At 45.5% G+C, this 57,671-nt stretch carries 47 protein-coding genes (2 of these 47 cut by a window edge); 35 read left to right on the top strand and 12 right to left on the bottom strand.

Going from position 1 to position 57,671, the window contains the following annotated elements; translation table 11 throughout:
• From C8268_RS19905 to pckA, 5 genes are all read left to right on the top strand, one after another.
• Positions 1–706 carry the 3' portion of a carbohydrate ABC transporter permease gene (locus C8268_RS19905; protein WP_106769280.1) on the top strand. Its footprint begins 230 nt before the window's first position, so 706 of the gene's 936 nt are visible here — the last part of the coding sequence; its start codon lies off the left edge, out of view; the stop codon is at positions 704–706.
• Positions 691–1,527: a carbohydrate ABC transporter permease gene (locus C8268_RS19900; RefSeq protein WP_158702788.1), complete on the top strand. Its 837-nt coding sequence runs from the start codon at positions 691–693 to the stop codon at positions 1,525–1,527. Before C8268_RS19905 ends, C8268_RS19900 begins: the two co-directional genes overlap by 16 nt.
• Positions 1,528–1,758: 231 nt before the next feature.
• Entirely contained in the window at positions 1,759–2,790 is a 1,032-nt protein-coding gene (gene gap / locus C8268_RS19895) for a type I glyceraldehyde-3-phosphate dehydrogenase (protein ID WP_106769278.1), read from the top strand.
• The gene (locus C8268_RS19890; RefSeq protein ID WP_106769277.1) at positions 2,766–2,945 is read left to right on the top strand and encodes a GapA-binding peptide SR1P; all 180 of its coding nucleotides are present in this window, start codon (positions 2,766–2,768) and stop codon (positions 2,943–2,945) included. The genes gap and C8268_RS19890 overlap by 25 nt, the downstream gene beginning before the upstream one ends.
• Positions 2,946–2,978: 33 nt before the next feature.
• Positions 2,979–4,559, top strand: coding sequence for a phosphoenolpyruvate carboxykinase (ATP) (pckA, locus tag C8268_RS19885; protein ID WP_106769276.1), 1,581 nt, complete (start codon positions 2,979–2,981; stop codon positions 4,557–4,559).
• A gap of 219 nt (positions 4,560–4,778) precedes the next feature.
• On the opposite strand, the gene C8268_RS19880 is transcribed toward pckA, so the two are convergent.
• Positions 4,779–5,378, bottom strand: coding sequence for a TetR/AcrR family transcriptional regulator (locus C8268_RS19880; RefSeq protein ID WP_106769275.1), 600 nt, complete (start codon positions 5,376–5,378; stop codon positions 4,779–4,781).
• A gap of 178 nt (positions 5,379–5,556) precedes the next feature.
• Between C8268_RS19880 and C8268_RS19875 the strand changes: the two genes are divergently transcribed.
• Positions 5,557–6,165 carry an NAD(P)-dependent oxidoreductase gene (locus tag C8268_RS19875; RefSeq protein WP_158702787.1) on the top strand — a complete coding sequence of 203 codons (609 nt, stop codon included), beginning with the start codon at positions 5,557–5,559 and terminating at the stop codon, positions 6,163–6,165.
• 151 nt (positions 6,166–6,316) lie between these two features.
• Here the strand turns inward: C8268_RS19875 and C8268_RS19870 are convergent, their stop codons facing one another.
• Entirely contained in the window at positions 6,317–8,107 is a 1,791-nt protein-coding gene (locus C8268_RS19870; protein WP_106769273.1) for a glycoside hydrolase family 2 protein, read from the bottom strand.
• A gap of 197 nt (positions 8,108–8,304) precedes the next feature.
• On the opposite strand from C8268_RS19870, the gene C8268_RS19865 reads away from it, so the two are divergent.
• The 15 genes from C8268_RS19865 (at position 8,305) to C8268_RS19795 (ending at position 27,058) form a co-directional block, all read left to right on the top strand.
• Entirely contained in the window at positions 8,305–9,234 is a 930-nt protein-coding gene (locus C8268_RS19865) for an ArsR/SmtB family transcription factor (protein WP_106769272.1), read from the top strand.
• A gap of 187 nt (positions 9,235–9,421) precedes the next feature.
• A complete protein-coding gene (locus C8268_RS19860; RefSeq protein ID WP_106769271.1) occupies positions 9,422–10,042 on the top strand; it encodes a hypothetical protein in 621 nt (206 codons plus the stop codon).
• Between the two features lie 276 nt (positions 10,043–10,318).
• The gene (locus tag C8268_RS19855; protein ID WP_106769270.1) at positions 10,319–10,891 is read left to right on the top strand and encodes a CueP family metal-binding protein; all 573 of its coding nucleotides are present in this window, start codon (positions 10,319–10,321) and stop codon (positions 10,889–10,891) included.
• Between the two features lie 203 nt (positions 10,892–11,094).
• Positions 11,095–11,862, top strand: a complete 768-nt coding sequence (locus C8268_RS19850) for an ABC transporter ATP-binding protein (protein ID WP_106769269.1) — start codon at positions 11,095–11,097, stop codon at positions 11,860–11,862.
• A complete protein-coding gene (locus tag C8268_RS19845) occupies positions 11,849–13,771 on the top strand; it encodes an FtsX-like permease family protein (RefSeq protein WP_106769268.1) in 1,923 nt (640 codons plus the stop codon). The genes C8268_RS19850 and C8268_RS19845 overlap by 14 nt, the downstream gene beginning before the upstream one ends.
• Positions 13,772–13,800: 29 nt before the next feature.
• Entirely contained in the window at positions 13,801–14,169 is a 369-nt protein-coding gene (locus tag C8268_RS19840; protein ID WP_106769267.1) for a YxeA family protein, read from the top strand.
• Positions 14,170–14,197: 28 nt separating this feature from the next.
• Complete coding sequence (locus C8268_RS19835) at positions 14,198–16,405, top strand: M1 family metallopeptidase (protein ID WP_106769266.1); 2,208 nt, start codon at positions 14,198–14,200, stop codon at positions 16,403–16,405.
• Between the two features lie 141 nt (positions 16,406–16,546).
• Positions 16,547–17,254, top strand: a complete 708-nt coding sequence (locus tag C8268_RS19830) for a response regulator transcription factor (protein WP_106769265.1) — start codon at positions 16,547–16,549, stop codon at positions 17,252–17,254.
• Between the two features lie 3 nt (positions 17,255–17,257).
• Positions 17,258–18,670, top strand: a complete 1,413-nt coding sequence (locus C8268_RS19825; RefSeq protein ID WP_106769264.1) for a sensor histidine kinase — start codon at positions 17,258–17,260, stop codon at positions 18,668–18,670.
• An 83-nt stretch (positions 18,671–18,753) separates the two neighbouring features.
• Positions 18,754–19,914, top strand: a complete 1,161-nt coding sequence (locus tag C8268_RS19820; protein WP_106769263.1) for a hypothetical protein — start codon at positions 18,754–18,756, stop codon at positions 19,912–19,914.
• A 182-nt stretch (positions 19,915–20,096) separates the two neighbouring features.
• Entirely contained in the window at positions 20,097–20,963 is an 867-nt protein-coding gene (locus C8268_RS19815) for a carbohydrate ABC transporter permease (protein WP_106769262.1), read from the top strand.
• Positions 20,964–21,024: 61 nt separating this feature from the next.
• A complete protein-coding gene (locus tag C8268_RS19810; protein WP_199794988.1) occupies positions 21,025–21,858 on the top strand; it encodes a carbohydrate ABC transporter permease in 834 nt (277 codons plus the stop codon).
• Between the two features lie 36 nt (positions 21,859–21,894).
• On the top strand, positions 21,895–23,055 hold the full coding sequence (locus C8268_RS19805; RefSeq protein ID WP_106769260.1) for an efflux RND transporter periplasmic adaptor subunit: 1,161 nt from the start codon (positions 21,895–21,897) through the stop codon (positions 23,053–23,055).
• A gap of 42 nt (positions 23,056–23,097) precedes the next feature.
• Positions 23,098–24,438, top strand: a complete 1,341-nt coding sequence (locus tag C8268_RS19800; RefSeq protein WP_106769259.1) for an ABC transporter substrate-binding protein — start codon at positions 23,098–23,100, stop codon at positions 24,436–24,438.
• 121 nt (positions 24,439–24,559) lie between these two features.
• The gene (locus C8268_RS19795; protein WP_106769258.1) at positions 24,560–27,058 is read left to right on the top strand and encodes a hypothetical protein; all 2,499 of its coding nucleotides are present in this window, start codon (positions 24,560–24,562) and stop codon (positions 27,056–27,058) included.
• A gap of 81 nt (positions 27,059–27,139) precedes the next feature.
• Here C8268_RS19795 and glsA read toward each other — a convergent pair whose 3' ends face one another.
• Positions 27,140–28,081: a glutaminase A gene (gene glsA, locus C8268_RS19790; RefSeq protein WP_106769257.1), complete on the bottom strand. Its 942-nt coding sequence runs from the start codon at positions 28,079–28,081 to the stop codon at positions 27,140–27,142.
• A 150-nt stretch (positions 28,082–28,231) separates the two neighbouring features.
• Between glsA and C8268_RS19785 the strand changes: the two genes are divergently transcribed.
• The 9 genes from C8268_RS19785 to C8268_RS19745 all read left to right on the top strand — a co-directional run bounded on the left by C8268_RS19785 (position 28,232) and on the right by C8268_RS19745 (position 37,935).
• Complete coding sequence (locus tag C8268_RS19785) at positions 28,232–29,710, top strand: HAMP domain-containing sensor histidine kinase (RefSeq protein WP_106769256.1); 1,479 nt, start codon at positions 28,232–28,234, stop codon at positions 29,708–29,710.
• The gene (locus tag C8268_RS19780) at positions 29,707–30,402 is read left to right on the top strand and encodes a response regulator transcription factor (RefSeq protein WP_106769255.1); all 696 of its coding nucleotides are present in this window, start codon (positions 29,707–29,709) and stop codon (positions 30,400–30,402) included. The genes C8268_RS19785 and C8268_RS19780 overlap by 4 nt, the downstream gene beginning before the upstream one ends.
• Before the next feature lie 135 nt (positions 30,403–30,537).
• A complete protein-coding gene (locus C8268_RS19775; protein ID WP_106769254.1) occupies positions 30,538–32,115 on the top strand; it encodes an S-layer homology domain-containing protein in 1,578 nt (525 codons plus the stop codon).
• Between the two features lie 4 nt (positions 32,116–32,119).
• On the top strand, positions 32,120–32,869 hold the full coding sequence (locus C8268_RS19770) for an ankyrin repeat domain-containing protein (RefSeq protein ID WP_420094254.1): 750 nt from the start codon (positions 32,120–32,122) through the stop codon (positions 32,867–32,869).
• 159 nt (positions 32,870–33,028) lie between these two features.
• Entirely contained in the window at positions 33,029–33,622 is a 594-nt protein-coding gene (locus C8268_RS19765; RefSeq protein WP_106769253.1) for a TetR/AcrR family transcriptional regulator, read from the top strand.
• Positions 33,623–33,633: 11 nt separating this feature from the next.
• On the top strand, positions 33,634–34,770 hold the full coding sequence (locus tag C8268_RS19760; RefSeq protein WP_106769252.1) for an FAD-dependent monooxygenase: 1,137 nt from the start codon (positions 33,634–33,636) through the stop codon (positions 34,768–34,770).
• Between the two features lie 239 nt (positions 34,771–35,009).
• Positions 35,010–36,410 carry an MATE family efflux transporter gene (locus tag C8268_RS19755; protein WP_106770040.1) on the top strand — a complete coding sequence of 467 codons (1,401 nt, stop codon included), beginning with the start codon at positions 35,010–35,012 and terminating at the stop codon, positions 36,408–36,410.
• A gap of 139 nt (positions 36,411–36,549) precedes the next feature.
• Entirely contained in the window at positions 36,550–37,146 is a 597-nt protein-coding gene (locus C8268_RS19750; protein WP_106769251.1) for a LysE family translocator, read from the top strand.
• 9 nt (positions 37,147–37,155) lie between these two features.
• Positions 37,156–37,935, top strand: coding sequence for an AraC family transcriptional regulator (locus tag C8268_RS19745; protein WP_106769250.1), 780 nt, complete (start codon positions 37,156–37,158; stop codon positions 37,933–37,935).
• 47 nt (positions 37,936–37,982) lie between these two features.
• On the opposite strand, the gene C8268_RS19740 is transcribed toward C8268_RS19745, so the two are convergent.
• On the bottom strand, positions 37,983–38,270 hold the full coding sequence (locus tag C8268_RS19740) for a hypothetical protein (RefSeq protein WP_106769249.1): 288 nt from the start codon (positions 38,268–38,270) through the stop codon (positions 37,983–37,985).
• A 170-nt stretch (positions 38,271–38,440) separates the two neighbouring features.
• Here C8268_RS19740 and C8268_RS19735 point away from each other — a divergent pair, with 170 nt between their 5' ends.
• The 4 genes from C8268_RS19735 to C8268_RS19720 all read left to right on the top strand — a co-directional run bounded on the left by C8268_RS19735 (position 38,441) and on the right by C8268_RS19720 (position 48,819).
• Positions 38,441–38,770, top strand: a complete 330-nt coding sequence (locus tag C8268_RS19735) for a PadR family transcriptional regulator (RefSeq protein ID WP_106769248.1) — start codon at positions 38,441–38,443, stop codon at positions 38,768–38,770.
• A gap of 4 nt (positions 38,771–38,774) precedes the next feature.
• Positions 38,775–40,082: an FtsW/RodA/SpoVE family cell cycle protein gene (locus C8268_RS19730; protein ID WP_234032998.1), complete on the top strand. Its 1,308-nt coding sequence runs from the start codon at positions 38,775–38,777 to the stop codon at positions 40,080–40,082.
• Between the two features lie 513 nt (positions 40,083–40,595).
• Positions 40,596–48,245, top strand: coding sequence for a pullulanase (locus C8268_RS19725; RefSeq protein ID WP_106769246.1), 7,650 nt, complete (start codon positions 40,596–40,598; stop codon positions 48,243–48,245).
• 283 nt (positions 48,246–48,528) lie between these two features.
• A complete protein-coding gene (locus C8268_RS19720; protein ID WP_106769245.1) occupies positions 48,529–48,819 on the top strand; it encodes a hypothetical protein in 291 nt (96 codons plus the stop codon).
• On the opposite strand, the gene C8268_RS23010 is transcribed toward C8268_RS19720, so the two are convergent.
• The 6 genes from C8268_RS23010 to nikC all read right to left on the bottom strand — a co-directional run bounded on the left by C8268_RS23010 (position 48,808) and on the right by nikC (position 53,426).
• Positions 48,808–48,981: a hypothetical protein gene (locus C8268_RS23010; protein ID WP_199794874.1), complete on the bottom strand. Its 174-nt coding sequence runs from the start codon at positions 48,979–48,981 to the stop codon at positions 48,808–48,810. The genes C8268_RS19720 and C8268_RS23010 overlap by 12 nt on opposite strands.
• 12 nt (positions 48,982–48,993) lie before the next feature.
• On the bottom strand, positions 48,994–49,359 hold the full coding sequence (locus C8268_RS19715) for a hypothetical protein (RefSeq protein ID WP_106769244.1): 366 nt from the start codon (positions 49,357–49,359) through the stop codon (positions 48,994–48,996).
• 152 nt (positions 49,360–49,511) lie between these two features.
• Positions 49,512–50,519 carry an ABC transporter ATP-binding protein gene (locus C8268_RS19710; protein WP_106769243.1) on the bottom strand — a complete coding sequence of 336 codons (1,008 nt, stop codon included), beginning with the start codon at positions 50,517–50,519 and terminating at the stop codon, positions 49,512–49,514.
• Positions 50,516–51,529 (bottom strand): ABC transporter ATP-binding protein, encoded by a 1,014-nt coding sequence (locus tag C8268_RS19705; RefSeq protein WP_106769242.1) that lies wholly within the window; start codon positions 51,527–51,529, stop codon positions 50,516–50,518. Before C8268_RS19705 ends, C8268_RS19710 begins: the two co-directional genes overlap by 4 nt.
• A gap of 33 nt (positions 51,530–51,562) precedes the next feature.
• Entirely contained in the window at positions 51,563–52,486 is a 924-nt protein-coding gene (locus tag C8268_RS19700; protein ID WP_106769241.1) for an ABC transporter permease, read from the bottom strand.
• Positions 52,487–52,532: 46 nt separating this feature from the next.
• A complete protein-coding gene (gene nikC / locus C8268_RS19695; RefSeq protein ID WP_106769240.1) occupies positions 52,533–53,426 on the bottom strand; it encodes a nickel transporter permease in 894 nt (297 codons plus the stop codon).
• 136 nt (positions 53,427–53,562) lie between these two features.
• Between nikC and C8268_RS19690 the strand changes: the two genes are divergently transcribed.
• Complete coding sequence (locus tag C8268_RS19690) at positions 53,563–55,203, top strand: glutathione ABC transporter substrate-binding protein (RefSeq protein WP_106769239.1); 1,641 nt, start codon at positions 53,563–53,565, stop codon at positions 55,201–55,203.
• 152 nt (positions 55,204–55,355) lie between these two features.
• Here the strand turns inward: C8268_RS19690 and C8268_RS19685 are convergent, their stop codons facing one another.
• Positions 55,356–56,810 carry an aldehyde dehydrogenase family protein gene (locus C8268_RS19685; protein ID WP_106769238.1) on the bottom strand — a complete coding sequence of 485 codons (1,455 nt, stop codon included), beginning with the start codon at positions 56,808–56,810 and terminating at the stop codon, positions 55,356–55,358.
• Between the two features lie 10 nt (positions 56,811–56,820).
• Positions 56,821–57,671, bottom strand: the 3' portion of a protein-coding gene (locus C8268_RS19680) for a zinc-dependent alcohol dehydrogenase family protein (RefSeq protein ID WP_106769237.1). It continues 190 nt past the right edge of the window; 851 of the gene's 1,041 nt are visible here — the last part of the coding sequence; its start codon lies off the right edge, out of view — the gene reads right to left on this strand; its stop codon occupies positions 56,821–56,823.

The following is a 57,671-nucleotide window of genomic DNA, read 5'->3' as shown; positions in this document are numbered from 1 at the left end:
GGTATTTCAAGATGAGGTGGCGTTAAAAGCGTTTCTGAAAAGCTTTTATTACATTTTGATCTATGTGCCGAGTGTGTTGATTTTTGGATTCGTGATGGCACTTTTGCTTAATAAGGCTTTCTATGGAAGAACCGTTATTCGCACGCTGATCTTGATGCCTTACGTCTCTAACCTCGTTGCGGTAGCGATGGTGTTTGCTATCCTACTGGACCCTTTTAACGGGCCGGTCAATATGTTGCTCGGCTATCTTGGTATAGACAATCCACCGATGTGGCTGGCTGGTACGAAAGAGGTCATTCCTACCGTTGCCTTGATTAGCGTCTGGCAGGGTTCGGCTTTCCATACCATTGTGTATTTGGCGGCGCTGCAAGGTGTCCCAAGGGAATTGTACGAAGCTGCTGAAATCGATGGGGCGAGCCGTTGGAAGAAAATAACCAATGTTACGCTGCCGATGATATCGCCAACGACCTTTTTCCTGATTATTGTTAGCATCATTAATGCGCTGCAAAACTATAGCGCTATTAAAGTGTACAGTGATGGAGGCCCTGGAGATGCTTCCCGCGTTATCTCTTATAACATTTATGAAGAGGCGTTTTCCTACAACCATTTCAGCTATGCTGGAGCGCAGTCCGTACTCTTGTTCCTGATCGTGCTTGTGATCACTATCATTCAATGGAAAGGACAGAAAAAATGGGTGCACTATTAAAAAGAGTGGATGGAAAAAAGACGCTGTATTCCTTGTTTATGTGTGCCGTCGGACTGATGATGGTCGTCCCGTTCATCTTTATGATATCGGCTTCTTTCAAGTATACGGGAGATGTGTTCGATAAACCTTTGGAGATTATACCTAGCAGAATCAACTGGGATAACTACCCATACCTGTTCAACCATAAATTCTTTTTTACTTGGTACTGGAACTCCATTCGGGTTGTGCTGTTAACGATTGTATTCCGTACATTCATTGTAACGATGGCGGCCTATACGTTTGCGAGGCTTGATTTCCGCGGAAAGAACTGGATTTTCATGGTGCTGCTGGCCACGATTATGATTCCTGGTGACTTAACCATCGTTGCAAGATATTTAATTTACAACTATATGAACCTGATCGATACGCAATGGGTCATTATTATTCCCGCGGCATTCGATGTGTTTTTCTTATTCTTGCTTCGGCAATTTTTTATCGTGATTCCAAGGGAATTGTCCGAGGCTTCCATGATTGATGGCTGCTCTCATTTCAAGATTTACTATCGAATTATGCTTCCGTTAGCCGTTCCCGCGATCGTCACGATGATCATATTCACGTTTATTTGGGTATGGAACGACTATGTCACTCCCTTTATCTTCATTACCGATATCAATAAACAGCTGATAACGGTTGGATTGCAATATTTTCAAGGTGAGGCCGGACCGCAATATGCGCTCCAAATGGCCGGAGCCAGTCTCGCTATCATTCCAACACTGTTGTTCTTTGCTTTTACGCAGCGCTATTTCGTAGAGGGAATTGTGGGCAGTGCCGTCAAAGGCTGACCTATGAAAACACATAACATGAACCAGGACTGATCCTAATTTAATGGGGTCAGTCCTTTTAGGTTTTAATAGAGACTACTCTCATTTAATACGATATATTACCTATAAATAATACGTCATAAATAATTTTTCATAAATAAATATGCTGCTATATATTGTATATTATTCGATATTATTGTACATTAATTGCGTAGGGTAGATGGAAAATCATGCATATATGGAGGAGATAAGATGAATCCAGGAATCGGCATTAGCGGTATGGGGCGGATTGGGCGGTTGTTGATCCGAAAGCTGATGCTCGGCAAGACCAGCGATCTGAAAGCGATCAACAGCATGCATCCGATTGAGACGATTGCTCATTTGTTGAAATATGATTCGATTCATGGAACGTGGGAAGCAGACATTCGGGTAGAGGGGGATGTTCTATTAATCAACGATCATGCCATTCAGGTTGTTTATGAACGTGACCCTTCCCGAATCCCGTGGAAGAAGCTCGGCGTTGACATCGTTATGGATGCAACCGGTAAGTTCAACAACCGTGAGGGTGCGAAGCTGCATCAAATCGGCGGTGCTGAAACGGTCATTATTACGGCGCCGGGAGAGAATATGGATTTGACGATCGTTATGGGAGTCAATGATGAGAAGTATGACCCGAAAGAACACAAGCTCTTGTCGGCAGCTTCTTGTACAACCAATTGCTTGGCTCCTGTATTGCATATTTTGGATCAAGCTTATGGTGTTCAGAGGGGGTGGATGACCACCATCCATTCTTTTACGTCGGATCAGCGGCATCTGGATAATCCGCATAAGGATTTGCGGAGGGCAAGAGGCTGCACACAATCGATTGTTCCGACTACAACGGGGGTGGGCAAAGCTTTGAAAGATGTCCTTCCGCATCTAGCAGGCTGTATGGAAGGAAGCTCTATCCGTGTGCCGACACAGGACGTATCGCTCATTGATCTGACTTTGCAGGTTTCACATGATACCAACACGGCGGATGTTCGAGCAAAGCTGCGTGAAGCGGCAAAGGGGAGGTCCTCCGCTTATGTGGACTACACGGAGGAGCCGCTTGTTTCCATTGATTTCATAGGCAACGATAAATCGGCGGTGATCGACGGTTTAACTGTTAGCGCATCCGATCGGTTTATTAAATTGATGGCATGGTACGACAATGAATGGGGATATGCAAGCAGAGTCATTGACTTGGCTAATCTGGTACAAGAGAGGATGAGTGAGGCATGTATGATTCCGCTCAACAAGTAAAAATGGGTGTTATTATTTGCACGCATTGCAACTCTCAGGTAGATACGCTGGATACCGATAGAATTGCTGTTTTCTATGGTGTATGCGACAAGACGGAATGCCGCCAGATGCACAGCAGCATTCATGAGCCGCAAAGAGGAATTGATTTCGAATAACTAGCAGGATCAGGAAGGACAGGAGGATGAACCGTGACGACGAATAGTAAAGTAAACACACAAACTACTGATTTACACGTAAAGACAGCTTCCCACAATCTGACGGTTGTGAAGCTGGTCGAGTCTGCTCTTCGTCGCGGCGAAGGACAGCTGACCTCCACAGGTGCACTGCAGATCACAACAGGAAAGTTTACCGGACGTTCACCCAAGGATAAATTTATCATCAAAGAGACCGATACCCAGGATAGAATCGCTTGGGGAGGCTTTAATCAGGCGCTGACCCCCGCACAGTTTGACTCGCTCTATGAGAAGACGATGAAATATATGGAGGACCGCGAACTATTCGTATTCGACGGTTATGCAGGGGCAGATCGGGACTATCGCTTGCCGATCCGAATTGTAAATGAGCACGCTTGGCAAAATCTGTTTGTCCATCAGTTGTTTATTCGTCCAACCGAAGCTGAGCTGATGACCCATGAGCCTGAATTTACGGTCATTGCAATGCCTGGCGTGAAGGCGGACCCCATGATAGACGGTACGAATTCCGAAACGTTTATCGCACTTTCCTTTGAACGGAAGGTGCTGTTAATTGGCGGAACGCACTATGCGGGTGAGATGAAAAAGTCGATTTTCAGTGTGATGAACTTTTTGCTCCCATTCCGCGGTGTCCTGCCGATGCACTGCTCCGCCAATGTTGGCGAGGCGGGGGATACGGCATTATTTTTCGGCTTGTCGGGAACAGGAAAAACAACGTTATCGGCAGATCCGAAGCGCCGCTTAATTGGCGATGACGAGCATGGCTGGTCGGATAAAGGCATTTTTAACTTTGAGGGCGGATGTTACGCCAAATGCATCGGGCTGACGGAGATGAAGGAGCCGCAAATCTGGAATGCGATCCGGTTCGGTACGGTGCTGGAGAACGTGTTCATTCATGCAGATTCGGGCGAAGCCGATTACCATAATGCGGAATTGACGGAAAATACCCGTGCTGCATATCCGATTGAGTTCATCCAGGATTCAGTCATTCCTGGAATCGGAGGCCATCCCAAGGTTATTATTTTCTTGACCGCCGATGCTTGCGGCGTTCTGCCGCCAGTATCCAAGCTGACGAAGGAGCAGGCGATGTATCATTTCCTGTCCGGTTATACCTCCAAGGTGGCGGGGACCGAGCGCGGGGTGACGGAGCCTGAAGCGACGTTCTCCGCATGTTTTGGGGAACCGTTCCTTCCGCTGCGGCCGGATGTATATGCGGAAATGCTCGGAGACCGAATCACCAAGCATGAGACGCGCGTCTATCTGGTAAACACAGGCTGGAGCGGCGGGCCGTATGGTATAGGCAAGCGAATAAATCTGGAGCACACCAGATCTATGGTGTCGGCTATTATTAGCGGAAGCATAGAAGAGGCATCGTTCCGTCCCCATCCGGTGTTTGGCACGCTAATGCCGGATGAGGTACAGTCGGTTCCTTCAGAGCTTCTTGATCCGAGAAATGTCTGGGCAGACCAAGATGCCTATGACCGCAAGGCAAGGGAGCTGGCGCAGCGGTTCCATCGGAATTTTGAGAAGTTTGAAGGGGTGTCGGACAGCATCAGGATGGCTGGCCCCAAGGTGTAGCTACATTTAGATTTCATAGCGCTCATTACCGAGCGAGAAGAGATTCAAGCTGTTTATCATTCATATATTGTTTTGAGATTAGCTCTAACAGGGCGCACCTGATATTGGTGCAGCCCTGTTTTTGTATGGTCGACACTGTTTAGTCCCTAGATTTGATAGGGGATGACATATGGATAGTTGCAGTCAGCTGCAGGACCTACTTGCAGGAATGCTGACTAACTATACTTGTGAAAAGCTGCTTGCTCTGACGCTTGCAATAATTAACGGCAGTGTCCGTTCTACCAGCGACTCGGGACTCTCTTTACTAGGCTGCTTGCTCCATTGCTCGACGATGCCATAGATGGACCAGCTGACAAGGGTAGCCTTGATTTCCGCATCCCGCCGAGGATCTGCGGCCTTTCCGTGATGAGAGCTGGCCATGCAGCTATAAACGATGTTGTACAGCCGCTTTTTGGCGTTTTCCTCCACGGCAGCCGATAAAGTAAGCCTGCGGTTAATGCCCTGGCTTGTTTCCTCATGCCATTTGCATATAGCCAGCATCAGGTCACGGACTACATCTTCTTCTTTCGGCTCCTGACCCAACGTGACCCATGCATTAATGGTATCCTCCAGCATGGAGCCCAGCGTTTCATCCAGCAGCTCGTATTTATCCTGAAAATGTCCATAAAATGTGGCCCGGTTCAGTTCCGCACGATCCGTAATATCTTTGATGGTAATATCTTGAAAATCCTTTTCGGAGAGCAGCTCTATAAAAGCCTGCTGCAAGTATCTTCTCGTTTTTTTGGCCCGCGGATCATTTTTGTTTACGTATTCTCTCATGTAATCTTCGCTCCTTGAACTTTGAATGCAATGAAGATAAACAACAAATTTTTTGAAATGTTGTTTAGGCAACAGATGAGACAAACTGATAATTGTACTGGGGCGCTAACCCTATTATGATACTAATTAACATGTGTTGAGTAGTCAACTTATGTTGATTAATGATGGGGGGATAGAGATGAGAGTCACGGTGTTTGGTGCAACGGGGAGAACCGGAAGGTTGTTTATAAAGAAGGCTTTGCTTAAGGGACATGAAGTGGTAGCATTTGCACGAAGTCCTGAGAAAATCACCTTTCAGCATGAAAGATTAACCATTATAAAAGGAACCTTATCGGATATAGATGCAATTGAAAAGGCGGTGAAAGACACCGATGCCGTTATAGAACTGATTGGAGCGGTAAGTGAAGGAACGGCCAATATCGTTGCGGCGATGCAAAAGCATAATGTGCGGCGGCTGATTGCACTTTCGGCTATCAGTCATCAGGATGCGCTGGACAAGCGGGATTTCCAGCGTGCGCTCATCAATGGCATCGTCAAATTGACGATGCCTAAACTTGTGAAGGAAGTTTCGAAAGCCGCTGCGATCATCCGTGAATCCGAACTGGATTGGACATTGGTCCGAGTTCCTTCTTTGAAGGATAATGGGAGCAGCTCTTATGTAAAGGTAGGCAGCTATGGCCGTGGTGAGGTAGGATTTCAGCTTTCGCGGGCGGACTTGTCCCAATTTATGTACGAGCAGCTGACAGATCAAAAATATATTAGACAGGCACCTGCGATTAGCAGCTGACCCATGAGCGAACTAGCAAGGCGAACGAATAAATCAATGAAGCTCAGGGAACAGTCTTCCGTTAAAAAGGTTAAAAAGCAGACCGCTCAAGCTTCATTCTTGAGCAGTCTGCTTGGTTTTGTTACAGTGTTTTTTTCTTTTACGATGAATTTTACAGATCTTGTCCTGTTACGATCTGGTGAATAACCTTGAGCGGAAGTTTTGGCTCCCGATCATAGGTGAGCAAGCCATTGATTTCTTGCTCAACATCGGTTAGCTGGGTATAGCAGAAGCCCTGAACGACAGAGGATCGATAGATCGGACGAATGACGGCCTGTAGACGAGCTTTGAAATCTTCATCATTTTCCGCACCTGAGTAACCCCAGCCATCCCAATCACTCTTCTTGAATTTAATTCCGCCAAATTCGGTCACCAATATCGGCTGTCCTTCATATTCGGCACCGCCCACAAAAACAGGCTTCATAGCAGGTGTGGATTCAATCGTACTCTCTATTGTCGCATAACGTTCAGTCAACACTTGTTCTTTCCACTCATAGTCGTGAATGCCGACAATATCGGTGTTCATCATTTCCCAGCCATCGTTGTAAATGACAGGCCTTGAGGGATCAAACGATTTGGTCATGTGATACATGGCAAGACCATGATGCTGCTGACATTTGTCAGTCTGCACGAGTGGAATGCCCCAGCTTTCGTTCAGGGGAACCCAGACGGTAATACAAGGGTGGTTGTAGTCGCGTTCAACGATCTCCTGCCATTCACGCATGAAACGGTTGACGTATGTCGTCGTATACTGATAGGCATTGGCCGCTTCTCCCCAGACAAGAAGGCCCATTCGGTCTGCCCAATACAGGTAGCGAGGATCTTCCGTTTTCTGATGCTTGCGTACACCGTTAAAGCCCATCGCTTTTGTCAGCTCAATATCTTTTATAAAATCCGCATCATCAGGAGCGGTTAATAGTCCGTCTGGAAAATATCCTTGGTCCAATACAAGCCGCATCGTATAAGGATGATTGTTCAGACAAAGCTTGCCATGTTGGATAGATATCTTGCGCATACCGAAATAGCTGGCGACTTCATCAATCACCTGCCCATCGACAAGAAGCTGAAGAGACACATCTAACAGATTCGGATTTTCCGGAGACCAGTGATAATCAGTTCCCCGATTGTTGTATTCATTGTTCAAGCCGATGGAGCCCCACTCTTCACGATGGTTTACACGGATTTTATGTTCGGTAACGACTTTGCTTTTAAAGGATATGGTGAAGCAGGCTTCAACTTTATGCGTCGCTGCCAATGAATCGAGTCCATTTACATACAACCGATATTGAACCTCGTTGCGATCGATGTCAGGAGTAAACTTGGTTTTCTCCATATGGACGTTGCTCACGGCTTCTAACCACACGGTTTGCCATATGCCTGTCGTGCCAGTGTAGAAGATGGACTCGGACTTTTCTTTCCAATATTGCTTCCCCCGCGGCAGGGCATTATCTTTGCTGAAATCCTCAGCCCTTACGGTAATGATATTTTCCCCGTCTTGCAGTGAATGTGTGATATTCGCGAAAAATGGAGTATGTCCTCCTTCGTGAGAAATCACATGCTGTCCATTTACCCATACATCTGCTTTATAATCAACGGCACCGAAATGCAGCAAAACTTGTTTTGAAGACCACTCTGCCGGCAAGGTAAAGGATTTGCGGTACCAGACCAGATCATGAAAGCTTGTGTCATCAATTCCGCTCAGCTTGCTCTGGTAACAATACGGCACTTGAATCCGACCGCTCAGCGGTTGCTTTCGTGCATACAAGCGATGGAGGTCTCCTGTACGTTGATCGTCCATCTCAAATTCCCATTCCCCATTCAAGTTTATCCATTGTTTACGTTCCCATTGCGGCTGAGGATGTTCAGGTCTTGGCTGAAGTGATGGTGAAGCTGCTGAATTCATTTGGGAAGCTCCTTTCATTAACTGAAAAGTTAATAATAAAGTTGTAAGTTGTTGATTAACTTGAATTATAGTCGTTTCGCTATTGTTGTCAACCTTTAAGTTGTTTAATTAACCTGAAAGTTACTGTATAATGAGATCAGACTAAATGTTCTCGGCAGTTCAAGGTTAAACTCATACTATATTTAAGGAGTTCGATTATGAAATTACCGGTAAGTATTGAGCAGCTGTCTTTCTTTGAAAGTCTCGGCTCTGAAACACGGCTTCGCATCATTGATTATTTACGAGAAGAACCGCATAACATAAAGGATTTGGCGGAGAAATTGCAGCTTTCCTCTGCGATTATTACAAAGCACATACAGAAGTTGGAGGAAGCAGGTATTGTGGAAACAGAGAGCGTCCCGGGCATACGAGGTGTGCAGAAGCGATGCTCTTTGAAGCTTACGCAAGTGGAACTGCTGTTCCAGAATTCGCTTGCTGATCAAACAACAGACTCGGTAGCAGAACAACCAACGGGTGATATCTTTTCGATTCCGGTAGGTCAGTACGTCGATTATGAAATTAAACCAACCTGCGGTTTGGCTTCACGGGACAAGCTGATCGGGATTGTGGACGACCCGAGATATTTTGCAGACCCTGAGCATGTGAAAGCAGATCATCTCTGGTTTGCAAGCGGATATGTGGAGTACAGATTACCGAATTATTCTGTGTCGACCGAGCGGATTTCCAGTTTGCGAATTTCGCTTGAAGTGTGTTCGGAGGCCCCGGGCTTTCAAAAGGATTGGCCATCGGATATAACTTTTTCATTAAACGGGAAGGAACTACTTACTTGGACTTGTCCCGGTGATTTTGGAGATAAGAGAGGCAGGTATACCCCCGCATGGTGGACGGACAAAATGACACAGTATGGCTTATTGAAGACGCTGCTAATCACGCATGAAGGGACATTTCTCGATGGCATCCGGATGTCTGATTTTTCAGTACATGAAATTTCGATGGAAAAGAACCGCGATATCCGTTTCCGAATTGCTTCGCTCGCTTCAGCCAGACATCCCGGGGGCGTTAGTCTCTTCGGACGAGGCTTCGGAAACTATGATCAGGACATTGAAGTGACGTGGGAATATCAATAGGAAAAGAAGGAGGGCATATAGCCATCCAGTTTTTCATTATTTTCTGAATTTATTACACACTTTTCACCGGATTCTCATAACATTGTCATCTTGCTTTAACTGTTTTGATACAACTCCTTCCAATCTGGCTGGTACATTGAATATATAAATTATGTTTGTTTGTGAACAACAGGGAGGATACATATCAATGAACAACGTTAAAAGAAGCAAATGGGGTATTGCAATACTAACTGTACTGGCAGTGGGCCTTCTGGCAGGCTGCTCGGATAATAAGTCGGCAGACGCTTCAAAGGTATCGGACCAGCAGGCAGAAGCGCAAGACAGCAAGCAAACGAGCAATGAGGAAAAGAAAGTTGAAGCGAAGGAAGAACAGCCTGTGAGCGACGGACATGAGAACGAGGCGGATGTAGAAACTTTCATTAGTAAAGAAGGCGGGTTTTCTCTGGAGCTTCCGGAGATGTGGACAAACACCGAGACCGAGGTTGTTGGCATCGTTGAAGGCAAGGATGAAATTATGAAAAACATTGATTGGCAGACATCCTTTTATCTAATCGTAAATGGTAAAGCTGATGAGAGTTCCGGGCCTTTGATGACGATCAGCAAGATGACCAAAGAAAATTACGAGATTATGGCAAAAGAAGAAGGACCTGCTTTGGGCGAGAAATTAGACGAAAACGATAAATATGTCTGGATCTTATCTCTCCCGCAATCCAACCCTTACGATGAGAAATCGGAAGAATTCAAAAAATTCAATGACATGGTGCTGGACTTTGATTTTGTGAAAGAACGTTTCCATGTGAGCAACTAATTCCCGTGTTAATGGGATTGCAAGAACTCCTTCTAACGCATCCAAGTGAAGGAGTTTTTTGCATTTTGAAAGATGAAATCATTCGAGATGATATACAAATCCGCTAAATTCGAATAAAATAAGAACATAGGCTGGGTGAAAATGACAGATTCATTTCGGTCGAATGAAATTCTGAAAAGGACCATGTACATATTTGGTTCAACCTAAAGGAGCTGATTTGCCAGGAACAAGGGATCGGCACTATTCACTATTATTCAATAAAGGCGGAGGTAAATGATGAAAAAACTAATCATTGGAGTCTCAGGGGTTGCTGTTGTTGCACTTGGGATTTATTTATTTTTAATAAATGGGGACAAAGATGGGACGAGCCAAGTCGCATCAAGTGACCAAATTGCATCAAGTGACCAAGTCGCATCAGGCGACATCAAGAAAATCGTACAAGACTTCAGTTTGGGCAATAGTAAAGCGGTGTCTGCTTCCATTACATCAAACGAACTGATGGTCATTAATGAAGATTCGACAGAAACGGTCTATCGTTTGCCTGACGATGAATTTTTCGTTTCTATTGCCCCGTTCGTCAATGAAACGCACCCTTGTGCGATTCACAACTTGGCCTCATGCCGTGGAGAAATGGCGAACGAGGAATTCGATGTGTATATTGAAGATCATGACGGGAACGTGGTCATGGATGAAACGATCAAATCTCAGCCAAATGGATTTATTGATTTATGGATTCCACGTGATAAAGAACTCAAAGTAAAGATTTCGCATGATGGAAAAACGGCCGAATCAGACATTTCATCATTTGAAAAGGACAATACTTGCATTACGACGATGCAGCTGACTTAATAATACCTGGCAAAATACAGCCAAAATGAACATTTGAAGCCCATTCCTCTAAAAAGTGAGGAATGGGCTGTTTTTATAGCGTAATAGACCAAGCCTCGACCTTGTTAAGCTTTATGTAAGGTTCGTATAAAAATGATGTAAGGTTCGACACCTATAATGAAGATGTGATTCACAAACAGAGATTTTAAGGAGAACACATCAACATGACAACCATACTAGAAGCAACGCATGTAGAAAAAACATATGGCATAAAAGGCAATACGTACACCGCACTGCAGGATATTAATCTGGAAATCCGGGAAGGTGAATTTGTCGGTATTATGGGACCTTCTGGAGCGGGGAAATCGACGCTTCTGAATATTTTCTCGACGATCGATACGCCAACTGCTGGGGAGGTTGTTATTGCCGGTCAGAACATCGTCACCATGAATGAAGAACAACTTTCTGACTTTCGTCGAAACAAGCTGGGGTTTATTTTTCAGGATTACAATCTGCTTGATACGCTGACGGTGAAGGAAAACATCTTGCTGCCGCTTGCCTTGTCCAAAGTACCAGCCGCTGAGATTGAGCGCCGTGTTAATGAAATTGCCGATACGTTCAGCATTCGCGACATATTGGACAAGTACCCCTATCAAATTTCAGGGGGGCAGAAGCAGCGAACCGCCGCTTCGCGAGCGATTGTTGCTGACCCTAGCCTGATTTTGGCGGACGAGCCGACCGGGGCGCTGGATTCCAAGTCGGCGACCAGCCTGCTGCAAAGCCTGAAGAAGCTGAATGAGGAGAACGGTTCAACGATTATGATGGTCACCCATGATGCTTATGCGGCAAGCTACTGCAAACGGGTCGTTTTTATTAAGGATGGACAGCTGGTTCAAGAGCTGCATAAGAAGAACCAAACACGCAACATGTTTTTTGATCAGATTATGGAGGTTCTTGCAGCACTTGGGGGTGAGCATGATGACATTGTTTAGCATCGCGAGAAAAAATATTGTTAAAAACTTCACCCATTACTTTTTATATTTTGCATCGATGATCTTTAGTATCGTGATTTACTTTACATTTGTTTCATTAAAATATGACACTACGATTCAGGCCGCATCGGAAAGCTCAACGAAGATCAGCTCTGTCTTTAGCGCCGCAGCTGTTGTGCTGATCGTATTTGTAGCAATCTTTATTTGGTATTCAAATTCGTTCTTTACACGCAAGCGAAAGAAAGAGGTTGGCCTGTATTGCTTGCTGGGTGTGAGGAAAAAACAAATCGGGCGCATGCTGTTTTATGAAAATTTCCTGATGGGCGTGATGGCGCTGTTGATCGGGCTAATTTTTGGCTCTGTTCTCTCAAGACTTTTTGCAGCCCTATTAATGAAGGTAATGGGTTATGATGTCATCGCAAATTTTTCAATCGCACCACAAGCGGTCATCGATACCGTCATCGTATTCATGCTAATTACGCTTGTAACCTCTTTTCAAGGATATAGGCTGATTTATCGCTTTAAATTAATCGAACTGTTCCATGCAGATCAGATGGGAGAACAAGAACCAAAAGCCTCATGGGTAACCGCCGTGCTGTCGATCTTCTTGATCGGTACCGGATACTGGCTGGCGATGCAGGATCTGCTGCATTCCAATGTGTGGAAGACGCTGGGGTACATGGTAACTCCTCTACTGATTCTATTGACAGTCATTGTCGGCACATACCTACTGTTCAGTACCCTGACGGTTGTTTTGCTGAAAATGTCCAAAAGAAACAAGAAGAGATACTACAGTGGCGTTCGAATCATCGGTACGTCGCAGCTGTTGTACCGAATGAGGGGCAATGCCAGAACTCTTACGATTATCGCTGTACTGAGTGCAACGACATTGACCGCTGTGGGAACAGCTTACAGCTTCTACTACAGTAATCGCAGTAACGCACTGGAGGCGACTCCAAATAGCATGATGTTTATTTCGGACAGCAGCAGCACGACCAGAAAAGTAGATGAAACTATAGCGAAATCTAAGGAACATAAGCTGCTGTATCATGTTTCCGTTCCGGTTGTAGAAGCCGATGCAGAATTAACAGGGCTGGGAGAGATGTATGCGGGCGAGCTCCAGACCTTTACAATCCTGTCCAATCAGGATTTCAATAAGCTGACCAAGGCTCAGAACCGAAAGGAGACGCTTGAATTAAAAGCGGATGAAGCCGCTGTTTTAGACCCTTACTATATGGAAGGTTTGTCGCCTGAATATGTGGGGTCAACACTGACACTTGAACAGGACAAGCTGCAGGAGAGCATTACCTTCAAAGCGATGAAAACATACAGTGTCCTGAATCAGCATACGGCCTATTTTACGATCGTGGTTAGTGATGAACTGTACGCCAAGCTGGCATCGGAGCCGCGGACCTTCGAGATTTACGGTATTACGAATCAGGATGAAGCGAAGCTGCTGACCGGGGAGGTCTATAAGCTGCTTCCCGAAACCTCGCGCTTCACAAGCTTCTATGATGCTTTTGCAGGAGGAATGGAAACTACGGGCCTGATGATCTTTATGGGTGGTTTCCTCGGACTCGTCTTTCTTGCTGCCACTGGAAGTATTATTTATTTTAAACAACTAACCGAGGCCAATTCAGACAAAGGTAGATATGAGATTTTAAACAAAATCGGTTTGAACAAAAAAGAAATTCGAAAAACGATATCGAAGCAGGTCCTGTTTATATTTGCTCTTCCACTCATTGCGGGGATTGTCCACTGTTCTGTTGCACTGTATGCCTTATCTAATCTTTTAAATATGAATCTGGTAGTCCCGGTTCTCATCTGCATGGGCGTTTATACCTTTATTTATTTGCTCTACTATGTAATAACCGTGAATGCCTATTATAAAATCGTCACCCAAAATTAAAAAAAACATCATGAAAAAGGAGAAGCATCATGAAAAGAGTACTATTAATTGGCAGTATTTCACTTATCGTTTTAGTTATCGGATTTTTAGTTTTTATTCAAAATGTGAACATCAACCGCTTGGGTACAGATCACTACTACGTTCAGATCCAAGACGGAAAACGAATCGATGAGACAGCAGATGACGGAAAAAAGTATTTCTATTACGAGTATACCCTTGAGGCATTTGATCAAGATGGAAATTCAAAAACTTTGACTTTCAATGCGAATAAAGAACTGCGTAAGGATGCTTATCTGCGTCTTTACGTCAAACCGTCGGGCGTCAGTTCCTATCAGGAGGTGCAAGAAAGTGAGCTGCCAAAACAAGCCAAACAGCGGCTTGATTCGTTAAAGAAATGAAAGACTATCATCTAAGGGAGAGAACGAAATGCAAAACTCGAGAAAATCATTAACGAACGCAGCTCAAAAAATAATTGTCGCCGTCCTTGCATTAACTGTAGTTTTCGGTCCACTTTTCAGTACAGATGCGGCAGCCCAGCCAGCTCTACCACCGGATCCGGCTCAAAAGCAGACGGCAGTGAAAACAGAACATGAAACACCGATTCAGTATAAGATTCAGGCCAAACTTCATGAAAACAATATGACGATGAAAGGGATCGTCGATGTTACCTATCGAAATACAAGCAAGGATGTTCTGTCGGAATTGGTGTTTCATACATTTGCCGATGCGAATCGTTCCAAATCTACACAACACCAAATGTTTATAAGACAAAACGAAGAGATCAGCAAGGAACATCCTGAGAAAAAACCGGAGGATTTTTTAGGTGGAATCGATATTAAAGGAGTGATGTCTCAAGGTAATCCCCTTCAGTATATCCATAAGAATCAATCCTTGACGGTACCGCTGAAACGTTCTCTGAAGCCTGGTGAAACCGTGTCGGTTCAGGTGGAATTTGATCTGAAAATACCATACGGGATGCAGCGAATTTCGTATTACAAAGATATCATCAATGGAGCGCATTGGTTTCCGGTGTTAGCGGTCTATGACGAGAATAAAAAGCAGTGGAACAAAACGCCGTACAGTACGACATTTGAGACCGATTATTATACGTCTTCGGACTATGAGGTCGAGTTTAACGTGCCGGATAGCTACCAATTAGCTATGCCTGGCACCATGACAACAAGAGAAAGTACAGAGAAGGGCAGAAAAATAGTATCCACTACAGCCCCCAATATTAGAAAATTCACTTTCTTTGCCAGTCCTAACTTTAAAGTAGAGAGTGTTACGCGTGACGGCCTTACGATAGAATATTTTTACCTCGATAGTTTCCCGGAAGAGGAGAAGCTGGTAGAGGAATATATTGACCAGGCTTTTAAAGCAATACAATTTTTCGGAGAGAAGTATGGAAAATACCCATACCCGGATTTCCGTATCGTTGAAACGTATGTCGAGGGGGTAGCATTGGAGCATGCTGGACTAATCCAGATGGGACAGATTCACCCGAATTCAGCTCCCGCAAGGGATTCAGTATTTATCCATGAAATCGCTCATCAGTGGTTCCATTCCTTGATCGGGAACAATTCCGAGACCGAGTCTTTCCTCGATGAGGGGTTTGCTGATTTTTCAAAAGTATATTTTGCAGAGAAGCAGGGGGATACCCTAAGCGGATTTAAAGCGATCCAATTTGATGATTTCCCGGCAGAACGGCCTATAGCATCCACCAATAAAGAAGTGGAGGGATGGGAGAGCACGGTTTACTATGATAAAGGGCGGCAAGCGATTTACCAGTTGTACCGTCTTGTGGGTGAAGAGAAATTTGATGCTTTTATGAAAGAATATTTTAAGCGTTATGTGCACAAAAATGCTACAATAGACGGGCTTTTGCAAACGATTGGCGATACTTTAGGTAAAAAGGCAAAGAAAGAAATGAAAACGGCTTTGTATCAGCCGGATTACGTATTAAAGCCAGAGTACCAGCTGACAGAACAAGAAAGAACTGAATTTATTCGAGAACAATTCAAGGAAATTTATGAATTAACGTTATCACATCATTCGGATCTGCCCTTTGAAACGATGAGCCGGGTCATGGAGAGGGGGCTTCAAGGTGAGCCGATTACCCTTGTGCTCAGTGATCAAGTCAGCAAGGCGGTCAATGCACAGCAAGAAACTTTGGTCCTTCAACTGATCAGTTTGTTTGATCTGACCGGGATCGAGTATGAGATCATTGAGGATCGGCAGGAATTGAAAAAGAAGCTGAACAAGGAGCTTGGAACGAGCCATCTTATCGTCATTGGTAATGCAAAATCGAACGGTCTGATTCAAGCGATGAAGCCCGGTATCATTCAGCAGGCGAGCAAGATTGGACTGAACTGGAAAGATGCGATGAATAAACCTAAGGCGTCAGGGGCGTATGTGATTCGTCATCCTCATAACCAGAATCGACTGCTGCTACATTATTTTTGGAATGGAGAACAATTAACGGACGAAAGCTTTGAACCGTTTATAACGAAGATGCAGGATACCCTGGTCTTGATCGATTCTTTTTACCAGTATTATGTTATGGACAAGTCTGGAAAAATCGTGGCAGACAAGAAAATGGAAAATCTTCTATCGGAGTATTTTATAGTAGAATAGTTGAACAGATATCTGTTTTACACCGCACGCCCAAGTAAAGGCGTGCGGTGTATTGTGATTGACCGGTGTGTTCACTTATGAACTTTCTCATGAATAGCGGTTAATAAGCTGGGAGAATTTTAATAGTTAGGAGGGATTAGAATGGCAATTCAACAAAAGGTGCTTATTGTGGATGATGAGGACGATATTGTGAAGCTTCTTCAAACTGTATTGATCAAGGAAGGCATTGAACAGGTGTATACCGCAGGAACGGCAGCTGATGCCTGGCTTGAATTCCAGAGAAGAGACCCTGATCTAGTCATACTGGATATCATGCTGCCGGATGGAGAAGGCTATGAAGTATGTAAAAAAATACGAAGCGTATCGAATGTCCCGATCTTTTTCTTGTCGGCAAAGACGGAGGAAATTGATAAAATATTGGGATTTGCCATCGGCGGAGATGATTACATTACCAAGCCTTTTAGTCCTAAAGAAGTCGCTTACCGAATCAAAGCCCGCTTTAGAAGGGCGGAGTTTTCAGAGCCGGATGTACCGGTGAAACAGGTCATTAAAGCAGGCCCATTTGAGTTGGACGAGGAAAAAGTAGAGTTTCGGAAAAACGGAAAGGTCATCCCGTTAAAGCCGAAGGAGCTTGGTTTGTTAACCCTTCTTCTTAAACATCCTGGGCAAATCATGAGCAAGGAGAGCTTGTATGATCAGGTATGGGGTGAGGAATTTTTCGGTTTTGATAATACCGTTATGGTCCATGTGCGGCGATTACGGGAGAAGATTGAGGATAACCCGTCCAATCCCCAGTTTCTGATTACGGTAAAAGGGCTCGGATATAAGCTGGTCGTAGAGGATGAATAGGACATGAAGTGGAGATTAACGGGCAGATATCTGTTTTCTGTTGTTCTGATTGTAATTATAGTCATCATTATGAACATCGTGGTGGTTTTCGGGTTATTTGCCTACCAAATGTTGAATGATGACTTTCTAAAGCAGCAAGAGGAGGTCTCTGCTCAATCGATAGCCCGTTCCTTTAGTGAACATATTTTTATGACTGAAGAAGGTGTATCGATTGATGACAGCGGGAAACAACTGCTTCAGAAGAATAAGGCGTGGGTGCAAATTCTTGATGAGAATGGACAGGAAGTTTACCGATATCTTGCTCCCGAAAAGGCAAAGACAAAGTATAGCCCTGTAGATGTTGTTCATATTTACAAATATATGGATGAAGATTTGCTTTCTACGGTTTTTATAGGCGAAGCAACCGGATCAAACACCCGATATAGTTATGTGCTCGGTTTTAAAGCTCCCGGTCTGGAGCGGATGGTGTTCACCTTCGATGTTCAAAGCTTCGGCCAGATGCTAAAGATGTTTAGCCTGACATTGATTGCCGTTGACGGATTGATAGCGCTCTGTATTGCCTATATTTTCAGCAAGAGATTAACCAAGCCGCTCCTTCTCATCATTGATAGTATTAAGAAATTGGCGGGCAAAAATTACAACGTCCACCATAAGCCCAAGGGAGTTTATAAAGATGTATTTCATAATGTGAACCATTTATCCCATGAACTAAAAGCGAGTGAAATGGAGCGCAAGAAGCTGGATCAAATGAAAGAAGAGTGGATCAGTAATATTTCACATGATATCAAAACTCCGCTGGCTTCGATCCAGGGGTATGCTGAGATGATGAAGGACAGAGAGTACCAGTTTTCTATGGATGAAATGAGGGATTATGCCGAGATTATTGAAGGCAAGTCAATCTATCTTAAAGAGGTTATCGAAGATTTGAATTTGTCTACAAGATTGAAAAGTAAAGAATTGACCCTTCATAAAGAAACAGTAAACATCGTGAGTGTAATTCGGGGCATTGTTATCGATACGCTTAATGATGCACGCTACTCTAACCGTAATATTGAATTTCAGTTCAGCGATGAGGTTATTCCATTAGAGGTTGATCAAATTCTGATTCGCAGAGCGATCAGCAACCTGATCTACAATGCGATTGTCCACAATGATGAGCATATTGTGATTAAGGTACAGGTAGAAAAGAAGGAATCCGGGACGTGGATTCGTGTTCAGGACAACGGCAAGGGGATTCCAGAGGAGGAACTTGACCGAATCTTCGATCGTTATTACCGGGGAACCAGCACCGGCGAGCTGCATAAGGGCTCCGGACTTGGCATGGCCATTGCGCGCGACATCGTGATCGCTCACGGCGGTAATATCCAGGTGACCAGCGAAATCGGTATAGGAACGACCATTGAAATCAAGCTGTAAATACCACTTGAAACAGTGAACTGGATGAATGCAAGTGAAACCAACAAGATAAACAAGAATCAAAATCAGACAGCGAGGTAAACATGAGCAAACGTAAGAAATGGATTTTAATATCTATACCGGCAGCAATCGTTATCATCTTGTCGATATCTATCATATTCAACAAAACGTACCGTACAACGTTCGAGTCACTGCCTGATCTGGATCAGCAGATGTTAACCGAACTTTCCAATATCTATAAGCAATTTGAGCAGTCTCCTGATATACTCTGGAACGAGGATTATGCTTTTGATACCAAACCGCTTCTGCTGGTTCGGACGAACAAGGACCGGGGCATTTTCCGCAAAGAAGCTTTTGCAGTGAATGTTCCGCTCCAGAACAGCCTGTTTGCCCAGGAGATCAAGATGCCGGAGTCGATGGGGCTCCCGAAGGTGTACCGGGTCAGTCGATTTGCGCCAAGCACTTTGTATACCTGGATGCCTATTAATTTTGGAACGGTCCAGATCCAGGATACCGAAACGATGTTCTATCGTTACTATCCCCGAATGTTCAGCGATCCGGAGCTATATTTTGACTTTTCCTCATTTTTGCTGCATGAGGGGTTTCATATTTTTAAACAGAAAGAGTGGAGCTATGATGCGGATGAGACATGGTGGATTGATGAGGATTACCCTGTAAACGAAGAACAGTATGCGCTTATGGGCATGGAGTATAAGCTGCTGGATTTAGCGATGGCGGAGAGCCGTCCTGAGAAGGTAAAACCATATTTGCACGATTGGACCGTCGTTCGTAACTACCGCTATGCAAAATGGCCTTTATTGCAAGGAGAGACAGGAACGGAAGCGATTGAAGGAACTGCACGTTATGTTGAGTATCGATACAATGAGCTTATGGGCAGGAAGTTGACGGTATTAGCCGCTGAACAGCCGCCTTATCACGCGACATTTATGCAGGTGTTTGATTTTGTGGCTGACGGTCAGATGCAGCAGGAATTCCTGAAGCGAAGTATGCGATATGAAACGGGAGCTGCGCTCGGCATGCTGATGGACAAAGCGAATATTCCATGGAAGAACGAAATGGAGGACACACCGGATCAACCGGGTATGACGCAGTACGACATTTTGAATGACTATTTTGATCTGAAGAAAGCTGCGGATGAAGCTAAGATCAAAGAACTAAAGCAGGAGCACGATTATAAAAAACTGCTGGAGCAAGGTCGGAAAATTGCAAATGGAACGGTTTAAACCGCGTGTATCGCGGTTTTTTTGTGTGCGGAAATTTAAGGAAAATTTAATAATTAACCATACATTTTCTTAAATACTTTTTCCTATTCTTAGGCATGGGTGAAGAAACAGGAGATCAAGAAAAGGGGCTTTCAGCTTGGAAATATTGAACTAAATCGTTGAAAGGATGGATGAAAACAACTATGAAAAACTGGCTCCGTAAGGATGCTTCAGCGGCGATGTTCTTCCTCGCGCCAAGCGGTGTCGGCTTTGCACTCTTTTACCTGATACCCTTTGTCATGGGGGTGTACTATTCCTTTTTGAGCCATACGATAGACGGTGAATTTGTCGGTCTCGACAATTATCGGGAGCTGCTGGCGAGCGGTTCTTTTCACAAGGCTGCATCTAACACTTTCTTTTTCAGCGCGGTCAGTGTTCCGCTTATGCTGATCCTGTCACTCGGCTTAGCCATACTGCTCAACAAAAATACATATATTCAAAAATGGCTGCGGACGGCCTATGTTATGCCCTTGGTCGTTCCCGTTGCCTCCATCATTATGATCTGGCAGTTGCTATTTGATTGGAACGGCTCCGTGAATGCCTGGCTAAGCATGTTGGGATATGAGCGTGTGGATTGGATGAAGACCGAATCGGCCCGTCTTGTCATCATTATGGTATATATCTGGAAAAATATAGGGTATAACGTCATTTTATTTTTGGCAGGACTTCAGCAAATTCCGAAGGATTACTATGAAACGGCTCAGATTGAAGGGGCAGGCCGATTTCGGCAATTTCGCAGCATCACACTGGTTTACCTGACATCTACAACATTTTTTGTGGTGATTATGTCGATCATCAACTCATTCAAGGTATTCCGGGAAACGTATTTGATCGCTGGCGACTATCCGCATGACAGCATCTATATGATGCAGCATTATATGAACAACATGTTCATGTCGCTTGACATTCAGAAGCTGACTGCAGCGGCGACCTTGATGTTCGGTTGTATATTGCTGATCGTTCTCGCGTTGTTTGCATTTGAACGCCGACACCGGCAGTACATGGAATAGGAGGTAAGTGAAATCTGTGCGAGCAGTCCAAGTATTGAAGAAAAGTATATTAACTGCCTTTATGGGTGTCATTGCATTGATTTTGATCTCACCTATTGTGGTCACGTTCACAAATTCGCTCATGACCGAGCTGGAGATCGAGATTAATTACGGACTCATTGGGCAAATGAATGAAACGACGGATGGAAGCCCTGCTCCATTTGCGAATTTAAAATTGATCCCGGATAAAGTGTCGTTATCCCAGTACGGTAAGGTCTTCCTGGACAATCCCAAATATTTGACGATGTTTTGGAATTCCGTGTTTATAGTCGTGCCCATTATCGCAGGACAGACTCTCGTTGCGGCGCTGGCGGCCTATGCATTTTCCAAGCTGAAATTCCGGGGTCGGGACTCTTTGTTTCTCATCTATGTCCTAACGATGCTGATGCCGTTTCAAGTCACGCTGGTACCCAATTACATTATGGTGGATAAGCTTGGTCTGTTGAATAGTTCGGCCGCCATTATATTGCCTGGCATTTTCGCAGCTTTCGGTGTGTTTATGCTTAGACAATTTATGCTGGATATTCCGTATGCCTACATCGAAGCGGCCAAGATGGACGGTGCAGGTCACCTGCGTATCTTTTTCACCATGATGGTTCCGATGATCAAGCCTGGGCTGGCGGCACTTGTGATCCTGCTGTTTGTTGATTATTGGAACATGGTGGAACAGCCGCTTGTTTTTTTGGACGACCCGTTCAAACAGCCGCTATCCGTTTTCTTGTCCAGGATCAATGATGGCGAGCGGGGAATTGCTTTTGCAGCGTCCATCCTTTATATGACCCCGATGGTGCTGTTGTTTCTGTATGCAGAATCATATTTCATCGAAGGCATTCAGTTATCAGGAATTAAGGGTTAGTGTGGGCTACAGTTTTATAGGAGGAGAAGGAAAGATATGGAGCTAGGAAAAGGGGCGGCTGACCGAAAACGGAAGCGAATAATACAAGTGGTGTTTATCTTATTTATGGCTTTGCTGCTGTTCTTTACACTGTTTAGCAACACATTGCAGTCTCTGACCATGCCGAAGGTAAGTACGGAAAAACCGAAGTTTGGGAGTCTCGCATTGACCATTGAAGGGAGCGGCATCCTTGCCCCTGTTGCTGAAGCCAAGCTTTTCAGTACTACCGATTGGAAGGTCCAACAGATTTTTGTAAAGGAAGGGGACCGGGTCAAGAAGGGGCAGAAGCTGGTTACTTATGATAGTCAACCGGCGAGACAGGAACTGGAGCTGGAAATAACAAATTTGGAAAGGCAAAAAATCGAGCAGCAAAATCTTCAGGATCAGTACATTCTTTCTTCGATTGAAGAAGACGAGATCAAGATGCGGAATGCGAAGCGTGAGATCGAGAAAGGCAAGCTCGATATTGCTGCCCAGGAACGAAAAATTCACGACATGCAGGAGCGTTTGAACCGTGATCAGGTGCTGATGGCTCCGTTTGATGGGATTGTAACGAAGCTGAATGCCGTTGAAGGATTGGCATCCGCTGGTGAGGCGGATGTGATTGTTGCCAACAGCAGCCAGGGCTACCGGTTTGAAGTTCAGGCCGATGCAAGGAAGTTGTCTGCTCTAGGAATATCCGCTGGAGAGCAGATTGATGTTGAAGTCGATCTGGATCAAGAGCAGCAAGCGAGCACATTGGAGGGTGTCATTGAAGAAATCACCCGCGCTGAGCCGCTCATGGAGAGCATGTCCGGTGAAGAAGAAGGGAAGAGCGTGGCTCTTCCGCAAAAGCTGCTTCGCATTAAGCTTGTGGATGCCAAGCTGAAAGGCGGAGAACAAGCCCGGATCAACATCCGGAAAAATTCGCTTCAGGAGGGGCTGCTTGTTTCAAGTGAGGCGGTTCATCAGGATCGGGAGGGCATGTACGTATTTATCGTTGAAGAGCAAAGAGGTCCGCTCGGCAATGACTTTATTGCCCGTAAAGTCAATGTTCAATCCAGCGAGACAAGCGGCAATATGACGATGATTCAATCCGACAGCATCTTTGAGGAGGATAGAATCATTTTGAAGAGCGGTGAACCACTGCAGGACGGAAACCATGTGCGCTTGGAATGATGCAAGCATGAACGACAAGAAAATCTAAGGAGGATATGAACAATGAAAAAATGGCTATTATTTTTATCTATAGGTGCTATACTTGCAAGCTTGACCGCATGTGCTTCAGGAGGAGGCGGTGAAACAGCAGAAAAACAGACCAAGGATGGCAAGACATTGCTCACGATGTCCGTACAGGAATCAAGTCCTTATTATGAAACGCTGGAGAAGACGTTTGAAGCGAAAAACCCGGATATCGACTTGGAAATCCATTCGTACAAAAATGTAGGGGAAAAATGGGGACCGGGTGATTTCGAGAAATACCAAAAGACGACGAATACGGCCATGTTGTCCGGAAAGGGTATGGATATTATTGAAATGGGGGGCTTGCCGCTTGAGGACTATGTAAGCAAAAAGCTCCTGCTGAACATGAATGATCGGATGGAGCAGGATCAGACGCTCGATAAGAACGATATGATGAACAGTGTTCTGGACGTGCTGAAGCTGGATGGAGGATTATACACCGTTCCGTCAGGGTACTTTGTAAGAACGTTTGTTGGTGATGGTGATATTTTGAAGAGTTCTCAGGTGAAGCTGGACGATAAAACCTGGGACTGGAAGGAATTTGAGCGAGTGTCTAAGGAAATGATTCAGCAGGCCGAAAAGAGCGGCAAGAAAAATCTCTATGCCTTGGCGTTTTATCCGCCAGATATTTTACTGCAGGAGATGCTGGTCGATAATTATGCGCAGTTTGTGGACAATATGGCTAAAAAGGCGAAGTTTGACTCCCCTGAATTTGTCACAATGCTCGAGCAGATCAAGAGTATGTATGATAACAAAATCGTAACGGAGGAATCAGCGGAGGAAGGCCAGCAGTTGTTCTATTCCTCTGCGATTTTGTCACCAACCGATTTCATTGAAGGGCCGTATATGCTGTTCGAAAACCCTACATTTATACATACGCCGCGTTCTGGGAAAGGCGATGGAGAAAGAGGTTCACGGGTGATCCCTGCATCGCAGTTTGCGATCCATGCCAAATCCCCGGTACAGGATGAAGCATGGAAGCTGATTACCTTTATGCTGTCGGAGGAAGGGCAAACATTGCAGGAGAGAGAAGGATTTTCGCTGCTGAAATCGGTGAATGAGAAAAATATGAATGATCTTCAAAAAAGAGTGACAAGTGGAGAGTACAAGCTTCCAACTGGTGAAGCGCCCAAGGTGACGGGCGAACAATTTGACGTGATGAAGCAGCTCATTCTGAATGCCAATGAATATACCGGATTGAATGGTGAAGTGTTGATGATTGCCGGGGAAGAGTCGCAAGCTTATTTTAGCGGACAAAAGTCTGCGGAGGAAGTGGCCAAGCTGATCCAGAACCGGACTACTACCTATTTAAACGAATAACGAATAGGACGATGCAGCAATGAAGCAGCCCACATTCGTGTGCTGCTTCATTGTTAAAACCAAAGGATCATGATCGCCATCATTTCCATGTCAATGATGTTTTTGTATAGGGGGTATCCTGATGTATAAGTCAAAAAAGACATATGCTGTACTACTTCTTAGTGCGGCGCTGTTATGTCAATCCGCTTCATTTGAGGTTTACGGAGCACCTGCTGTTGCGTCCGCTTCCAAATCGGCCCCGGCCATGTTTACCTTGGATAAACTGGGATCTGTTACATTGAAGCGTAATGTCAGCGTAAAATTAACGAACATGGATGTCTTGTCCCAGCCAGGCGGCAGCATTCTCGTATACACGCTTCAGTATAGTAACAGGAGCGGAAGCAGAGTCGATCTTATGGATTATTTCTCCAAGGTTACGCTGCCGAGCGGTTCGTCTGTCAAAGGCAAGGTGATAACAAGTGATGCAAAGAAAAGAACGGTGCCAGCAAACAGCAATCTTACGGTGACGTACTATGCCAATATCGGCAAGGCATCATCGTTAAGCGGGGTCAAACTGTCCGTCTTTGGATGGGATTTCAGCGGTGCGGATTATCAGAAGAAGCTGGGGACCTTCAAGATCCCTGCGAAATATTCCTCCATCGTGCCGAAAGGAAAAAGCAAGAAGGTGGTCATAAACAACCTCCCTGTTATGGCTAAGGCAACAAGCTTGCAACGAATGAAACGCGGCGGAAAAATGTACATGAGAGTTGGGGTTAACTTTTCCAATAGAGGTAAAAAGGCTTTAAACGATCCTGGGTTTAAGGCATATTTAAAGTCAGCAGGCGGCTCTGTGTATGAACTTGTCCCGGAAGATGACGCGAAAAGCCGTTTTAACATACAACCGGGGCAGCAACGGACACTGTATTATGTGGCCGAGGTTCCTTTAAAAGTGAAAACGAATAATATGATGCTGCAATTCACACAGGATGACGAGGCTCTGAATATTACATTACCTGTTATAACCTTTAAGCTTCCGGCAGTGACTTCTATTCAGCCTGTCGCAGATCATGCTGTTAAAAAAATATACGAAGGCCATCATGCGATTGAAACCCAGTTGAAACATACTTCCGTCTATGCAGAGAACGACATAGGAAAATGGAGCCTTCAGTTCCGTATCAAAAATCTTGGCGATAAATCCGTCAAGCTTCCGGCTTATGAAGCTTCCATTCAAACCTCTGAGGGATACAGCATCCCGGTGGATGCTAAGGCGCTTTCCAATGTTACACTGAAACCGATGGAAGAAAGGCTTATTGAACTAGGCGCGGAAATACCATTAACGATGCAGCAAAACGAGCTGCAGCTGCAATTAATGAAGCCTGCGGAAGAAGGAAAAGTCAGGTTCCCGACCGCTCTTTATAAAATTCCTTACACGGAGGAAGGTAGAAATTATGTGGGGATCGAGAACCAAATCGAGAACCGTCACGGAACATTCGGGGTTAAGTTGGGCTCTTATCAACGCTTGCCATGGGGGGATAAGGATCAGATTGCAGCTCGAATCAGCCTTAGAAACACGAAAGGATCGACCGTTCAGCTACCTGAGCTAAAAGCAATCGTAAAAGCAGGCATGCGTGATCTTAGCGGCACAGCTCAAATTGTGAACCCGAACGATCAGACCACATTGGCGCCGAATGAAACAGCTGAGCTGTATGTGTTAGCCCAGATACCTTACTCTTATGATTTCAGGCAATTGCGAATTGAACTGCAGGAAGTTTCGGGAGAAGAAACTGAAAAATTTTTGGCACTGAGTACGACTGCACTCAACAATGTGATGAAGCAGGTTGATGCCGCCGACTCTTATTCCATCCAGACTCCGGGCAAGAAAGCGGAGGTCCGTGAACGTCTGTCGACCGTTTATAAGGATAGCAGCTCCCATTTGATTTATACGGAGTTGGAGATGACTAGTCAGGAAAAGCGTCAATCCAGTCAAGCCCAGTTGGTTGCTTACTATAAAACACCAGATGACCAATATTTTGAAGCTAAGGTTAACCAATCATCCGATCGAACAAGTCCAAACGGGAAAAACCTGGTTACTGTCTGGAGTAAGATACCGATGAACGTGAATCCTTCGCAGCTTGTATTATATGTTGGTGAAGGTGTTGCGGAAGGAAGACTGACTGCACCAGGAGAGGCTTCTACGGGATCTATCAATACCGTTGGATTAGCCCTGAGCCCGAAAGTGATACAACCGGCTAAAAATCTGCAGCATGTTGAAATGTTCCCATACCGTCTTTCGATTACAAGAGGCGAATCCTTCCTTAGTGAAGGGAAAGATATGATTGATATCGTTCTTCACTACAATCTCTCCCGAAACAGCGATTACGAAATGGGGCCTTATGAGCATAAGCTGATTTTGGAGATCGTCGACCCGACGGGACAATCTACTGTGAAGATGTTGACGCCAGGAACGGATTTGACGATTGGCGGCAACAATACCTACGCTGTGACGATGAACGGTAACTTCCGAAAGCTCAATAGCGGAGGGGGAATTCGGATCAATCTGTATGACGAGTTCCAGGGACGGAGAATGCTGCTTGGCAGCCAGTCCTATCCGCTTGTATATGAGCAGCCAAGAGAAGAATAATTTGCGGGGGGCGAATTCGTTTAGAGCCGGGCTTTTTGTTAAACAGGAGCCCGGCCTTTTTTATCGAGGGCAACCGGAAGCTTAAAACATGCTCCACTCCATTTCTTTAGAGATCATCTCGAGCAATTGAACACCGGCCTGGCTGTTTCCCTTATCATTAAGTGCAGGCCCGACTACACCGATGCCGTATCGTCCGGGCACCAGTGTCATGATGCCGCCGGATACCCCGCTTTTTGCCGGCAGCCCTACATCAATGGCGAATTCCCCAGATGCATTGTACATGCCGCATGTGGTCATGAAAGTTCGGGCAATTCGCACATATCGGCGAGGAATAAGCTGTTTGCCGGTCTGCGGATCGATACCGCCCAAAGCCAAGACCAAGGCCATGCGCGCCAGATCAGCGCAATTCACCAAGATGGAGCAATGATGAATATAAACATCCAGAATTTCCTCGACTGGCGTTTCCAGCACACCGTTTTCTTTTAGAAAATACGCAATCGAACGGTTGAGATTTGCGTTTTCCAATTCGGATTGGTACACATCCATATCGTAACGAAGCCGGTCATTTCCAGCGATTTTTCTAAAAAAATGCAGGATTCGCTCGATTTTCTCCTGGGGAGAGCTTCCATGGATTAACGAAGTCACGGTAATGGCACCTGCATTGATCATAGGGTTGAATGGGATGCCGGGTCTGACAAGCTCCAGCTTGAGCATGGAGTTAAAGTTGTCGCCTGTCGGTTCCATACCGACTTTACGGAAAACAGCGTCCTCACCATTGTCCATCAAGCTTAAAATCAGTGTAAAGACCTTCGAGATGCTTTGCATTGTAAAGTGCATGTGGCAGTCGCCTGCAGTTGCGACATCGCCATTAGCGTCAAGCAGAGTGATGCCCAAAGCGTCAGGAGGGGCTTTAGACAGTTCGGGTATGTAGGAAGCTACTTCGCCGCTGGCTGCGTAAGGCAGACTTGCTTTAATCCAGCCGGGCAATTGATTTCGGATCATTTCGATCTCGACAGATGACATTTGCAAAACTCCTTTCTAAAGAAACGGTGAAGCAAGATGTTTCATTCTATAAATAATTTAACATTTTAACCTTAAACATCCCATGATAATATTAGATCATTCGAAAAAGCATTTTTTTCGCAATGAATTATACGGCGGGGGAGAATGTAATTGTCGATACGTGTACGTCTGTTGCTTTCATTTACGATCGTGCTTATGGTTACGATTGTCTTATTTGCATCCAGTGCATATTTAATAACGATTGCTGTGACGGGAGATGTGCGCAGTTTTAGTGACTTTTATAAAAACCATTATAAGCTGAACCCGCTGTCAAAATCCGAGGAACGCATCTTTCTGGAACTCAAAGAGCTTGCCAAGACAGACCCAGAGAAGCTAATGGATGAGGAGCTGCTAAGCGATTATGATTTTCAGCTGCGAATGATCCAAGCGGGCTTATATGTTCGAAAAGAATTGAAGCAGGTGTTTGTATCTCCGTCACTGCGTGAACCGAATCTCGGCGCAGCACTGCCTGATTACGAAATGGCCAATAATCAGATTCGCAATACGATGAACTATGGAAGCCGTTTTTTTGCCTATGCGAAGTTTGACTTTACATTTCCAGACAAGGACCGGGGAAGTATTTACGTACTGCGGGAACGAAGTCCGTTCGCCGAGATGATCCGCAAGCTGTTTCCGATCTTGATCGGTCTGCTGCTCGCTATTCTTTTACTTATGAACTGGCTATTATTCCGTTTAATTACACGTTCCATCATCAAGCCGCTTAATGGACTTCGGCAGTCTGCAGAGCAGATTAAGGATGGGGATCTTCATTTTGAAGTGAAAGCGCAAAGCAATGATGAAATCGGGCAGCTTTGTGTTTCATTTGAAGAGATGAGGCGACAATTGAAACACTCCGTTCAGCTGCAACTACAATATGAAGATAACCGAAAAGAGTTGCTGTCGAGTATTTCACATGATCTGCGAACACCGATTACGACGATTAAAGGTTATGTGGAAGGCATCCGTGATGGTGTCGCCGATACACAGGTTAAAATGGATAAATATCTGGATACGATTCATTCGAAGGTAATCAGTCTGGATCGCCTTGTGGATGAACTGTTTTTATATTCGAAATTGGATTTGAAAAGGGTTCCTTATTCATTTGAGCATACCGATCTTGGCCGATTTTTGGAGGACATCACTGAGGAGCTGCGGTTTGATTTGGATCTGCAAGGCATTTATATTGAAGGAACATATCCTGACAGCCCAATTACGGTTGTTGCCGATCGCGACAAGCTGAAGCGGGTTGTCTTGAATCTAATCGATAACGGTGTGAAGTATATGGATAAGGACGAGAAGATCATCACCGTTTGCGTTTCGAAAGAGGAGACCTTTGCGAAGGTCGAGATCCGTGACAATGGCCGGGGTATTCCGGAGGAGCAGCTCCCTTATATTTTTGAACAGTTTTATCGAGGAGATGAATCTCGCAGCGGAGATGTTGGAGGCAGCGGACTGGGACTTGCCATTGCACAGCAGATTATCGAGGGTCATGGCGGGAGTATATGGGTGGAAAGCCAGTGGAGACAAGGCAGCTCGATTTATTTTACGTTGAAAATGGTGACGAATCCGGCCAGTGGGAGTGGTGAGTGATGGCGAATATTTTGATCGTGGAAGATGAGCTCGCAATTGCAGAGCTGCAGCGCGATTATTTTGCATTGCATGGATTTGAGGTTGATATTTGTTTGACGGGTACGGAAGGATTGCAGCGTGCACGGGATGGCGGGTATGATCTGATGATCCTTGACCTGCAGCTGCCGGGAATCGATGGATTCGAGTTGTGCAAGCAAATCCGGGAAATCTGTGATGTGCCGATCCTCATCGTATCCGCCAAAAAAGAGGAAGTGGATAAAATTCGCGGCTTCGGTCATGGTGCCGATGATTTTGTAACGAAGCCATTCAGTCCGAGTGAATTGGTCGCAAGGGCCAAAGCTCATTTGTCCCGATATCAGCGGCTTGTCGGCAGCAGTAAGAAGGAATCCACGGAAGAAATCCACATTCGGGAATTAACGATTGATAAGGCATCACGCCGTGTTTATGTTCATGGTAAGGAGGTTGCTTTTACGGTCCGAGAATTTGATCTTCTCGTCTTCCTTGCGATGCATCCAAACAGGGTTTTTAGCAAAGAAGAGCTCTTTGAGCGGATATGGGGGCTCGAGTCCATGGGAGATATCGCAACGGTAACAGTGCATGTGCGGAGATTGCGTGAGAAGATCGAGACAGATCCATCGAATCCGCAATTTATTGAGACAATTTGGGGAGCGGGATATCGTTTTTCCGTGTGAGTTTGGCTTGACCGGCGTCATTTCGAAGTTCTTTCGAAGCTGTTTAGAAATTATTAATCTTTCGTTTCGAAATGGTTTAGATTCTGCATATATCATTGGATTAAGGATATGGAATCTAAGCAGAGAGGAAGATAGATGATGAAGAAGCCGCACCAAAAAATAGCATTGCTTGCAGCAGCAGCCGTTGTCGGAACAAACATATTTATGAGTGGAAGTGTAACTGCAGATAAGTCTGCCAATGTCGGCAAGAAATCTAGTGAAATCGCAGTAACAGCGAAATCTGATTACGGTTCATATGAGGAAGCGATCGCTCAGCTTATGCAACAGGGCGTTATTTCAGGTTATTCCGATGGAAAGATGAAGCCTCATCAAAACATCAAGCGTGCGGAATTCGCAAAGATGCTCGTGCTTGGACTTAAGTTGGAGAGCAACAAAGATGATATACAACTGGAAGATGTAAAACAGGCAGATTGGTATTATAAATATGTAGATACAGTAGCTGAGCTCGGTGTGATGAAAAGTGAGGATGGCAAGTTCAAGCCGAACAGCAATATTACACATGCGGAAATGGCAGAGGCGATTGCCAAGGGATTACAGCGTGACGTGATGTCTATACGTTCTTGGATGGATGGTTATTCTGCTGATCAATTTGCGACACGCGGCGATGCGCTCCAACTGTTGGCAACATCGCAAAAGTCCATTCGTTCGGAATCTGCAAAAATGACAAATATCCGCTCGCTCAACAAAGTAACGATGGAAGTAACCTTTAACCAACCGTTAACGCAGGAAAATGAAAGTTTGGAAGCAGGCATGAGTCATTTTGTATTTGACAACGGACTGAAACTGGTTAATCAGCCGCGCCTGAAAACAGGTTCATTCTCGACTTATATTTTGCCGACAACGACACAGACGCCGGGTACGACCTACACACTTAATTATAGAGACAGTCAGAGCTTGAAGGTTGAGGCGAGTGACGAGTTAATCCGCACGAATGAAGCACGACAGGTAGACAAGGATTCCTTCGAAATTGAAGTTCTGAAATCGGACGGTGTAGTGGACTACGGCTATATGATCTCTGTATATTCCGGAGGACGAGGCAGCAATGCTATGATATTGGATGAGAACAATACCAATAACGGTCAACAATATCAAATTGTCCCCTCTTTGCGCAGCCGAAACGTAATGATTACACCAGAGGGCGGTGAGCCTATGACAGCTCACTATCTTCCATTCACACAATCCACAGACGGCAATCAGGAGCCGAAGTTCCGTCTGGCGAATGGGGCAAAATTGAAGCCGGGTGTAAAATATACTGTAACCTCGGATTGGCTGACTTTGAAGAACCCGGCATTCGTTGCAAAGGAAGCGGCGTCCGTGCAGATAAATTCTGTTGCACAAGTTGATGCATCTCATCTGAATGTAACTCTTTCACAAGATCCAGGTGATGAAATCTTTGTTCAACGTGAAGTGAAGCTGACGGGTTCAGATGGTTCGGAAGCGAAGGCACAATACACAGTACAGAGCCGTAAGGGTGCAACGGGTACGTTTGTAATGCAAAACGAAGCCAAATTGACAACAGGTGTGACTTATACGGTACAGCCAATAGGCGATTGGGCTGTTTCTCCTGAGGCATTGACTTTACAGCGAAGTAGCAGTTTGAATCCAATCCTATTCTTGTCGCTCCCGAAGTCTGTTAATTCGCATAGGGAGTAGCTGTATGTGGTATTATTTCTTAAAGGATGTGGGGCTTCTGATGAAGTGGCATACACTTATGTTAAGCTTCGTGTTTTTCATTCAAGGCTGTTTTTCAGGTGGTGCAAGTGATGCTGTAGAGACTGTAGAGACGAGTAAACCTGTTAAGGAGGAGAGCGCTTTGACAGAACAACTATTTCAGGCCGTAACGGAAAAAGATACAGATGCTGTCGTGAATATCATTCAAAAGGGAGTGGACATTGATGCACAGGATGCCAAGGGGCAGACGCCGCTTTTGATCGCTACCCGTAATAATGATGTCGCAACAGCAGAGGTTCTTATCGATGCGGGCGCAGACGTGAACATTCAGGATAACATCAAGGATAGCCCTTTTCTGTATGCGGGAGCTGAAGGGTATTTGGAAATATTGAAGCTTACGATCGATGCAGGAGCAGACCCTAAAATAACGAATCGGTATGGTGGAACGGCTTTAATTCCTGCCTCGGAGCATGGTTATGTAGAGGTCGTGAAAGAGCTGCTTACACGTACAGAGATCGATGTGAACCATGTCAACAATCTGGGTTGGACAGCATTAATGGAAGCGGTTATTTTGAACGATGGCGGTGAAAAGCAGCAGCAGACGATACAAATACTGATTGATCATGGAGCTGATGTGAATATTGCCGACCGGGACGGCGTTACACCACTCCAGCATGCACGAAATAAGGGCTTTAAAGAAATAGAGCAAATCCTGTTGAAGGCAGGCGGGAAGTAAACCGGATACTGATTTTCCAAAGGACATCTTGTGATGTCCTTTTTAAGTTGAATTAAATTTTAAAATCCATAATTGTTTTTAATTGACAAAATGATAGGAAATAAATTACAATGACCTTGGTCGAAAAATGACCAAGGTCATTTTTAATGGAGGTGGATTATGTTACGGGAAGCTCGAAAAAAGGAAACGAAAGAGCTGATCTTTTTACAGGCTATCAAGCTGTTTAAGGAAAAAGGATATGATCATGTGACTGTTCAAGAAATCGCTTCGAGTTGCGGGATTGCGAAAGGAACATTTTTTAATTATTTTTCGAAAAAAGAAGAAATTCTGTTGTATTTGGGTGAGTCTCAGCTTGAGCTTATGCATCAAAGTATGAAGGAGCATCAAGAGCTTGAGCAGCATCCCAGAGAGTACATCGGTCGGGTGCTGCATGATTTGCTGCTGCGGTTTACAGAGAATGGTGAACTGATCAAGCTTGCCATCTTTGAACTGATTAGATCGGCTTATCTTGTCGAGAAGGAGTCAAAGAGCGTTCTTCAGTTGAAACAAAGTCTGGCCTCTATGATTGATCGTGCGAAAAAGAGCGGGAAGCTGCACACGACCCGGGATGCAAATGTCATCGCTTCGACGATTGTAGGTGTTTATTTTCATACGATGTTGTCTTGGTCGCTGCTGCATTCCGGCGATAAGAGGATCGATGAGATCCTTGAAGAGCAATTGGATGTGGTTTGGGAAGGCATTAATCACGTTTAGGAGGACAGAGAATGAACAATAACATTGTTATCGTTGGCGGAGGAATCGCAGGTCTGTGTGCGGCTATCGCATTTCAACACTTGGGGATACAAGTAAAGGTATACGAGAGAAGTCCTGAACCAACCGTAGCAGGCGCCGGCATCATTATAGCTCCCAATGCACTTCAGGCTCTTGAACCCTATGGCATTGCCGCTCAGATCATCCGTGCCGGAAAGGCAAGCGAGAGTTTTCATCTGTTGTCTGAAAAAGGGGAAATGCTGACCAAGTTAACGGTCCCTTCCGGCTCTCAGAAGATGTATTCGATCCACCGGAAGGATCTGCATCATTTATTGCTTTCGGCGCTTCACCCCGGGACAGTGGAGTGGGGGAAAGAATGCCGAGTGATCCAGCAAGATGACCATGGTGTACGGGTCCATTTTGCGGATGGCAGTATAGCTGAGGGAAGCATATTGGTCGCCGCTGATGGTATTCACTCCGGTGTACGAAAGCAACTCTTGACGAAAGATATTTATCGTTATGCCGGATATACCTGCTGGCGAGGTGTCGTCTCTTCCGATGGTCTTCCGGGGTTGTCGGAACATTTTATCGAGACGTGGGGAACGAAAGGCCGTTTTGGCATTGTGCCGCTGCCACATCATCAAGTGTATTGGTATGCATTGGTGAACGCTCCGCCGAATGAAGCCCGCTATGCTAATTTTACAGCGCAGGATTTACTTCCTATTTTCGAGGATTATCATATGCCGATCCCTGGTCTGTTGAAAAAGACAGAGCCGCATCAAATCATTCACCGTGATATAGCGGATATCGTACCTTTGAAACGTTTTTATGAGAAACGTATCGTATTTATCGGAGATGCAGCTCATGCCATCACACCTAATGTAGGTCAAGGAGCCTGCCAAGCGATTGAAGATGCTCGGGTCCTTGCTGATTGTATCGAGCAGTACAGCGATATTCATGAAGCTTTTGTACAATACGATATCCGTCGAAGAAAGAGGGCAGTCAAAATATCGAATCTATCCTGGATGCTCGGAAAAATAGCCCAGTCTGAAAGTAGCATCCTGACCGCAGGCAGAAACTGGATCATGAGGCATACTCCAAAATCCATATCCCAAAATCGAGTTCAGGATTTATATAAATTTCATTATTAATGGATACCTTCGGGATACATGCCTTTGCTCATTGACAGATTTCGGGTACAGTGATATCCTCCAATCAACACTGGGTAAATATGCTTATGTAGAAATATTAAAATTAACCGGAACTGTTCCGGTTTTTCATTTTATGTAGTCTTATGAAAAGCTCTTCAGATGAAGAGTTTTTTCAAATATATACGTCGTATCATAAGGTCAGCCAAGCGTTTTTACCTGATATAAACGAAAAGAATGTGATGACGTTGAATCCACTTCGTAGACGAATGCAAATGCAGATGAATGGCATTTTGAATCAATATTTTTCCGGAGAATCGATGGATTACCGGCAGATTTTTGCTTTGTTTTTTCCGATTCTGATCGACCAGGCCTTTATTATCGGACTTAATTTGGTAAATACGGCTATGATCAGCTCGTCGGGGGTGGCGGCGGTCAGTGCGGTTAACATGGTCGATTCGCTCAACATTTTTTTGATCAATGTGTTTGTAGCTGTAGCGACCGGGGGTACGGTTGTAGTGGCTCAGTATAAAGGCAGCGGCAATGACCTGATGGTTTCCCGGGCTTCTGCCAGTACGGTCACTTCGGTAGCTTTGATCGCTTTTGGGATTGGCCTTCTGATTATGGGGCTTCATAATCCAGTGCTTAGTGTGCTGTTTGGATCAGCCTCGCCGGAAGTGCTGGACAGTGCGAGGGTTTATTTGATCGGAAGCAGTGCTTCATACGTAGGTATAGCGATTGTTCAAGCGGTATGCGGTGCACTTCGCGGGATCGGAAAAACACGGGCATCGCTCATTCTATCGATGATCATGAACTTACTATACGTTTTAATGAACGTCGTATTTATAAATATTTTAGAGATGGGTGTGACGGGGATGGCGATCTCCGTGAACATCGCTCGTTATGGGGGGGCTGTTTGCGCCCTGTACTATTTATTTAAAGTGGATGCTACATTGCATCTGCGGGTACGCGATTTATTTCAAATTCCGTTATCCATGCTGCGCAAGATCATGTTCATCGGACTTCCGTTTGCGGCGGAGCAGATGTTTTTTAACGGCGGAAAAATATTAACTCAGGTGTTCATTGTCAGTTTGGGCACCTATGCTATCGCGACCAACGCCATCGGCCAATCTCTTGCCGGAGTGCTTCAAATCCCGGCCAGCGCCCTGTCTCTCACCGTGGTAACGGTTGTCGGACAATGCATTGGACGAGGGAATATTGCAGATGCTCGCAAGTTTATCAAGTCTTTTCTTGTGCTGGGCTCTTGCACTTTGGTAGTAAGTGGCTTGATTCTATTACCGTTTTTCCGGCCGCTGGTCGGTTTGTTCGATCCACCTGCTGAAATTGTGGATGATATCTTCTTGCTCCTTCTGATCAATTGTATCGTACAGATTCCATTATGGCCCATCAGCTTCATTCTTCCATCCGCGCTTCGGGCGGCGGGCGACTCTCGGTTCACTTCGATCACGTCGATGTTGACGATGTGGCTGTTCCGGGTAGTGCTTGGATATATTCTGGGCATTGTCCTTGGCATTGGCATTCTTGGAGTTTGGCTGGCGATGAACTGTGAATGGGGCGTGCGCGGTGCAATCTTTCTGTGGCGTTTTCGCGGGAAGAAGTGGTTTGCGCATAAGCTTATATAACGTGATCAAACAAAAGAGTTACAATGAAATCCGCAGCCCCGGCACTGCGGGTTTTTTTGCTGCAATAATGTACTATTCTGCCATTAGCCAAAAGCTCTATAATGCAAGGGTAATTCCTTTGTAAGGAGAGCTTGCTATCATGAATTTTTCTTCCTTTTTTATTTATTGTTTTGTGGTCGCGTTCACACCCGGTCCGTCCAACATCGTCATTCTGGCGGCGGTTCAGAACGAGGGCATGAAAAAAGCATTACGATATATTGCCGGGGCATCACTTGCTTTTTTCCTGTTAATTGCCGCTTCGGTTTTTCTGAATAGCGTACTAGGTTCCAGTATGCCGGCTATTTTAGCATTCATGCAGATCGCGGGCAGCTTGTTTATGCTGTATCTGGCGTATCAAATTTACAGGATGGACGTATCTGAAAATGCCTCTAATCAAGCAACATCGTTCACGTCCGGTTTTCTAACGCAGTTTTTAAATCCAAAGGTTGTTGTATTTACATTAACCGTCATTCCAAGTTTTGTAATGCCATATTATAAATCGGGACCTGTATTGTCCGTATTTGTTGTTATTGTGACGTTAATTGGGGTGGCCGCTTATTTGACCTGGGCGGTGTGCGGTACCCTTTTTCAAGGAATTATGCAAAAATATCAAAAGGCAAGCCAAACGATACTCGCGTTGCTGCTCGTTTATTCGGCAATTAGCGTTTCCGGTATTACGGATCTCATAAAGGGGTGAAAATGAAGGATGGAGCGCTTTATATATAAAAAATCGGCAGGGATTACTGCGCTGTCTGCAAGGATGACCGATTTTAAATATAAAATGCACTGTCATGAGGAATATGCCCTGGGTGTAACCTTGCGCGGAATTCAAAAGTATGAGCTGGACGGCAGTCAGCAGGTCTCTCACGAAAGCGGTGTGATGTTGTTCCATCCGGAGCAGAATCATGATGGCTGGTCTCAGGAAAAAACAGGAATAGATTATGTGATGATCTATGTTCATCCTGATCATTTTTTGGAATTGATTCAGAAAAAAGATATGGTTCGTTTCAATACGCCCATTGTATATGATCCCAAATTAGAGAAGAGGATTCTGAATCTAACCAAGGCGATATTTAACGATATGCCGGAGGCTTTATGCAGCGAGCTGCTGCTCGACGTTGCCGGCAATTTTTCAGAGGATCTATTCAGTCGAACTGGAAAAATAGACACGGTGTTCACAAGAAAAGCCAAGGAAATGATACATGGTCATCTTGATCAAGTATTGCGTTTGGATGAATTAAGCAGCCGCTTCGGTATGTCCAAGTATCAATTCATTCGTTCTTTTAAAGCGAACGTGGGGATTTCGCCTTATCAATACTATTTGAACTGTAAGGTGGAGCATGCGAAGCAGTTAATCGAACGGAGCCGGGATGTGTACGCGGCCGTTACCCAGTGCGGCTTTACCGATCTGGCTCATTTGAATCGTCACTTCAAAAATGTGTACGGAACGACAGCTTATGATTATATGTCTCACTTAAGGAAGTAAGAGAGGGCCTAGGCCCTCTTTTTGCTATGTCAATTTGTTGCGTTGAACTATTTTACAGAATGAAAATAGACAATCTTTTGGACAATGGAGGGAAGTGGGTATAGAGCGGTGTAAACAAGATCAAGAGCGAGCCCGGCAGGATTGCTCGTTCCCCAGTCGCCTTCAAACATAGGAGAGGAAGAAGAGTCGGGTATTTCCAGGTCATATGTCTCTCGTAGTCTGTCGGAGGTTTCGCGGTCCAGGACACGTTCTTCACTTCCGGATACTTGTAGGGGAAATACACTAGCCAGGAACATCAACAGCAGGGCGAAAACCGCTATTTTCCGAAAATACATATTGTTCTCCTTTGTTGATATGATTCTCTTATTTTAGAGTGTAAGTTAAAAAAATACAATTTAGTTAGGTTAATCTTAAAGATTGAAAGTTGGAAAAGAAAGTATTATTATATACCTAGATTAACGATACATAGATTTACGATGTATATTGGCAGGGGAGTGAAACGACATTGACGATTAATAAAGAGCTGCTTAAAGGGAGCACCGTTATTTTATTGCTTACCGTCCTGAGCAGGAAAGAAATGTACGGTTACGAGTTGATTAAGGAGATCGAACAATGCTCGGACGGTGTGTTCTTGATGAAGGAAGGGACATTGTATCCTATTTTACATACACTTGAGGCAGAGGGCTGGCTGGAATCATACTGGAGTCAGTATGATGGACGCAAACGGAAATATTACCGGATTACAGATCGTGGACGGGAGCAATTAATAGAAAAGACCCGGGAATGGGTGCGGTTTCGAACGGCGGTAGATACGGTTATCGGGGAGGTGAAGTAGCGTGATGTTAGAAAACAATAAGGCAGTGAAGGAATTTCTGGACAGCATTTGCAGGCATGTTCGGGCGAAGGAACTTCATCCCGAAATCCGGGAGGAGATCAGCGGGCATATCGTGGAACGAGCGGAGAGCCTTCAGATGGAAGGTTATACGGAAGAATCAGCGATTCAGGAAGCCGTCAAGCAGATGGGATCTGCGTCGGTGATCGGGCGGAGCCTTCATCAGGCGCATCGGCCTTTGCTGAATTGGAGGATGAGTATCATGATTGTGCTGATGTCTCTGATTGGCTTATTCGGGGTGCTCAATGTGGAATATTCTGAACCGCTGACATACACCTCTGGTTTATCTATTAAAAAAGCGATTTACATTGTCATGGGACTTTTGGTTCTTATAGGATTTTATTTTTTAGATTACCGGAAAATTCGGAAGTATTCTGAAGTGATCTTTTCTGTGACCCTGGCTCTTATGGCTTATACTCTGTGGGCGGGGGATACATTGAATGGAGCAAAATTATATATTTCCTTGGGGTTCATGTACATTAACATGATGGAACTTTCCGTCTTTCTTTTGCTCATCGCATTGGCAGGATTGAATTTCTCTCAGCAAGACGAGCGGGACGGAATGTTAGATCATGTTTACCGGATGCTATTTCGGGGCGTAGTTCCGATTCTTTTATTTATTTTTGGCCGCTCGATGAATTACGGTCTGATTTATATTATCGGTTATCTGGTGTTAACCTGGCAATCAACGAAAAAGATGAAGCATATGCTTCTCTTTGGTATGCCAACCCTGGCTGTGTTTACTTTTATGATGTTCCAGATGGAACAAGTAAGGCACCGAATAGCTGCGTTTTTTAATCCTACGAGTGAGAGCAATTTTCAATTGATCCAGACGATGGAGGCGATCCGATCGGCAGGCTGGACTGGTCATGGATTTGCTGCAACCCACAAAACCTTGCCATACATCTTAAGTGATTCGCTTTTTCCATACCTTATCTACTGCTTCGGCTGGGGTGCAGCGATTGTGATCGTTTTGCTGGTTCTGCTGTTTCTGATTGAATTGTGGCGCATGTCTACTTCACGGCATGATCTTTATGCCAAAAGACTGACGCTTGCGTTCATGGTCATTTTCGGTTTCTTTATGCTGTGGCCGATTCTAATGGCGTTCGGTATCGTTCCTATTACAAGCGTATCTTTACCATTTATGGCTTATGGTGGCTGGTCGCAATTTTTTTATTTTGCTGCTGTGGGAATGCTGTTGTCGATGTATCGGCGTAAAAATATGGTTCCGCGCAGGAATGCAGTCGTTCATTAACGTGGAAGCAGGGATATCTTAAAGGGGCCATTGAATGAAAGCCCCCTTTCTAGTTGCAGAGGACGCTCCACATGCCTATTTCTCCAATCGCTTTTGCCCCCGAATTTTGTGTAATTCTTACGGAGGAAATTCGGGGACAAAGGCAACCACAACCTTTCTTAAATCGCTTCGTTCTCTTTCATTAATTCGTGGGAATTCATCTCAAAAGAAAAGAAACCGACGCAAAATCTGTTTGTGAATGTATGATGTAGCTGGCAGGTCACCAGCGTTCCAGGTGAAATTGTATCCCTTGACTCTTGACGATCATTAGAAGGGCGAATACAATAAAATATGCAAACGTTTACATCGAAATTGCTATTATTATTTGCTGTTTTAACGGATTAGATGACATAACTCATAAAAAATGTCATATATATCATTATTTCCGTTAAAACTTACTCCATTTTATGCAAGCGTTTGCATGGAAGGGGCGTCACAAAGAAACTACTAATCATTGAAGGAGGCTCCGCTGTAATGAGAATGAGCGCAGCTAGCAAGAGAACCTGGTCTATCATTGTAATAATCTCACTCGTATTATCCATGCTCGGTATTCCTCCTGTACAGGCAGATGCCAATGCTCCACCAACCAAGGTTGTGTTAGTTGGTGACCTGCAGACGAAATTTGGAGGAGAAGAGTGGGACCCAGCATCAGAAGCTACAACCATGACAGATATGGGTAATGGCGAGTACCGATTAACCAGGACTTTGCCACCTGGAACATATCAGTACAAGGTAGCGATAAACGGTTCCTGGGATGAAAGTTACGGATTCGCCAATTACACGAATCAGGATGGGGCTCAGCAGGACGGAAATATTAAAATTACGCTCGATCAGGAAACTGTGGTGACGTTCTACTATCATCATCTTACGCACAAGATTGCGGATTCTACATATTACACGTCGATGCCAGCAGATAAACTGCCAAGAGTGATCGGTAGTTTCCAATCCGTCATCGGTGAAGCTGCTGACTGGTCGGCTGCAGATGCGAAGTTGATCATGCAGGATCATGATTATGACAATGTGTATTCAGTAACGGCCGATATTTATGATGGAAAACATGAGTACCAGATCGCTTTGGGTGACGGAAGTGATAGTGAAGTATATCCGCCGTCCAGAGAAACGCTTGAACTTCCGCAAAAATCGCAGGTGACTTTTAGGTACTATGCGAAGGATAACAGCGTAGAGGCGGATTATACAATGCTTGCTGATCCCGTAGACCCCGCTGATCCGGTGCCTGCGAATCATCTGCGAGTTCACTACCAACGGACCGACAACAACTATACCAATATGGGATTATGGACTTTTAATGATGTGGAAGATCCGTCCACAAACTGGCCGAACGGCGCAACCCCTTTCCCGAATGGGCAGGTTGACAGCTATGGCGCATTTGTAGATATACCGCTGAAGGCGGGAGCACAGAAGGTCGGTTTGGTCGTCGTGGACCGCGTTAGCGGCAATAAAGACGGCGGCGACAAAAACTTCGCTATCGTTTCACCCGAAATGAACGAAGTATGGCTAAAGGAAGGCTCTGACACGGTTTACAATTTCGAGCCGGCTGAGCTTCCAGCAGATACCGTGCGCATTCACTATCAAAGACAGGATCAGAACTATGATGCATATGGCTTATGGCTATGGGGTGATGACGTTGCAACTCCATCCGGTGAATGGCCAGAAGATGCTACGATGTTCCCGGCAGGGCAGGAAGACCGCTATGGAGCCTATGTAGACATTCCGATGAAACCTGACGCCCAGAAGCTGAACTTCTTAGTGCTCGATCCGTCCAAGGGTGATGCTGGTAAGGATGGCGGTGACAAAGGCTTTGCCCTTGTTGATCGGTTTAAGCATCTGTTTATTAAAGAGGGAGATGACACCGTCTACGTATCCCCGTTCGGAGAAGTGTCGACAGGACTTGTCTCAGCCGAAATATTATCTCCTGGGAAAATCCAGCTCGGGTTTACGATGACAGATGGGTTGGAAGCGGATTCACTCAAGAAAGGACTTAAGATTAAGGATAAAGACGGCAATGAAGTCGTCATCAACCATGCTGAAATAACCGGGAAAACAACCGTTGAGTTAGCTGCACCGTTCAATTTGGAAGCGTTGCCTTTAAAGGTAACGTACGCCGGAAAAACAGTAGCTGCCTCCACCGGTTGGAGAATGATCGATGAGATGTATTACTATGACGGTGATGATCTCGGTGCGACTTATCAAGCTGGCGGAGCGCAATTAAAGCTGTGGGCGCCGACGGCAACCGCCGTATCCGTGAACGTATACAGCAAAGATGATGCAGTTCAGCTGATCGGAAGTGTTGACCTGGTTCAAGGAGAGAAAGGGGTCTGGTCGGTTCAATTGAAGCCGGGAGACCTCGGGGTTCCGGATTTTAGAGGCTATTTTTATCAATATGAAGTGACCCATAACGGGGTGACCAAAACAGTGCTGGACCCGTATGCCAAATCTATGGCCGAATTCAGGGTCAATACGAAGGGCGAGCCTGAACCGGACGGGGATACCGTTGGCAAGGCTGCCATCGTGGATCTGAGTCAGACGAATCCAGCCAGCTATGATTTTGCGGACATTCCAGGTTATGAGAAGAGGGAAGACGCAATCATTTGGGAGATTCATGTGAGGGATTTTACGTCTGATCCTTCAATTGAAGATGATCTCAATCATGCGACCTGGGGGTCCTACGATGCTTTCAAGGAGAAGCTCGATTATATTAAATCCCTCGGCGTCACGCATATTCAGCTTCTTCCTGTCATGGCATGGTATTACGGTGATGAAGCGGTGATGAAGGAAAGAGAGCTGGAGTATTCGGCACAAAACAATGAATACAATTGGGGTTACGACCCGCACAGCTACTTCTCGCCAGATGGTGCTTATTCCGAAAATCCTAAAGATCCGGAGCTTCGAATTAAAGAGCTGAAGGCAATGATTGATGCGATACACGAAGCGGGAATGGGCGTTATTTTGGACGTTGTGTACACGCATATGGCAAAGGCTGATTTCCTGAATGATATCGTGCCTAATTATTATGCTTTTCAGGATGCCAACGGCAATTTCATTGGAGGCTTTGGCAACAATTTGGCAACCAACCGTAAAATGGCCGAGAAGCTGATGATCGATTCCGTTAAATACTGGTTTGAAGAATATAAAATCGATGGTATGCGCTGGGACATGATGGGGGATGCCACCTATGAATCGGTACAGAACGCTTACGATGCAGCCGCCGCCATCAATCCGAATGCCCTGTTCATTGGTGAAGGGTGGGTAACATTCGGCGGGCATCTGTCGGACCCTTCCTTAGCGGGCAAAGGCGCGGACCAAAACTGGATGGATCAAACGGATGACGTGGGCGTGTTTTCCGATGAATTCCGTAACGAATTAAAATCCGGATTCGGAAACGAAGGCGAGCCGCGATTCATTACCGGCGGCAAGCGCGACATCCAGACGATTTTTAACAATATCAAGGCACAGCCTGGAAACACGAAAGAAGATGACCCGGGTGACATGGTTCAATATATTGAAGCCCATGACAACCTGCCGCTGTACGATATCATTGCCCAGTCGATCAAGAAGGACCCTTCGATTGCGGCCAATGATCGGGAGATTCATCAACGTATCCGTCTTGGCAACCTGCTCACACTGACCTCGCAAGGTACGGCATTCCTTCATGCAGGACAGGAATATGGCCGGACGAAACAGTGGTTCGGTCAAGGCACACCAGAGCAGAAGTACCATGAATTAAAGGATGAGACAGGAAAGAGCTTCGGTTACTTTATTCATGACTCCTATGACTCATCGGATGCGATCAATAAGTTTGATTGGGAAAAAGCAACCAATGAAACGAAATATCCGGAGAACAACAAGACGCGAGAATATACAACCGGGTTAATTGAATTAAGAAAATCGACCGATGCGTTCCGATTGGGTGATCAATCGCTTGTAGATAGCAATGTGACGCTTTTGCCAATCCCTGAAGTGCAGGCTCAGGACCTGGTGATCGCGTACAAAAACAAAGCTACGGATGGAACAGGCCATTATTATGTATTTGTAAATGCGGATACGAAAGAAAGAACCTTGACGCTAAACGAAAATCTGACCTCCGGTTTAGTTCTGGTTGATCATGACGAAGCGGGCGCCACGGAGGTGAAGAACGAATCCGGGTTCACCTTAACTTCTCAGTCGATTACACTTGAGCCTTTGACGGCGGTTGTTATTAAAATGGACGCGGCGGCTGCCGTACAGAATTCCTTGTCCGTAGATAAAGACAGCTATGCACTGCAGACGGGGACAACACATCAGACAACCGTTCAGGCCGGTTATAATGACGGCAGCAAACGAAATGTAACGAAGAATGCAACTTACGTTTCGAGCAATACAGAGGTTGTAAGCGTAACTGCAGCAGGTTTGGTGAAGGGAGTTGCGGAAGGAAAGGCCGTTATTACCGTTTCTTATGGTGGCTTCGAGCAGAAGATTACGGTTACCGTCACGGTTGATCCGGTAGATGACAAACGATATGTCCAGTTTAACTATCTCCGTCCGGATCAGGATTATAAGGATTGGAACTTGTGGGTTTGGAACACGGGAGTGAAGAACGATAGGATCGATTTTACCCAGTTTGAAAATGGTGTGGCTACCGCTTTGATTGAAGTGGCTCCTGAAACGACCAGTGTCGGTTTTGTCCTTCGCAAAGGGGAGGATTGGAGTACAGCCAAGCAGGATATCCCGGCTGATCGGGTAATTCTGCTTACGCCTGGAGAAGCTGTCACAAAAGTAAACGTAACGAGCATGGTTCATGCGATAGACATTTTGCCAAGCATTTCGGGCCCTGTTCTTGAGGACGGCAACATCACATTTTTATATCGGGACGATCGACTGTTCCGCGACGGGCAGATGGATACGCTCACCGATGTTAAGCTTAACATCGACGGAAAATTGGAGAAGATGAGCTACGTTCCTGATAAGGAATGGTTCAGCTATACGCTGAAAGGGGTTGCCCCAGGCACTTACGAGTATTCCTTTGTTGTGACCTATAATGGGACGACTAAAGAAGTGACCGATCCGAAAAATACAGTGGACGGCAAATCACAGGTTACCTACCTTAAGCCCACAGTTAAGTTAGGGGCAGCGGTGAGCCCAAGCTCTATTAGTTATAACGAAAATGCAGTATTGAAGCTTAACGTTACTTCCTCTGAGCCTGTTGCCTATAAGGAAGCTTATATGGACCTGACGGAAGTGGGAGGTCCGGCTAAAGTGAAGCTCGATCCGGAGCTGTTTGAGCAAACGATTGCAGTGAAGGACACGGTAACGGCAGGCCGGAAACAGATTCCGGTCACCCTCGTAGACGAGTATGGCAACAGACATACCGGGGAAGTGACATTAACCGTGAAGCCGAGAACCTCTGCGGGCAAGCTCGATTTTGACTGGGATGAGGCGCGGATTTATTTTGTGCTTACCGACCGTTTTATGGATGGTGATCCATCCAACAATGCGGATGCAGACAAAAGCCATTTGGAAGCTTATCACGGAGGGGATTTCAGAGGTCTCATTGACAAGCTTGATTACATTGAGGATTTAGGCGTGAATACGCTTTGGATTACACCGATTGTTGATAATATTGACTTCAACCAGGGTGCTTCGTTCAACGGTAAGCAGTATGGTTATCACGGATATTGGGCCAAGGACTTTACGAAGATCGATGAACATTTGGGTGATTTGGATACCTTTAAAGAGCTGATCGACAAGGCGCATGACAGAGGCATCAAAATCATGGTTGATGTCGTTCTGAATCACACGGGATATGGTCTAAAGCCGGGGGACAACGCGCCTGGCATCACGCAGCAGGATAAGGACCGTTTTTCCAATATGCTACGGACAGACGGACTCTCTTCGGATGTAGATCCTGTAAAAGGTGATCTGGCCGGGCTTCCTGATTTCATGACCGAAAATCCGGACGTTCGAAAGCAGATTATCGACTGGCAGGCCGGATGGCTGGAGCGTGCCAGAACAGATCGGGGAGATACGATTGATTACTTCCGCGTTGATACAGTTAAGCACGTAGATGAAACGACCTGGAAGGCGTTTAAAAATGAACTGACGAAGATCAATCCGGACTTCAAAATGATCGGGGAATACTTTGGCGCTACCGTGGATCAAGATGGAGGAACCCTACAAAGCGGCCAAATGGACAGCTTGCTCGATTTTGGTTTTAAAGAGAAGGCCAAGGAATTTGTAAACGGCAATGTGGAATCGGTTGAAGCTTATCTTGCTGATCGTGAAGCGAAACTCGACAACACTAAAATGATGGGACAATTTCTGAGTAGTCATGATGAGGATGGTTTCTTGTCCCATTATGTAGGTGGAGATAAAGCGAAGCTGATGGCTGCGGCAGCTCTGCAGATTACGTCTAAAGGCCAGCCGGTTATTTATTACGGTGAGGAGCTTGGGCGTTCCGGCAAAAATGCGGGAGATATGAGCAAGGGCGAATTAAGCGAGAACCGGGGAGATATGCCTTGGGATCAGTTGGAGGCAGAGAAGAAGCTGCTGACGCATTATCAAAAACTGCTGAATATTCGTGCCGATCACTCGAAAGTGTTCTCTAAAGGTAAACGCACCTCGATTGCAGCATCTGATGCTGATGGTTACATCGCATTTGACAAGGAATATAAAGGTGAGCATATCGTTACTGCTATCCATGTGAAGAAGGAAGAGAAACAGGTTACTTTGTCCGTTCCATTTGCGGCGGGTAGCAGCGTTAAAGATTTGTACAGTGGAACGGTATATGACGTATCCAGTGACCAGAAGGTGACAATAACTCTGCCAAGCATGTCTGATGGAGGAACGGTTATTCTGGCTGCGGTTCCATCGGAAACCGACGGAAATGATGACGGTAGTGAAGAGAATGGAAACGACAAAGAAGAAATTCCGGATAAAGGTACTGAAAATGATGGAGCCGATAGCGGCTCATCGACCGCTCCGGTCGTTCCTGGCGATTCAACCGTTCCGGGAACGAAGCCGAATACCGGTCAAATCATCATTAGTGAACAATCGCTTCGCAGCGGCCAAGTGACGATTGAGCTTGGAGCCAAAGATCAGGAAGTTCTGATTCCGGTGAAAGCCGGAGATATACTCGGTTCTAAACCGCTTGAACTGAAACGAGACGGCTTGACCGTACAGCTGCCTTCGTCATGGCTTAAGGAATTGGGGAAACGGGTGCCAGCAGATCAAGCGAAGGCTGCAGTATTTTCATTCAAGCTGAAAGAAATTCCGAGGGAGACAGCGTCATCTCTCGTCAGTAAAGCAGGGGCTTCCGAGAACGCGAAGCTGAAGCTTGGAAGCCAAATGTACGATTTCGATCTTTCCGTACAAATGAAGGACGGCACGGTGCATAAGCTGGATCATGTTACAGCACCTGTAATACTTCGTTTTGCGGTTGATACCGGAGTCAATCGGAAATTGGCAGGAATCTACGCCTTATCCGATCAAGGCAAGCTCGATTACGCCGGTGGCAAGCTTGAGGATGGAGAGCTGATTGCAGAGATTAGCCATTTTGGTAAGTATGCTGTATTGGAATACAATAAATCGTTTGCTGATCTTTCAGGTCACTGGTCTGAAAATGCAGTAAAAGAGCTTGCAGCCAAACAGATTGTGATGGGCACAAGCGATGCGTTGTTTAGCCCTGATCAACAGCTGACACGGGCACAGTTTGCAGCGATGCTAGTTCGGGCCTTGAATCTGGATGATGAAGGTCAAGGAAATGCGGCATTTAAAGATGTGGACAGCAAAGCCTGGTACGCATCGGCAGTGGCAGCAGCTCATCATCATGGGCTGGTGAGCGGTAAAGGCAAGAATGTTTTTGCACCGAATGCCGTGATCACGCGTGAAGAAATGGCCGTAATGCTCCTGCGCGCTTACGAGTTGAAGGGGGATAGTTCCACTTCAGCGGGCGTACCTATATTTAAGGACAAAGATCAAATTTCAGCTTGGGCAGCCCCAAAGGTGAACAAAGTTTTAACCTTGGGCTTGATGAAAGGGCATGCGAACGGTACATTTGCACCTAAGGCAGCGGCAACCCGGGCAGAAAGTGCACAGGCCATGCTGAATTTGCTGAATCAGCTTCAATGAGAACTGAAATGAGGAATTACCAATAAAAAATAGAAGCAGGCCACCCGAAGATTTATTTTAATCTTGGGTGGCCTGCTTGCGTCTATAAGGTCCATTTTGTAAAAGATAAAGTTTAGTATAAAATCAAAAATCATGCTTTATCCTGTTAAAGAAAATCAACTCTTAAATTTACTATATAGAAATTTATTATATAGAGAATTCCTCTTAACTTACGAACGCATGTTTGGTATAATGGGATAACATGGTACTTAGTATAAATGCAATAAAGGAGGTATGGTATCTTATGACGATCCATGAAGGTCACGCTTGTCCCATTGATCTTTCTATAATCCCGTCTGAAATGCAGCATCATATCGCTGAGTTACTAGAGGCAAGTATGACCTCCAAGTTTTATGTTAAATTAGATGATAAATCTCCTACGCTGTATGTTTATCTTATTGAGCTTAATCAAGATGAATCTTATAATTTATGTCATCTTTTTGTATACGAAAAAATCGGCAATGAATACCATTACCAAAGTTTATTTTTGGAGCAAATACAAGCTTTTGCGCAGCTCGCTTCCTCAACGATCTGATTTTTGTTTTTTCTCATTAATAACGCGTTCGTATTCTTCTTCAATGGTTCTTGTTAGAAGTTCTGTCGCTGTCATGTTCAATTTCTTTGCAGCTTCAGCAAGTTGCTTTTTAATGTAGGCTGGTACATCATAGTGAAATTTTACTTTATTACCGTATGCCAACGAATGTCCCTCCTATCCCATGACTTCTTGATATTTTTTTTCAATGATGCGAATGAGTAATTGAGTTGCAGACATGTTTTGAAGTGCAGCTGCTTCAATGAGCTTTTCTTTCACTTCCGGCTGAAATTCATAAGGTAACTTTAGTTTTGGCTCTACCAGGCGGCCTTCTATTGTCTTCTCAGCATCTATTGCGAGTTCAATTAATGTTTCCAGCGAAGAATCATTAGAGGCCTCTCTCCCATACTTAGGCAACACACGGATGAGGTATTGTTTTAACGCTTGTTGGTTTTCCTCTGACATTTTGATGCTCAAGCCTTCCGTTCCTACCTCAAATGTACAATCGACATTGTAACCAAACAGATTAATGGTGTAGTTCATATTCAACCTCCTCATTCTTATATCAATTATATAGTGACCCGTTACGTTCCGCAATGAGCGTTCTTTCTATGATGTTCGTTTCTACACTTTAATATGAAATAAAAAAACGAGACCGTTCAGCAACGGTGCTCGTTTGTGAGCTTATTCCTCAATCAGCGCGGCAGTACCGCACCGCTATCTATTTCCTCGATATGATGGCAGGCTGCAAGATGGCTTTCGTGCCCCTCCTGTACTTGACGCAGCTCGGGTTTTTCAATTCTGCACCGCTGACTTGCGTACATACACCGAGTATGAAACCGACAGCCGCTTGGCGGATCGATCGGTGAGGGAACATCACCTTTTAGCAAAATGCGTTCGGTTTTTCGTTCAGGATCAAGGGTTGGAATTGCAGAGAGAAGAGCGCGGGTGTAAGGATGGCGCGGTTGATGAAATAATGATTTTTTGTCAGCGATCTCTACAATCGTTCCTAGGTACATGACAATGATTCGGTCGGATATGTGACGGACGACACCAAGATCATGGGAAATGAACAGGTATGTCAATTTGAACTTTCGTTGCAGTGATTTCATCAGGTTAAGCACCTGGGCTTGTATGGAAACATCGAGGGCCGATACCGCTTCATCGCTAATGATCAGTTTCGGATTGACAGACAGCGCCCGGGCGATACCGATTCGCTGCCGCTGACCACCGCTGAATTCATGGGGATAGCGGTCGGCCTGGTGAGATGACAAGCCGACAGTTTCGAGCAGCTCAATGGCTTTTTGCCGCCGTTTATCTTTGGGTACGATCTTTTGAATCTCCATCGCCTCTTCCAGGATTTGCACTGCCGTTTTCCTTGGATTAAGTGATGCATAAGGGTCTTGGAAGATCATTTGAAGGTCTTTTCGTTTTTGATTCATTTGTTTTTTATTTAGAGAAAGCAGGTTTGTCCCTTCAAAAATCACTTCACCGGAGGTCGGTTCATCCAATCGCAAAATGGCACGTCCTGTCGTAGATTTACCGCAGCCCGATTCGCCTACGAGACTGACAGTTTCTCCTTCATAGACGGTGAAAGAGATGTTGTCTACCGCCTTAACATAGTTGGTTGTTCGTCCAAAGACACCGCCCTTGATCGGGAAATACTGCTTCAAATGATTTACGGTCAGAAGTTCTTTACTCATGTGTTTACCTCCGGCTCTGTTTGGTTTGGATTCCATAGATCACTGTACATCCAGCAGCGTACTTTATGGTTGTCGCCAATCTCCGTAAGCTCAGGCAAAGCTTCACGACACAGATCCTGCGCGTGAGGGCAGCGCGGTGCAAACCAGCAGCCGGTGAGTCCGGCATAGGGGCTCGGCACAGAACCTTTGATCGCTTCAAGCTCTTCCTGATCGATGTCATGGCGAGGCAGCGAATTCATCAGCCCAACCGTATATGGATGCTTAGGTTCCTTGAACAGCGTATGGACATCACTGAATTCCACGACTTTGCCGCAGTACATTACAGCAACATCATCACAGGTTTCCGCGACCACACCAAGATCATGGGTGATGAAAATAACCGACATATGCAGCCTCTGCTGCAGTTCCCGAATCAGATCCAGAATTTGCGCCTGTATCGTTACGTCAAGTGCGGTTGTCGGTTCATCCGCAATAAGCAGATCGGGATTGCAGGCCAAAGCCATGGCGATCATAACCCGCTGGCGCATTCCCCCAGAAAGCTGAAACGGATATTGCTTCACTCTTTTTTCTGGGGAAGGAATACCTACGAGACGCAGCATTTCTACGGCTTTATCCATTGCCTGTCGCTTACTCATATTTTCATGAACTTGATAGGCTTCTGCAATCTGGTCCCCGATCGTAAAGACAGGGTTTAATGAGGTCATCGGTTCCTGAAAAATCATCGATATTTGATTTCCACGGATGTTGCGCATCTGCTTCACCGTTTTGTTCAGTAAATTTTCCCCGTTATATATCATTTCACCACCGATGATGCGGCCCGGCTCTGAGATGAGGCGCAAGATCGATAGAGATAAGATGCTTTTTCCGGAGCCTGACTCGCCTACGATGCCAAGTGTTTTGCCTTTGCGGACACTTAGGCTTACGCCATCTACCGCCCTGACTTCGCCGCTGTCTGTAAAAAATGAAGTCTGTAGGTTTTTGATTTCCAGTACTGATTGTTTCGCGTTCATCGTTCTCACTCCTTTTCCCTTGCGATTCTATGATCAATCGAAATCGATTCGTTTATTGAAATATTTGTAGGAGATATCTACCAGTAAATTCACAAGCACAAACGTTAAGGAGATGATCAGAATCGCAGCCTGAACGACCGGAAAGTCTCTCGCCCGGATTGAGTCAATCACATAACGTCCCATGCCGTTTACCGCAAATACCGATTCTGTCAGTACAGCCCCGCCCAAGAGGCCGCCGAATTCCAGGCCGATAACGGTAATGACCGGGATCATCGCATTCTTCAGAGCATGTCTGTATATGACGACGCGCTCCCGAACGCCCTTGGCCTTCGCGGTACGGATATAATCCTGGCTGATGACCTCCAGCATACTGGAACGTGTCATTCTTGCAATCATGGCGGCGCCGCCTGTGCCGAGCGTAATGACCGGGAGAACGTTCTGCGACCAGCTTCCCCAGCCGGAGGGCCGAAACCATCCTAAATCAACGGCAAAATATTGAATCAACATGAGGCCGAGCCAGAAGTTCGGCATAGACAGACCAAACAAGGCGATCAGCATAACACCGACATCGGCAGGGGAGTTTCTTTTTACCGCGGAAATAATGCCAGCGGTCAGGCCGAGAAACACGGCCAGTATCGTACTGTAAAGCGCCAGCTCCACAGTCACCCAGAAACGACTTGTGAAAATTTCATCCACGATCGGGCGGCTGCTGCGAATCGAGTCTCCCAAATCACCTTGGATCAGTTGGCTGACATAGTTCCAATACTGTACGGGAAGTGGATCGTTCAAGCCGAGGCTTTCTCTGATTTGCTCGACTTTTTCTTTCGGAGCGCCTTCTCCAACAATGACCTGCGCTGCATCGCCCGGAATGAGATGCATAAGCAGAAAGACAATAATCGTCACTCCGATGATGACCGGGATCGTTTGAATTAGCCTTCGAACGGTATACATGAGCATGCTGTACCGACTCCTTTTCTTTAGACTTTAACCTGAATCAAGACCGCTATTTTTTCGATTTCGGATCGAGTACGTCCCGCAAACCGTCACCCAGCAGGTTAAAGGCAACCACAACCAGAACGATGGAAAGGCCGGGAAAAAGGGCGATATGCGGGTGCTCTGTTATATAGTTCCGGCCGTCATTGAGCATCGCTCCCCATTCCGGTGCCGGCGGCTGCGCTCCAAGTCCAAGGAAGGAAAGACCGCTGGCTGTCAGAATGGCAACCGCAATACGGAGGGTGGACTGAACGATAATCGGGGACATAATGTTCGGTAAAACATGCTTGAATATGATCCGGTTGTCGCTTGCCCCAAGTGAGCGCATGGCGTCGATGTATTCTAGTTTGCGCACGGCAAGCGTTGATCCTCGAACAATCCGGGCAAACGTCGGAATGGAAAAAATACTGACAGCGATAATGACGTTGAACAAGCTCTTTCCGAGAACGCTTACAATAGCCAGTGCCAGTAATAGCCCTGGAAAAGCAAGCATGATATCCGTGATCCGCATGATGACAGAATCGATTTTGCCGCCATAATAACCGGAGACAACACCGAGGATGATGCCGAACAGCGCTCCGATCAGAACCGAGGCGAAGCCGACGGACAATGTAAGCGGCATGCCGTGAATGATGCGTGTGAATATATCCCTTCCATTATGATCTGTGCCGAACCAGTGCTCGGCTGAAGGCTTTAGCAGTTTGGCAGAATAATCGACGATAGCCGGATCGTGGCGTGTAAGGAAGGGACCGATGATCGAGACGATGATGATAAAGATAAGGAAGTAGCCTCCAAACAGAGCCGCCTTATTTTTTTGCAGCTGGGTGTAAAAAGATTTCCATCTTCGTTGCCGAGCCCTGCTTTGTCCTGTTTCCGCTGTTACTGCTGCCGTCTGATTACGCAATGGCGATCACCCTTTCTCCAAATAATTGACCGAAGTTTAAATAGAGATTTCTAGTATAAATATGAATTACTCAAATATATGTTAAGTACGGATAAAATATTTTAAATTTTTCGTTACGAAGGGGAGTGCTCTATTGATGGATGCTAGCAAAAGATTAAGGTGGCTTTTTCCGCTTTTAGTCATCTTGGTGATGTTGTTCGTGTCGGCTTGCAGCGGAGGCAGTAACGGGGGGAACAAGCCGCCAAAAGAAAACAACGGTAATGTTCAAGCGCCGGGAGGTGAAGAAAAGCCGCCAGCTGAAGGAGGGGAGCAAGATCTTGTTGTCGCCTGGCTGTCTGATCCTCCTTCGATGGACCCGCATATGTCGACAGATCAGCAGACCAGTGTCATGACGACCCACATCTATGACACACTCGTTCAGCATGATAAGGATCTTAACATTCAACCAGGGCTGGCCGAGAGCTGGAAAGCGGTGGATGATGTTACTTGGGAATTCAAGCTGCGCCAGGGCTTAAAATTCACTGATGGTTCGGCTTTCAATGCGGAGGTGGTCAAAGCGAATATTGACCGGATGCTGGACCCAGAGGTAGCTTCTCCGCGTGCGGCATTGGTAGATATGATTAAAGAGGTTAAGGTGATTGACGAGCATACCGTGCAGATTATTACAGCCTATCCGTTCTCGCCGCTCCTCGCTCATCTGGCTCATTCCGGAGTGGGCATGGTTAGTGCCGAAGCTATTAAGCAGGACTACGAAAAAGTAAAAGCTGGGGAAAAGGCAGGAGCATACCTAAGCCAAAATCCGGCAGGTACTGGCGTGTTCAAGCTGGATAACTGGAATCCAGGGCAGGAAGTGAAGCTTGTTCGCAACGATGATTACTGGGGAGAAAAGGCGAAATTAGACAGTGTAACCTTTAAGGTTGTCAGTGAGGATGGCACACGGATTGCTGAGCTGGAAACGGGATATGCGCATATTATTGAACCTGTCTCGCCAAGCAGCCTCAGCCGTGTAGAGAGTCTGGATGGTGCGTATCTGAATCGTCAGGCCTCGCTAAGTCTGTCTTATATCGGGTTCAATATGGAGAAGAAGCCTTTTGACGACGTCCGTGTACGTCAAGCTTTGTCTATGGCAATCAACAAAGATGAAATCATTTCTGGAATTTATGAGGGAACGGGCATCCCTGCCGTCGGTCCGCTAGCTCCAAACGTCAATGGCTATGATGCTTCGGTTAAGCCGATTGAGCATAATATGGAGAAAGCGAAAGAACTGCTGAAAGAGGCAGGATATGAGAATGGTTTCTCCACGACGATTTGGACGAATGATAATGCGGAGCGGATCAAGGCTGCGGAATATGTGCAGTCGAAGCTGAAAGAGCTGAATGTAGACGTCAAAATCGAAGTGATGGAGTGGGGCGCTTATTTGGCCGAGACAGCCGCGGGCAAGCATGATATGTTTGTGCTTGGCTGGTCTACGGTAACCGCTGACGCTGATTATGGACTATATCTGTTGTATCATTCTAAAAATGCTGGGGAGCCGGGCAACCGAACCTTTACGAAAGACCCGGAGCTGGATAAACTGTTGGACGACGGACGTAAAGAGAACGATCCGGAGAAACGATTGGCCATATATAAGCAGGTACAGGAAAAGCTTGTCGAGCTCGCTCCGATGCTGTACATTCATCACCAGGAATACTTGGATGGTGTCAGCGACAAAGTGAAGGGGTACTGGAGACATCCGAACGGCATTATGCAGCTGCATGGTGTATCGATTGAACCTTAGAAAATAGCCAGAGCTTGCAAATCATTTTATAAATGAAATCAACCAGCCGCGCATCCGATGAAGTTCGGAGAGCACGCTGGTTGATTTTTTTCGCCAATGCTAGCCTATATAAAGACGAGAACATCCGTCTACTATGCTAAGCAAATTATTGTTTAAAACGGATATCTATTTGGCTCGCTTTGTACCGATATCCATTTGGTTGTTGTCATCTCTTCAAAACCGTAGTCTCCACCATAGTGGCCGATACCGGATGCCTTTTCACCACCAAATGGCGCATTCACATCGAAGGCTACCGTTGAATCATTGATATGTGTCATTCCGCTCTCGATCAGACGAGAAAGGGTAACTCCATTTTCTAGATTTTGGGTAAATATGGCACCGGATAGACCATATTCGGTATTGTTTGCCCATTCAAGTACTTCTTCTTCCGTATCAAACGGAATGATGGTAGCGATAGGACCGAAAATTTCGGTTTGCGCAAGCTTCGATTGTTGGTTTACGTCTGCGAATACGAATGGAGTGACTACATTGCCATCTCGCTGTCCTTCCAGCACAAGACGTGCGCCTTCCTGTTTTGCCGTTTCCACAATATCCAGTACTTTTTGAACCTGTTTTTCATTAATAAGCGGGCCGATGACGACTTTTGGATCAGATGGATTTCCATATGGGAGCTCTTTGGCACGCTCTACAAAACGTTCTATAAACTCGTCATAATGTTTGCGATGGACAAAGAATCGATTTGTACATACACATATTTGTCCCGAATTGAAGAATTTACTGAAAATAGCCGCATCGACCGCTTGCTCCAGATTGGCATCCTCCAACACGATGAAGGGGTTATTTCCACCGAGCTCAAGCGATGCTCGTTTCAAATGTCTGCCGCATAGCTCACCGATATGTCGCCCAACCGTGGTAGAGCCTGTGAAAGAGATAATTCGCGGAACCGGATGCTCCACTAGATAATCTCCAACTTCTGCGGGATCAAATGCAACAACATTCAGCACTCCATTGGGCAGACCGGCCTCCTCGAAAATATCAGCGATCATCGGTCCTCCCGAAATATACGTTTGAGAGTCCGGTTTGAGTACAACGGCATCACCCACCGCGATGGCAACTGCCAGGCATCGAATTGCAGATACCAAAGGAAAGTTAAAAGGTGCGATCAGTCCAACCACGCCGGCAGGATGGCGATATACCCGGTTTTCCTTTCCTGGAACCTGAGAAGGAAATACTTGAGGGCTGTCCATTCGATCGATAAATTTCACAGCATCATCGATAATTCTTATGGAGACCATCACTTCCGTAGAAGCTTTAATGACGGAGCAGCCCGCTTCCTTCACCATTGCTTTGACAAGCTCATCTTTTCTTTCCTGCATCAATTCAACAGCGCGGTGAAACACTTTCTTCTTCTCTTCCGCCGGAGTTTTGGCCCAATTTTTCTGGGCCTGCTTGGCCGATTCATACGCTTCGTCAATGTCGTTCTGATTTGCAAGTTTTATGCTCGCGATAACCTCATTGTTGTAAGGGTTTACATTATCGTATATTGTTTCACTCGAACCATCACGCCAAATCCCGTTGATATACAGCTTCGAGTATTTGTCACTCATAAGATTCCCCCTAAAACTTTGTAATGACAGAAACGCCAAATCCAGAATATTTCGTCATATCTTCAAACGCTTCGTTAATATCATCCAGTGCAATCTGCTTTGTAACCAGTTTTCCAGGGTCTATTTTCCCTCTTTCCACCATTTGAAGCATTTGGCGGAATTCAGGGACAGGCATTCCTACAGAGCCTACAAGCGTCAGCTCGTTAAGCAATATGAGATTGATTGGAAGCGGTGTCATTCCACCGTTCGGATTAGAGCTCATGCCCAGTTGCAGATGACGGCCGTGTTTATTCAGACTAAGGATTGAGTTCAAGAAGGTGTCATTAATCCCTAGTGCGTCAATGGAAAAATTGGCGCCGCCCTTTGTAATTTCTTTAATCGCTTCCGGTGCGTTTGTTTCCTTGCTGTTAACCGTAGCGACAGCTCCCATTTGCTTCGCAAATTCAAGCTTGTCGTCGGCAATGTCGACAGCGATGACGTTAGCCCCTGCAGCCGATGCGATTTGTATGGCAGACAAGCCTACGCCTCCTGAGCCATAAACGGAAACCCATTCTCCAGGACGGATGTTACCTCGGGAAACAACCCCATGAAAAGCGGTCATAAAGCGGCATCCCATCGCGCTTGCAGTTACAAAATCGATATTTTCTGGCAGATGAAGAAGGTTGAAATCTGCATCTGGAATGTGAATATATTCAGCGAATCCGCCGTCAAAATGAAACCCGACCAATCGCATATCTTCGCAAATATTGTTATGGCCTGATTGGCAATATGGGCAAGTACCGTCACCTTGGCTAAAAGGAACAATGACGCGATCGCCTTTTTTAAAATTGCGGATATCTTTACCGACCTCTTCAACGACAC

The sequence above is a fragment of the Paenibacillus faecalis genome (genome assembly GCF_900289175.1).
In the GTDB taxonomy this organism is placed as follows: Bacteria; Bacillota; Bacilli; order Paenibacillales; family Paenibacillaceae; genus Paenibacillus_AQ; species Paenibacillus_AQ faecalis.
The sequence above is the reverse complement of the archived record's forward strand: the minus strand, read 5'-3'. Positions and strand labels throughout refer to the sequence as shown.

Excerpts from the sequence above, each read along its gene's own strand:
- C8268_RS19900 (WP_158702788.1), top strand. The coding sequence starts at position 691 with ATGGGTGCACTATTAAAAAGAGTGGATGGAAAAAAGACGCTGTATTCC.
- gap (WP_106769278.1), top strand. The coding sequence starts at position 1,759 with ATGAATCCAGGAATCGGCATTAGCGGTATGGGGCGGATTGGGCGGTTG.
- C8268_RS19890 (WP_106769277.1), top strand. The coding sequence starts at position 2,766 with ATGTATGATTCCGCTCAACAAGTAAAAATGGGTGTTATTATTTGCACG.
- C8268_RS19880 (WP_106769275.1), bottom strand. The coding sequence starts at position 5,378 with ATGAGAGAATACGTAAACAAAAATGATCCGCGGGCCAAAAAAACGAGA.
- C8268_RS19875 (WP_158702787.1), top strand. The coding sequence starts at position 5,557 with ATGAGAGTCACGGTGTTTGGTGCAACGGGGAGAACCGGAAGGTTGTTT.
- C8268_RS19870 (WP_106769273.1), bottom strand. The coding sequence starts at position 8,107 with ATGAATTCAGCAGCTTCACCATCACTTCAGCCAAGACCTGAACATCCT.
- C8268_RS19865 (WP_106769272.1), top strand. The coding sequence starts at position 8,305 with ATGAAATTACCGGTAAGTATTGAGCAGCTGTCTTTCTTTGAAAGTCTC.
- C8268_RS19860 (WP_106769271.1), top strand. The coding sequence starts at position 9,422 with ATGAACAACGTTAAAAGAAGCAAATGGGGTATTGCAATACTAACTGTA.
- C8268_RS19855 (WP_106769270.1), top strand. The coding sequence starts at position 10,319 with ATGAAAAAACTAATCATTGGAGTCTCAGGGGTTGCTGTTGTTGCACTT.
- C8268_RS19850 (WP_106769269.1), top strand. The coding sequence starts at position 11,095 with ATGACAACCATACTAGAAGCAACGCATGTAGAAAAAACATATGGCATA.
- C8268_RS19845 (WP_106769268.1), top strand. The coding sequence starts at position 11,849 with ATGACATTGTTTAGCATCGCGAGAAAAAATATTGTTAAAAACTTCACC.
- C8268_RS19840 (WP_106769267.1), top strand. The coding sequence starts at position 13,801 with ATGAAAAGAGTACTATTAATTGGCAGTATTTCACTTATCGTTTTAGTT.
- C8268_RS19835 (WP_106769266.1), top strand. The coding sequence starts at position 14,198 with ATGCAAAACTCGAGAAAATCATTAACGAACGCAGCTCAAAAAATAATT.
- C8268_RS19830 (WP_106769265.1), top strand. The coding sequence starts at position 16,547 with ATGGCAATTCAACAAAAGGTGCTTATTGTGGATGATGAGGACGATATT.
- C8268_RS19825 (WP_106769264.1), top strand. The coding sequence starts at position 17,258 with ATGAAGTGGAGATTAACGGGCAGATATCTGTTTTCTGTTGTTCTGATT.
- C8268_RS19820 (WP_106769263.1), top strand. The coding sequence starts at position 18,754 with ATGAGCAAACGTAAGAAATGGATTTTAATATCTATACCGGCAGCAATC.
- C8268_RS19815 (WP_106769262.1), top strand. The coding sequence starts at position 20,097 with ATGAAAAACTGGCTCCGTAAGGATGCTTCAGCGGCGATGTTCTTCCTC.
- C8268_RS19810 (WP_199794988.1), top strand. The coding sequence starts at position 21,025 with ATGGGTGTCATTGCATTGATTTTGATCTCACCTATTGTGGTCACGTTC.
- C8268_RS19805 (WP_106769260.1), top strand. The coding sequence starts at position 21,895 with ATGGAGCTAGGAAAAGGGGCGGCTGACCGAAAACGGAAGCGAATAATA.
- C8268_RS19800 (WP_106769259.1), top strand. The coding sequence starts at position 23,098 with ATGAAAAAATGGCTATTATTTTTATCTATAGGTGCTATACTTGCAAGC.
- C8268_RS19795 (WP_106769258.1), top strand. The coding sequence starts at position 24,560 with ATGTATAAGTCAAAAAAGACATATGCTGTACTACTTCTTAGTGCGGCG.
- glsA (WP_106769257.1), bottom strand. The coding sequence starts at position 28,081 with ATGTCATCTGTCGAGATCGAAATGATCCGAAATCAATTGCCCGGCTGG.
- C8268_RS19775 (WP_106769254.1), top strand. The coding sequence starts at position 30,538 with ATGATGAAGAAGCCGCACCAAAAAATAGCATTGCTTGCAGCAGCAGCC.
- C8268_RS19770 (WP_420094254.1), top strand. The coding sequence starts at position 32,120 with ATGTGGTATTATTTCTTAAAGGATGTGGGGCTTCTGATGAAGTGGCAT.
- C8268_RS19765 (WP_106769253.1), top strand. The coding sequence starts at position 33,029 with ATGTTACGGGAAGCTCGAAAAAAGGAAACGAAAGAGCTGATCTTTTTA.
- C8268_RS19760 (WP_106769252.1), top strand. The coding sequence starts at position 33,634 with ATGAACAATAACATTGTTATCGTTGGCGGAGGAATCGCAGGTCTGTGT.
- C8268_RS19755 (WP_106770040.1), top strand. The coding sequence starts at position 35,010 with ATGACGTTGAATCCACTTCGTAGACGAATGCAAATGCAGATGAATGGC.
- C8268_RS19750 (WP_106769251.1), top strand. The coding sequence starts at position 36,550 with ATGAATTTTTCTTCCTTTTTTATTTATTGTTTTGTGGTCGCGTTCACA.
- C8268_RS19745 (WP_106769250.1), top strand. The coding sequence starts at position 37,156 with ATGGAGCGCTTTATATATAAAAAATCGGCAGGGATTACTGCGCTGTCT.
- C8268_RS19740 (WP_106769249.1), bottom strand. The coding sequence starts at position 38,270 with ATGTATTTTCGGAAAATAGCGGTTTTCGCCCTGCTGTTGATGTTCCTG.
- C8268_RS19730 (WP_234032998.1), top strand. The coding sequence starts at position 38,775 with ATGTTAGAAAACAATAAGGCAGTGAAGGAATTTCTGGACAGCATTTGC.
- C8268_RS19725 (WP_106769246.1), top strand. The coding sequence starts at position 40,596 with ATGAGAATGAGCGCAGCTAGCAAGAGAACCTGGTCTATCATTGTAATA.
- C8268_RS19720 (WP_106769245.1), top strand. The coding sequence starts at position 48,529 with ATGACGATCCATGAAGGTCACGCTTGTCCCATTGATCTTTCTATAATC.
- C8268_RS19715 (WP_106769244.1), bottom strand. The coding sequence starts at position 49,359 with ATGAACTACACCATTAATCTGTTTGGTTACAATGTCGATTGTACATTT.
- C8268_RS19710 (WP_106769243.1), bottom strand. The coding sequence starts at position 50,519 with ATGAGTAAAGAACTTCTGACCGTAAATCATTTGAAGCAGTATTTCCCG.
- C8268_RS19705 (WP_106769242.1), bottom strand. The coding sequence starts at position 51,529 with ATGAACGCGAAACAATCAGTACTGGAAATCAAAAACCTACAGACTTCA.
- C8268_RS19700 (WP_106769241.1), bottom strand. The coding sequence starts at position 52,486 with ATGCTCATGTATACCGTTCGAAGGCTAATTCAAACGATCCCGGTCATC.
- C8268_RS19690 (WP_106769239.1), top strand. The coding sequence starts at position 53,563 with ATGGATGCTAGCAAAAGATTAAGGTGGCTTTTTCCGCTTTTAGTCATC.
- C8268_RS19685 (WP_106769238.1), bottom strand. The coding sequence starts at position 56,810 with ATGAGTGACAAATACTCGAAGCTGTATATCAACGGGATTTGGCGTGAT.